Below are 55321 nucleotides of genomic sequence, written 5' to 3' on the forward strand. Positions count from 1 at the left end.
ACGCGGTCAGCCTGCGCCTCGGCCTGGTGGTCGTCCCGTTCGCGGGGGTGCTGATCGTGCTGCTGGCGTCGCGCCTGCCGCGCCGGCGCCCTAGAGCGGGCTGACCGGTGGCATGGTGAACCTGCCCGCCAGTACCTCTGGGCCCGGGACGTAGGAGCGGGCGAACAGGATGAAGTTCTTGCCGTTCGAGGGGCTCGGTAGCCAGTTCGCGGTCTGCGGCGCGGGTTCGGTGGCTTGCACTGCGATATCGATGGTTCCGTCGGGATTGGTGACCAGCCCCTGGGTCTCGCTGCTGACGACGTAGCGGTCGATGGGGTTCGGCGTGGGGAACTGGCCGTTGTCGCGAACCTCGTACAGGGTGATCGACCAGAAGGCCTTCGACGGGATGCCGCCGGGTGGGAGGCGCAGAACGTAGTTCTGCGTGCCGCGCAGCGGCGCGCCGGCGGCGTCGGTGAAGGTTATCCAGTAGTTGGCCTCTTCCCTGGACATCCCGAGCATGCCGCCGCCGGTCGCGAGCGCGAACGCGCGCAGGTCGTAATCCTTCTGCTCGGTGGTGCCGAGGAGGTTCCCGGGCGGGCTGTAGTCGGTCCAGCCCGTTGCGCGGCCGGCCTTCTCGAGCCGCTCGAAGTAGCGGCCCAGGTTGGGGAATTCCGTCGTCCACGCTGCTTTCGCCGCTGCCGGCAAGCCGTCCCAGCCGCATCCGGATCCGCAGATGCCGACCTCGCGGAACCGGTCGACGAGCCCGCTCTCCTCGGCGGGTGGTGGATCGAGGGCCATCATCTGGTTGACGACGTCGACATAGCTCTTCGGATCACCTTCGATGGGCCGGATCCGCGTCGGTCCGGGTCGGGGCGCCGGTTGCGCCGGGGTGAACCGGAATCCGTCCTGCACGGTGTTCGTCGCGGCCAGATCGGCGGGGCCGTCGGTCTGGATCCGCAGGTTGACGTACACGTCGTTGGTCGATGCGCGCACCAAGATCGCGTCCGCAGGCGCCTGCCCCTGCCAGTCCGGCCCGACGATGAAGTACTTCTGCGCCTGCGTGCCCGTCGTGCGTTCACCGGCGTAGAAGAAGGTGTTGGAATAGAAGTCGATCAGGGTCAGCACGTAGAAGCGGTCCCCCGTGTCCGGGGTGTCGAGGTCGACCGGGCCTTGTGCGAGATCCAGCCAGGCGGTCGAGTACAGCACGTCCTCGCTCGGCCCGTTCGCCCAGGTGTCGTCGGGACCGGGAAGCGACCGGGAGTGCGCGAAGGCGTTCAGGGTCGTGGCGGTTCTGCTGCCGGGTGTTTCGAGCGCGTTCCACCGATGCCGCGACAGTTCGTGCAGCGGGAATGCGTATTCGTAGGCTTCTTCAACGGCAGTTCCGAGATCGGGTGACGCCGGATCGCTCCCGGCGCAGCCCGAAGCGACCAGCGCGGAGCAGATGGCGGCGACCGAGATGACGCGTCCGGTCCGCCGTTCCCGGCTTCGGTGAAGTGCCATTCGTCGTTCCTTCCTTCGGCCCCACTACCAGGACCGGTCACCGCGCAGGACCGCGTCGGCGCCGCCGTCGACGAACACCACCTGGCCGGTGATGTGCGAGTTCTCGGGGGAGGTGAGCCAAGCGAGCAGCGGCGCGATCTGCTCGGGCCGGGCGTGGCCGTGCAGTGGCATGGGGACGCTGCCGTCGATGGCCCGGCGACCGGCTTCGGTGTCGAGCATGTCCTGGATCATCGGCGTGACGATGGTGCCGGGGGCGATGGCGTTGAGCGGTATTCCCGCGCCCGCCCATTCCGGCGTGATCGCGGTCCGGCGCACCCATCGCGCGATCGCGGCCTTCGAGGACGCATAGACCTGCGCGCCGTCGCCGCGCTCCACCGCGGCGCGGGCGGCAGCCACGGCGGCGTCCTCGTCGCCGGCGAGTGCGGCGTCGACGATGCCGGAGTCGGTCGGGTGCAGCGACGCCACCGACGAGATCACGGCCGCGCGAGGATCGGTGCCGCGGGCGAGGAGCGGACGCAGGCCTTCGAGGGTGGCGACCGCGCCGAAGTGGTTGACCCCGATCGTCAGCGGGTCGAACAGCGCGATGCCGGCGCACGCGATCACGCCGTCGAGTCGGCCGCCGGTCATGTCGTGGGCTCGGTCGACGAGCGTGGTCCGTCCCGCTTCGGTGGCGAGGTCGGCGGTGATGTCGGCGTCACGCAGGTCGGCGCCGATCACCCGAGAGCCCTGTTCGCGTAGATGTGCGCTGGTCGCGGCGCCGATTCCGGAGGCGCTGCCGGTGATGAGGAAGGTGCGGGGCATCTTCCGCCTTTCGTGGCGACTGCGCAGGAGGTGCGCATCTGTGACAGGTGGCCAGCCTGTGCCACGATGCTAGTGTGTGTCAAGACACACCCAGGAGGAGAAGTGACCGGACCGGAGTTGTCCTTGCTGGATCGGCGGCGGCTGGCCACGAAGCTGGAGATCGCGGCCGGCGCGGCCCGTCTGTTCCTCGAGCGCGGGTTCGAAGCGACTTCGGTGGAGGACATCGCGCGTGCCGCCGGAATCTCGGTGCGAACCTTCTACCGGCATTGCGACGCCAAGGAGGACACGCTCACACCGATCGTGGTCGCCGGGATCCGCGACTTCGTCGGCTACGTGGCGGACAGGCCCGCGGACGAGCCGGTGAAGGCGTCCGTGCATGCGGCGTTCGTAGAATCGTTCCGCCGGGATCGCTACGCTCACGTGGTCCCGACGAGGGATCTCTTCGTCGTTCTGACCTCGGTGCCGGGGATTCGCGCGCGGTGGATGGTCGCGGCCCATGAGCTCACCGACGAGTTGCGTCCCGTCCTCGGCGAACGCGCCGGACTCGACCCGCAGGGTCTCGAAGCCAGGTTGCTGTCGCACACGCTGATCGGTGCCCTGACGGTCGCATTGGAATACTGGGCCACCTCCGAACTCGAACCCGCTGAACGGGGCGACGTCACCGACCTGGCTGCGGCGGCGCTGTCGGTGATCCGGTTCGAGCGCCTGTGACCGCGACGACTTTCAGAGCAGACCCCGGTCGCGGAATTCCTCGTGCGCGACCGTCCAAGCGCGGGCCTGGTCGCTGATCGTCACGCCGAGCCCGGGACGGCTGGAGAGGTGCATCCGGCCGCCGGAGATCTCGAGGTGCTCGTCGAACAGCGGGTCCAGCCACTCGAAGTGCTCGACCCACGGCTCGCGGGCGTACGCCGCGGCGAGGTGGACGTGGATCTCCATCGCGAAGTGCGGCGCGAGCTGCAGGTTCCGGTCGTCGGCCAGCGCCATCACCTTGAGGAACTGGGTGATGCCGCCGACACGCGGGGCGTCCGGTTGCACGACGTCGGCGCCGCCGGCGCGGATGAGCTCGCGGTGCTCGGCCGCGCTGGTCAGCATCTCACCGGTGGCGATCGAGGTGTCGAAGTTCGCGGCCAGCACCGCGTGCCCCTCGAAGTCGTAGGCGTCCAGCGGTTCTTCGATCCACACCAGGTTCAGCGGCTCCAGGGCGCGGCACATGCGGCGCGCGGTGGGCCGGTCCCACTGCTGGTTGGCGTCGACCATCAGCGCGACGTCCGCGCCGATCTTCTCCCGCACCGCGGTCACGCGGGCGAGGTCGGTGGCGTTGTCGGGATGCCCGACCTTGATCTTGATGCCGCCGATGCCGTTGGCCACCGATTCCGCGGCGCGGTCGAGGACCTCCTCGATCGGCGCGTGCAGGAAGCCGCCGGAGGTGTTGTAGCAGCGCACCGAATCCCGGTGGGAGCCGAGGAGTTTCGCCAGCGGCAGCCCCGCGCGCTTGGCCTTGAGGTCCCACAGCGCCACGTCGAAGGCGGCGATCGCCTGGACCGACAGGCCGCTGCGGCCGACGGAGGCGCCCGCCCAGACGAGCTTGTCCCAGATCTTGGCGATGTCGCTGGGGTCTTCGCCGAGCAGCACCGGGGCGATCTCGCGCGCGTGCGCGTACTGGCCGGGCCCGCCGGCCCGCTTGGAGTAGCTGAAGCCGACGCCCTCCAGCCCGCCGGCGGTGGTGATCTCGGCGAACAGCATCGCCACCTCGGTCATCGGCTGCTGCCGCCCGGTCAGCACCTTCGCGTCGCTGATGGGGGTGGGCAGCGGCAGCGTCACCGAGGTGATCTTGACTCCGGTGATCCGGTCCAGCGTGGCGGATTCGGTCGTGGTCACGGGTTTCCTCCTCCGTTCAGGCGGTTCGCGGATCACCCCGCGGTGACCAGGACATTAGGTTCGCGCGCCGATGCCGGTCCAACACCAATTCGACATCGATCAATACCCGGTCCGCATTGGACACTCGGCGGCCCGATCCCGTCCCGGCTCGCGCGGCGACGCCCGGCGATGCGCACAAGGTATCGGTCGATGCCGAAATAGCCATGGACACGCATTTTTCGCGCTCTTAGGCTGCCCAGCGTTCCTCACCGTGACGGCACTCACAGCGAGTGCGCCGCCCAGCGGACCGAAGGAGAAGGCATTGACCCAGGTGATGTCGAAGGCGTCAGCCCGAGGGGCGGTGTCCGTGCTCGCCGCGGCTCTTTCCCTGTCGCTCGCCGCGTGCGGCGGGAACCTCTCCAGCGGTGGCGGCGGGAAGTTCCCGAGCGGGCCGGTCACCATGACGATCGGCCAGGCCCCGGGCGGCAGCACCGACCTGATCGGCCGCGCGCTGGCCCAGGGCGCGGCCGACGACCTCGGCGTCCCGATGCCCGTGGTCAACACGCCCGGCGCCAACGGCGCCCTGGCCGCTGGGGAACTCGCCGGGAAGCAGCCGGACGGTCAGCACATCATGGTCATCAACGCCTCGCTGACCGCGATCACGCCGCTGGCGGCCGCGCCGCGGGAAGCCGTCGCGATCGACGATTTCGAGGTGGTCACCGGGATTTCGCAGGACGACTACGTGCTGGTCGCGAACGCCGCCTCCGGCCTGAACTCGGTGCGGGGCCTCGTCGACGCGCACCGGAACCTCAAGTTCGGCACCACCGGCGTCGGCACCGGCAGCCAGCTCTCCCAGGAACTGCTGTTCAAACAGGCCGGGATCGCCGGCACCGCGGTCCCGTTCGACGGCGGGTCGCCCGCGATGACCGCGGTGCTCGGCGACCAGGTGGACGTCGCCTCCGTCCAGCTCGGCGAGGCGATCGGCCAGATCCGGGCGGGCGAGCTGGTCCCGCTGGTCACCTTCGCCGCGCAGCGCAACCAGTACCTCCCGGACACCCCGACGGCCGTGGAGGAGGGTTACGACGTACGGGTTTCGCAGTTCCGCGCGGTCGTCGCTCCGAAGGGCACGCCCCGGGAGGCCGTGGACCGGCTGCGCCAGGCGTTCCGGGCGACGTTCGCCACCGAGCGGTACCGGAAGTTCAACGAGGACAACCTGCTCACCCCGCACGAGGTCGACGGCGCGCAGGTCGCGCAGGAGTGGACCGGCTCGCTGGAGAGCTACCGAACCATGATCCAGCGCTACGGCATCGACCTCGGCGGGCCGAAGTGAGCGATGCCCGGCGCGACGGCGAACCGGCCGGCGCGGCCGCGAACCTGGTGGTGGCGCTGGTGATCGCCGGCATCGGCGGCGGCGGGATGGCCGGTTCGTGGGCGCTGGGTCTGGGCAGTGCGGCCGCGCCGTCCGCCGGAACCTGGCCGTTCCTGGTCAGCGCCGCGATCGCGGTGCTCGGCGTGGTGCTCGCGCTGCTGGCGCGGCGCACGAACGACGCCGAAGGGCTGTCGTCGTCCGGCCTGCCGGTGCTCGGCGCGGTTGCCGGCATGGCCGGGTTCGCCGCCCTGGTCGGCGTGATCGGGTTCGAGATCCCGGGCGCGCTGCTGGTCTTCGCGTGGCTGCGCTTCCTCGGCCGCGAGTCGTGGCGGCTGTCCGTCCTCGGCGCCGTCGGCATCGTGGCGGCCTTCTACCTGATCTTCGTCGGCGCCCTGAACGTGCCGATTCCCCACCTGTTCTAGGAGCGGCGATGGACCTGACTCCGGTGCTCGACGGGTTCGGAGTCGTCCTCGAACCCACCAACCTGCTCTACTGCCTGATCGGCGTGGTGATCGGGATGCTGGTCGGGGTGCTGCCCGGTCTCGGGCCGGCGGCGACGATCGCGATCCTGCTGCCGCTGACCTTCGACGTCGAACCGGTGACAGCGATCATCATGCTGGCCGGCATCTTCTACGGCGCCCAGTACGGCGGCACCATCACGTCCGTGCTGCTGCGGCTGCCCGGCGAGGCGTCCTCAGTGGTCACGGTCTTCGACGGCCACGCCCTGGCGCGGCAGGGCAAGGCCGGCACCGCGCTCGGGATCGCGGCGATCGGGTCGTTCGTCGGCGGCACCGCCTCGATCGTGGTGCTTTCGGTGCTGGCGCCCCTGATCGCCGGGTTCGCGCTCGACTTCGGCCCGCCCGAGTACACCGCCCTCGCCCTGCTCGGCATCCTGCTGGTCGCCACCGTGAGCAGCGGCGGCCGGCTGAAGGCGGTCGTGGCCGCCTGCATCGGGCTGCTGCTGGCGGTGGTCGGCCGGGACGTGTTCACCGGCGCCGAGCGGTTCACCTTCGGCCTGCTGCCGCTGTCGGACGGGCTCGACTTCGTCCCCATCGCGATGGGCCTCTTCGGGCTCGGTGAGATCCTCCACGGCCTGGAGGAAAGGCGGCAGGGCGCGGCGGCGGTCACCCGGGTCGCCAACGCGTGGCCGTCCCGCGCGGATCTCCGGCGCTCGACGGGGGCGATCGGCCGCGGCTCGGTGCTCGGGTTCGCGCTGGGAGTGCTCCCGGGCGGCGGCGCCACGCTCTCCTCGCTCGCGGCGTACGCGCTGGAGAAGCGCCGTTCGAAAACGCCGGAGCGGTTCGGCAGCGGCGCGGTCGAGGGCGTGGCCGCGCCGGAGACGGCGAACAACGCGGCCGCGACGTCGTCGTTCATCCCGCTGCTGACGCTGGGCATTCCGGCGAACGCGACGATGGCGATGATCTTCGGCGCCCTGCTGATCCAGGGCGTGACCCCCGGGCCCCAGCTCGTGGCCGAGCGGCCGGAACTGTTCTGGGGCGTGGTGAACTCGATGTACGTCGGGAACATCCTGCTGCTGGTCATGAGCATTCCGCTGGTCGGGCTGTTCGTGAAGATCCTCCGGGTGCGCGCCACCGTCCTCGCCCCGATCACCGTGCTGATCACGCTGGTGGGCGCGTACACCGTCCGCAACAGCGTCTTCGACATCGGGCTGGTGATCGCCTTCGGCGCCCTCGGCTACCTGATGAAGAAGTTCGGCTTCGAGCCCGGGCCGCTGGTGCTGGCCTTCGTGCTCGGCGCGCTGCTCGAAACCTCGCTGCGCCGGTCGCTGCTGCTCTTCGACGGAGACCCGGCCGGCTTCCTCACGAGGCCGATCTCCGCCACCCTGTTCGCGCTGCTGCTCCTGGTCGTCCTGCTTCCCCTGCTGCAGAAGCTGATCCGGCGCCGTCCCCGAGAACCTGTCGATGCAGACGCATGAGCAGGGTCCGGTCACAACAAGTCGAGCAGCGCGTGCAGGGCGGGGTTGTCGTTCGTCGGCGTTGCCGAAGGTGGTGACGAGCAGTTCGTGGAAGTACCGGGCCTCGGTCGGGGAGTACATCACCATGTCGGTGCCGTGGAATTCGGCGAGCTCCAGGGATTTCGCGCCGTCGGCGAGCGGATGCCCGGCGGGCAGGGCTGGTTCAGGGTGAACAATGATGCCGTCCCGGTATCGGTGAATGCATTGTTGGACTTGGACGTGCATTGATGGCTCACCTTACTGTCATCCGCAGCCGGTTCCCCCGGGGCGCGGCGCTCCGGCGGAGCCGGGGGAGCGACCGCCGGTGCCCACCGCCGCCAGGGCCGGCGCAGTCAGATGAATCCGCCCGATGAAGGAGATCCGCTGATGTCCGCGTATTCGCCCACCGATGTGGCCCGGCAGCTGGCGGGCGGGCTGTTGTCGTTCCCCGTGACGCACTTCCGGCCCGACCACGGCTTCGACGAGGCCGCCTACCGGGAGAACATCGGCTGGCTGGGCGGGTTCGGGGCGGCCGGGCTCTTCGCGGCCGGCGGCACCGGCGAGTTCTTCTCGTTGACCCCCGCCGAAGTCGAGTCGGTGGTCACCGCGGCCGCGCAGGAGGCGCCCGAGGGCGTGCCGGTGATCGCCCCGGCCGGTTACGGCACCGCGATGGCCGTCGAGATGGCCCGCTCCGCCGAAGGCGCGGGGGCCGACGGCCTGCTCCTGCTGCCGCCGTACCTGACCGAGGCCGACCAGGACGGGCTCGCCGCCCACGTCCGCGCGGTCTGCGCGGCCACCGGCCTCGGCGTGATCCTCTACAGCCGCGCCAACGCGGTCTTCGACGAGACGACCGTCGCCGCGCTGGCCGAGGACTGCCCGAACCTGGTCGGGTTCAAGGACGGGGTCGGCAACATCGAGAAGATGACCCGCCTGTACTCGCGGCTGGGCGACCGGCTCACCTACATCGGCGGCCTGCCCACCGCGGAGACCTTCGCGCTGCCGTACCTGGAGCTGGGCGTCACCACGTACTCGTCGGCGATGTTCAACTTCGTGCCCGAGTTCGCGATGCGCTTCTACCGGGCGGTGCGCGACCACGACCGCGCCGCCGTGTACCGGTACCTCGACGACTTCGTGCTGCCGTACTGCGACATCCGCAACCGGCGCGCCGGTTACGCGGTGAGCATCGTGAAGGTGGGCATGAAGGTCATCGGCCGCCCGGCCGGGCCCGTGCGCCCGCCGCTGGTCGACCTCGGCGAGTCCGAGCTCGCGCTGCTGGCCGGTCTCGTCGAGAGCCTGCCCGCGGAGTCCCGGTACTGACCCCGGAGGATGCCGATCATGACCGTTCAGCACGGCCCGTTGGTGACCGGAATGCAGGTCGTTCCCGTCGCGGGGCACGACAGCATGCTGCTCAACCTCAGCGGGGCGCACGCCCCGCACTTCACCCGGAACCTGGTGATCCTCACCGACTCCGAAGGCCGCACCGGGGTCGGCGAGGTGCCCGGCGGGGAACCCATCCGCATCACCTTGGAGGAGTCCCGGGACCTGGTGGTCGGGCAGCCGGTCGCGCGGTACCACGCCGTGCTGGCCGGCGTGCGCGACCGCTTCGGCGACCGGGATTCCGGCGGCCGCGGCACGCAGACCTTCGACCTTCGCGTCGCGGTGCACGCCGTGACCGCCCTGGAATCCGCGCTGCTCGATCTGCTCGGCAAGCACCTCGGCGTGCCGGTCGCGGAGCTGCTCGGCGACGGCAAGCAGCGCGACGAGGTGCCGGTGCTGGGTTACCTGTTCTTCGTCGGCGACCGCGCCAAGACCGACCTGGCCTACCGGGCCCCGGCCGACGAGCCGGCCGACGCCGACGACTGGTCGCGGCTGCGCCACGAGGAGGCGCTGACGCCGGATTCCGTCGTGCGGCTGGCCGAAGCGGCGCAGGCCCGCTACGGGTTCCGCGACTTCAAGCTCAAGGGCGGCGTGCTGCCCGGGCCTGCCGAGATCGAGGTCGTCACGGCGCTGGCCGAACGGTTCCCGGAGGCCCGCATCACGCTCGACCCCAACGGCGGGTGGCTGCTGTCCGAGGCGATCGACCGGTGCCGGGGCCTGCGCGACGTGCTCGCCTACGCCGAGGACCCGTGCGGCGCGGAGCGCGGGTACTCGGGGCGGGAGGTGATGGCGGAGTTCCGGCGGGCCACCGGGCTGCCCACGGCGACGAACATGATCGCCACCGACTGGCGCGAGCTCGGCCACGCGATCCGCGCCGACGCCGTCGACATCCCCCTGGCCGACCCGCACTTCTGGACGATGAGCGGCTCGGTGCGCGTCGCGCAGCTCTGCGACGCGTGGGGCCTGACGTGGGGTTCGCACTCCAACAACCACTTCGACGTGTCGCTGGCGATGTTCACCCACGTCGCCGCGGCGGCCCCCGGCGAGATCACGGCCATCGACACGCACTGGATCTGGCAGGACGGCCAGTGGCTCACCCGGCGGCCGCTGGTCATCACCGACGGCCGGCTACCGGTGCCGACGGCCCCGGGGCTCGGCGTGGAGCTCGACATGACCCGGGTGGCCGAGGCGAACGAGCTCTACCGGCGCGAGGGCCTCGGCGCCCGCGACGACGCGCAGGCGATGCGGTACCTCGTCCCGGGCTGGACCTTCGACGGCAAGCGCCCGGCCCTCGACCGGTAACGGGCGGTTAGGGTCTTTTGCTTTTCGCTCTTGAAGCGGCGCAGCCGCTTAGCCCACCCTCGCCGCTTGCGCCGCCGCGGGTTCTCAGGGGTCTTCTCGCGAGGACAGCCCCGACGTGGTGAATTGGTCATTCATGATGTCGGGGATCCCACAGCGAGAAGACCCCTGAGGTTCCGCTACCCGCACCGCCACGCAGAACGAGCCTGGAATACAGCAACCGGTCAGCCGAGCAGCTTGGCGAGGAACCAGCCGACCCGGCTCACCTTGCGGATTCGCGGGTTGTCGGCCACTCCGTGGATCTCCCACTGCTGGCCGCAGACGTCGCACCGCCACAGGCCGATCCGGCTGGTGTCGGGTTCGCAGGGGTGGCCTCGGCGCCCTCGTCTCATGCACCGATGAGATCACAACGGGTGCCCGGGATGGTCCCGATCGGTTCCGGAAGATCGGGTGAAACCGTGACTTTCGGCCTTACCGTGCGTGCACGGAAACGTCGTAGCGTCATCGGCGGTGTTGCACGTCGGGGAGAGGAGCACCAGGTGACGCTGCGGGAGATGGTCGAGCAGATGGAACGGCGCTGGGAGGAGCTGAACACCCTGCGCGCGAGCCCGGACATGTACGGCAGCGAGAGCCTGGACGGCCAGCTCTCCGAACTGGAGCTGTGGCTGCTGCGGATGCACCGCCTGACCGCGGCGAGCCCCGCCGCATGACGGGCGTGCCGGGGGTGCGGATCAGTTGACCAGCCGGTCGCGGGGGGCGAGCTTGTCGAGCAGTCGGAGCAGTTCGGCGCGCTCGGCCGGGGTGAGCCGGTCGAGCAGTTCGATGTCCACCCGGTCGGCGATCGGTTCAACGACGCGCAGTTCGGCCTCGCCGATCGGGGTGAGGCGCAGGAGGCGGCGGCGCCGGTCGGCGTCGTCGACGGCGCGGTGCACCAGCCCGCGTTGCTCCATCCGGACCAGCAGGGAGGCGAGGGTCGCCTTGTCGATCGCGGCCCGCTGACCGAGCTGAGCCTGCTCTATGCCGGGGTTCGCCCGGATCGCGTTGAGCACCGCGTACTGGGGTTTCGTCAGGTGCGGCAGGCGGGACTGCCAGCTCGACGTGTGTTCCTGCATGGCGCGGCGCATGAGGTGGAAGACGGCGTTGTCCAGCTCCACGTGGGCGTCACTTCCGTCGGGGTCGGCGAACGGGGTGTGCGAATCCTAGTCCAAACGGCCCAATTCGCGGCCGATATCCGGAACTTCACCGGTCTGGATCCCGGTCGAGGTCGCAGGTGCACGGGTCCTGGCAGGCGTGGTTCAGGCCCGGCAGCGGGTACGTCTCGACCCGCCGGGCGCGGTCGATGGTCAGCCACGCCAGCACGCCGCCGGCCGCGCACATGACCGCGGAGATCAGCATCGCCTGCCCGAAACCGGGGCCGAGCGGCTCGCCCGCGCCGGTGTGCGACAACCCGGCGATCACCGGGAGCACCGCGACCGCGAGGAGGCCCGCCAGCCGGGACACGGCGTTGTTCACGCCGGAGGCGACGCCGGCGTTGTCCGGGCTGACGGAGGCGAGCACCGCCGAGGTCAGCGGCGCCACCGTGATGGACAGGCCGACGCCGAACACCAGGACGCCGGGCAGCACGCCGCTGACGTAGGTGCTGCCGGGCACCGCCCAGGTCAAAAGCGCCAGGCCGACCCCGCAGACGACCGGGCCGATGCTCATCGGCAGGCGCGGCCCGGTGCGCTGCGCGAGCGCGCCGACGCGCCCGGACACCAGCAGCATGATGATCGTGATCGGCAGCGTCGCGATCCCCGCGGCGAGGGCGGTGTAGCCCATCGACTGCTGCAACTGCAGCGACAGCAGGAACAACGCGCCGCTCAAGGCCGCGTAAACGGTGAAGGTCGTCAGGTTCGCGCCGGTGAACTGCGCGGAGCGGAACAGCGACAGCGGCAGCAGCGGGTCCGGGTGGCGCGACTCGATCAGCGGGAACGCGACCAGCGCGGCGACACCCACCACGGCCGCCGCCGCGCTGGCGGCGTTCCACCCGTTCGTCGGGATCTCGATCAGGGCGTACACGGCACCGGCCAGCCCGATGGTCACGGTGATCGCGCCGAGGACGTCCAGCCGCCCGGCGGCGGCCGGGCCGCGGGATTCCGGCACGTGCCGCAGCGCCAGCAGCGCGGCCGCCGCGATGGGGATGTTGATGAAGAACACCCACCGCCAGGACGCCGCGTCCACCAGCCAGCCGCCCACGAACGGGCCGATCGCGGAGGCCACGCCGGTCAGCCCGGCCCAGCGGCCGACCGCCTCGCCGCGGTCGTCGTGGCGGATCGTGGAGTTGATCAGCGCCAGGCTGCCGGGCACCAGCAGGGCGCCGCCGACGCCCTGCAGCAGGCGGGCGGTGATCAGGGCCGCGCCGTTCGGAGCCAGGCCGCAGCCCAGCGAAGCCAGCGTGAACAGCACCAGCCCCAGCGTGTAGACGCGGCGGCGGCCGTAGCGGTCACCGAGCGCGCCGCCGAGGAGCAGCAGCGCGCTGAGCGTGAGCAGGTAGGCGTCCAGCACCCACTGCAGGACGCTGAGGTCGCCGCCCACGTCCCGGCCGATCGCCGGCAGCGCGACGTTGACGACGGAGCCGTCCAGGAACGCCACCCCGGAGCCGAGGATCGTGGCGACGATGATCCAGCGGCCGGACCGGGAGCGAAGGGCTGTGGTGGCGGTCACCGACCGACCATAAGGGGCGTGCACAGGGCCTGCCGTCGATCACCTGGTCCCCGGCGTGAACGCCACCGGCAGGTGCTTGATCCCGTTGATGAAGTTCGACACCAGGCGCTCGACCGGCCCGGCCACCCGCAGGTCGCGCATCCGCCACAGCGCCTCGCGGTAGAACGCCCGCAGCTGCAGCCGGGCGAAGTGCGCGCCCAGGCAGACGTGCGGGCCGTTGCCGAAGGCGACGTGGTCGTTGGGCGTGCGCCGGATGTCGAAGCGGTGCGGGTCGGGGAACTGCCGCTCGTCGAAGTGCGCCGAGCAGTGGAAGACCACGACCTTGTCCCCGGCGGCGATGCGCCGGCCGCCGAGTTCGGTGTCGGCGGTCGCGGTCCGGCGGAAGCTGAGCACCGGCGGGTGGTAGCGCAGCGTCTCCTCCACGGCGGAGTCCAGCAGCCCGGGATCCGCCAGCAGCAGCCGCAGCTGGTCGGGGTTCTCGGCGAAGGCGAGCATCCCGCCCGGCAGCGCGCTGCGCACGGTGTCGTTTCCCGCCACCGAAAGCAGGAAGAAGAACATCTCCAGCTCGGCGTCGGCCAGCCCGCGCCCGCCCGGCTCGGCGGTGGCCAGCGCGGTCATCACGTCGTCGGCCGGGTTCCGGCGCTTGAACGCCGCGAGGTCCTGGGCGAAGGCGAACATGTCCGCCAGCATCGCCGGGGAACGCGGGTTGACCGGCTTGCCGTCCGCGCCGCGGACCACCTCGGAATGCTCCGGGTCCTGGTAGCCGATCACGCGGTTGGTCCACTCCAGCAGCATCCGCCGGTCCGACTCCGGCACGCCGAGCAGATCGGCGAGGTTGCGCAGCGGGTAGTCGTCGGTGACCTCGGCGGGCAGGTCGCACTCGCCGCGCTCGACGACGCCGTCGATCAGCAGGCGGGCCCGCTCCGCGACCTCGTGCCGGAACCGGTCGATCCGCCGGGGCGTGAACGCGCGGCTGACCAGGCGGCGCAGCCGTCCGTGCTCCGGCGGGTCGAGGTTGAGCATCATGCTGCGGATGAACGGCAGGTCCGCCGGGTCGGGATCGCGGATCTGGGTGGCGCCCAGCCAGGACGAGTACGTCGCGGCGGACTTCAGCACCGCGACGACGTCGGAATACCTGGTGACGGCCCAGAATCCGGGCCCGGCGGGCCAGTCGCCGATCTCGTGCTCCTCCTGGCGGCTCACCGGCGCGTGCCGCCGCAGCCAGGCGAAGTCGTCGTGCGGCACGCCGTCGGCGTACCTGCGCGGATCGAACACGTCCGGAACGTGGGCGGGCGCTGCCATCGAGACTCCTTCACCGCAGCCGTTGCAGGCCTACTCTGGCCGCGCCGCACGCCCCCGTCAACGCCCGCCTCCGGTCCGAAGTGGACTATGGCCTGCTTTATAAGCGGCGGTAGCCGCTTGCGGTGTGGGACTCAGCTTGCACCGCCGCGGGTTCTCAGGGGTCGTCTCGCGAGGACAGCCCCAGCGCCGTGTACCGGACATACATAAGTCGGGGATCCCGGAGTGAGACGGTCCCTGAGGTTCCGCTACCCGCACCGCTACGCAAACCACCTCTATCTACTTCAACGCCGGCACCGCCAGGCCGGGGGCGGGTAGCTGCGAGCCCGCGGCGTCCGGGGCGTAGCGGCGCAGCAGGTCCAGGCCGATCTGCGCGCGGCGCACCCGCTCCCGGCCGAGCGCCACCGCCGTCGGCGTCAGGTGGGTGCCGCTGGGGTAGATGTTCGGCGCGTTGCGCAGCCCGAACTTGACGTGCACCGGGGCGGCGACGCGCACGATCTCGGCGATCTCGAAGTGCCTGACGAAGCCGCCCATGTCGTCGGGCGCCTCGACGTAGACGTCCAGCGGCAGGTCGGTGGCGGCGCGGATGGCGGCCAGCTGCCCGATGCTGAGGTCGGTCGGCACGTTGTAGGTGTCGGCGCCCAGGTCCTCGGCGATGCGCACCGAGGCGGGGTTCGCCAGTCCCATCTGGACGCTGATCTTGAACTGCAGGTCCGGCGGCAGGTCGCCGGCCGCGCGCATCGCCGTGGCCACCTTGAGCACGCCGAGATCGGTGATCAGCACGCTGCGGATGCCCGCGTCGGCGGTGCGGCGGATGTCCTCCAGGACGTGCACCAGCTGCTCGGTGCCGCGAGCCTGGGCGGCGACCGGGCCGCCGGCCGGGGCGGTGGCCATCGGGCTGGTGTCCCATCCGGCGACCGGCCGGGCGAACAGGCTCAGCTCGACCGACCGCCCGGCGGCCGTGGCGGCCATCGCGCGCAACTCGTCGTCGGTGAGCAGCATGCCGCCGCTGCCCTGGGAGATGCGGTGCACCGGCACCCGCCGGGCGTCCGCCTCGGCGAGCACCGCGTCGAGCACCTCGGGGCCTTCGGTGCTGGGGATCTCCACCCGGTACTGCGCGCCGTCCGGGAACCGCTTGGTGCTGGTGGCGGGGGAGTCGTCGGTGGGCAGTCCCTGGGACCGCAGGAATTCACGTGTCTGGCGCACCGGTAGCTCCGTCCGAAATGTCGAACAATGTTCGCCAAATCGTATGGTCGGCCGGACCAGGTGGTCAAGGGACCCGGGCCGCCGTGGCCGATATCGGATACGATGTTCGAAATACCGGTCAACGGGCCGACGAGTTCCGACAGGGGGAAGTACGCGTGGCACGAGCGGTACCTGCCGTGGAACGGGCCTTCGACGTCCTGGAGCTGTTCCTGGACGCCCACGAGCTGAGCGCGCCGGAGATCACCGCGCAGCTCGGCCTGCCGCGGACCACGGTGCACGAGCTGGTCGGCACCCTCAGCGAGCGCGGCTACCTGATGCCCGCCGGTCGCGGCAGCAACCGGTTCCGGCTGGGCGTGCGCGGCTTCCAGCTCGGCGCGGCCTACGCCGAGCGGCTGGACCTCGCCCGCGAGGGCCGGCTCGTCGCGGAGGAGATCGCCGAGCGCTGCCAGGAAACGGTGCACGTGGGGGTGCGCGACGGCACGGACGTGCTGTACGTGGCCAAGGTCGACAGCAGCCATCCGGTCCGGATGGTCTCGGCCGTGGGCCGGCGGCTACCCGCGCACTGCACCGCGCTCGGCAAGGCCCTGCTGGCGGCGCTGCCCCGCGCCGAGGTCGACGAGCTCTACGGCAACCGCCGCCTGGAGGCGATGACCGAGCACAGCATCACCACCCGCAAGGCGCTGCGCCGGGAGCTCGACGCCATCGCCGAGGGCGGCGTGGCGGGGGAGTACTGCGAGTCCAACGAGTCGGTGGCCTGCGTCGCCGCCCCGGTGCGCGACCAGTCCGGCGAGGTGGTGGCCGCGATGAGCATCTCGGCGCCGATCCTGCGCTGGAACGACGAGACCGAGGCGGCGCTGCGCGAGCTCGTCGCGGAAGGCGCGTCGGCCCTCTCCGAACGCCTGGGCCACACCGGTCCCTGACCCCGCACGCGCGGCAGCCGGGAAGGCTGCCGAGGTTCCGCCACGCCGCCGCGCAAGTCGATCCGCCGGATCGTCGTTCAGTGCCGGACGATCACGACCGGGCACTTGGCGTGCTGGGCGCAGCGCTGGCTCACCGATCCGAGCAGCGCGCCGTAGAAGCTGCCATGGCCGCGGCTGCCGACCACCAGCAGGTCGGCGCCCTCGGAGGCGTCGAGCAGCGTCTGCGCCGCGTGCCCGTGGGTGAGCTCGCGCTGCACCGGGACCGCCGGGCTGAGCTCGTGCTCGATCTCGTCGACGGTGTCGGCCAGGCTCTTGCGCGCGGCCTCCTCGAAGTCGTCCGGCGGCATCGGGCCGCCTTCCCAGCTGTAGAAGGCCGGGAACTCCCACGAGGTGATCGCGTGCACCGCGGCCCCGGAGAGCGCTGCCTGCTGCAGCGCCCACCGCAGGGCGCACTTGGACGAATCCGAGCCGTCCACCCCGACGACGATCCGGTGCTGGGTTCCGCTGTTCATGGCGCTGGCCTCCGGTTCCGCGATCCGCTGTGGCGTGCTCAGCCGCCGGCCCGCTCGACGAGCTCGTCGGACAGTTTCCGCAGCCGCGCCCTGGCCTGCCCGTCGTAGGCCTGTTCGAGCGCGCGGCAGGCGCGGGTTCCATGGAAGTACTCCCCGGTCACCTCGTCCAGTCCCGGGTCCGTGACCAGCCGCATCGTCGCCGCGACGCCCTCGGCCACCGTGGCCACCGGGCTCACCCCGGCCTCGCGGACCATCGCGGTGTTCATGTAGGTCGCCGGGTGCAGCGCGTTGACCGTGACGCCGGTGCCGCGCAGCTGCTCGGCCAGGTCGAAGGTGTGCATGATCTGCGCGAGCTTGCTCTGCGCGTACGCGCGGTATCCGAGGTAGTTGCGGACCAGCATGGGGTCGTCGAAGTCGATCGGGTGCTGCCCGGCCGAGGCGACGTTGACCACCCGGGCCGGCGCCGAGAAGATCAGCAGCGACTGCAGCAGCCGCGTCAGGTGGAATCCGGCCAGGTAGTTCACCGCGAACCGCAGCTCGATGCCGTCCGCGCTCTCCTCCCGGCCGCTGTCCGGCGGCCCGGAGCCGACGCCCGCGTTGTTCACCAGCACGTCCAGCCGGTCGCAGCGCAGCCGGACGTCGTTGGCCAGCCGTTCGACCTGGCTGAGCTCGGCGAGGTCGGCGACCAGCACGCCGAGGCGGTCCGATCCGGTGGCCGCCGCGATCTCCGAGCGCACCGCTTCGGCGCGCTCCGCGCTGCGCCCGTGGATCAGGACCCGGGAACCGGTCTCGGCGAGCCGGTGGGCCAGGGCCCGGCCGAGCCCGCCGGTCGCGCCGGTGATCAAGATGCAACGCTGGCTGGGATCGCGCACGGCTCGCTCCGAACTGTCGGCGGTGATTACGACCAGTGTGCGGACGTGCGCCGGGAAATGTCATTCCCGCGTGCCGGAGATCCCCGGCCGAGGTACCACGAAAGCGTTGTGTCGCAAGTCAATCTCTGAGGAAGTCGAGATGGGCGGTACGGATAGTGCGGTCCTTACCCGAGTGGGTGCTTGTCACTGTGCGTAACGCGCGATACACCTGGGAACGGTGTGGCGTTTCACCGCACCCGGAACTCGCCGAGGGAGCGACCATGACCACCAACGAGGAGAGCTCCACCGGACGCTATCTGGTGTTGCTGGAAGACAACTCGACGATCATCGGGACTCGCGAGCTGACGCGGCTGACGGGCATCCGCTGCGCCAACACTGCCGACGCGGCGGGCGCGGCGCCGGGCGAGCTGTTCCGCGGCGCGGGCGGGATCGTGCTGCACCAGCTCGGCATCGCGTTGGTCAGCGCCGACGCCGAGCAGGCGGCGGCCCTGACGAACGCGGCCCGGGAGAGCGGCCCGATCGCCGCGTTCGAACCGGAGCGCCGGGTGTTCGCCATCGGCGCGGAACCGGCCGTCGCGGACGGCGAGTTCACCTGGGGCCTGCAAACCGTGCGCGCCGACCGCGCGCAGCCCACCGGCAAGGGCGTGCGGGTCGCCGTGCTCGACACCGGCCTCGACCTCAAGCACCCGGACTTCGCCGGCCGGGACATCGTCACGGGCTCGTTCGTGGAGGGCCAGGACGTGCAGGACGGCCACGGGCACGGCACGCACGTGATCGGCACCTCCTGCGGGCCGCGCACCTCGCAGGCCGGCCCCGGCTACGGCATCGCGTCCGAAGCCAGCATCTACGCGGGCAAGGTGCTCGGCGACGACGGTTCGGGCTCCGACAGCGGCATCCTCTCCGGCATCGAGTGGGCGATCTCCAACGGTGCCGCGGTGGTGTCGATGTCGCTCGGCGCGCCGACGCAGCCCGGCGAGGCGTTCTCCGCGGCCTTCGAGCGGGTCGCGCAGCGCGCGATGGAACGCGGCACGCTGATCATCGCCGCGGCAGGCAACGAGAGCGAGCGCGCCGCCGGGAAGATCGCGCCGGTCGGCCACCCGGCCAACTGCCCGTCCATCCTGGCCGTCGGTGCGATCGATTCGCAGCTGCAGATCGCGGACTTCTCCAGCGGCACGGTCGACGAGATCGGGCAGGTGGACCTGGTCGGTCCCGGCGTGGACGTCTACTCGAGCTGGCCGGGAGCGGAGCGCTACCGGAAGCTCAGCGGGACCAGCATGGCCACGCCGCACGTCGCGGGTGTCGCGGCGCTGCACGCGCAGCAGCACGCGGAGCGGGCGTGGGGGCTGTGGGCGCGGCTGTCGCAGACCGCCCGCCGCCTGCCGCTCGCGTCGACCGACGTCGGTGCGGGCGTGGTCCAGGCGCCGTAGCGGCCGGAGGTCGCCGCGCGGTCATTCGTCGACGATGGCCTGCGCGGCGACCTTCGCGCAGTTGCCGAGGTCCTCTGCGGCGGCCGCGGCCTGGTCGAGCGCGACGTGCAGCTCGGACGGTTCGGCGGAGTTCGGCGTCTCGTAGGCGGCGGCCAGCACGTCGAGCTGCCGGGCCAGCCGGGCACCCGCCGCGGTGATGGCCAGCAGCGCCTCGCGGGCCGCAGCGGTTTCGCCCGGCTCCCGGCCCTTGCGGGCGGCTCGTTCCAGTTCCCGGCCGCCCTGCGAGATCGCTTCGCCTGTCGTGCCGACGTCCTGCCAGCGCGACGGCGTTTCGCTCTCCATCTGGTTTGCCCCCCACCAGCACCCGTTCGCCCGCCCGGGTCAGCTCCGCTGCAGCGCCCGCTCCAGCTCCGACTTCGTCATCTTCGAGCGGCCTTTGATGCCGGCGCGCTGGGCGTCCGCGTAGAGCTGCTGCTTGGTTCGCCCGCCCGGGCCGGAGCCGGATCGCAGCCCACCGCGGCGCTGCGGCGGGATGTCCTGCGTGGCGGTCCTGCTCTGCTGCCTGGCTTCGCCGCGCTGCGCGCGGTTCTTGTTGACCGTCCGCGCCGCGATCTCCTCGGCGCGGTCCACGGTGCTGCCGCGCTCGATCGCCTGGTCCTTGATGTGCTCGTACTGGCGTTCCTCCGTTGCGGTCCAGCTCTGCTGCGGCATGCCCGTTCACCTCGCCTCCGCACGACTTCGACGTGCTTCGCGTACCCCGTGCGGGCGTCGGTCACACGTGTCAGCGGCGGGCGCGGAGGCGCGCGGCGGCGACGGAGCCGAGCGCTCCGGCGGCGACCTCCAGGCGGCGCGGGCCGGAGACCGCGAGCCGCTGCCGGAACACGTCGTACCCGGATTCCACGATGCGGTCCAGGATCTCGCCGTACAGCGTGAAAGCGGTGCGCACGCACGGCCGGGACCAGGGCGCGAGCAGCGCGATGCCCGGCTCCGCGGCGCGGTACTTCGAGCGGGTGCGCGCGACCTGGTCGGCCAGCGCGCGGCGCACCGGGCGGTCCGGGCGGCCCGATTCCCGGCACCACGCCAGCCGGTCCCGGTCGACGCCGAACACCGCGAGCTCCTCCATCGGCAGGTAGACCCGGCCGCGGTCGAGGTCCTCGCCGACGTCGCGCAGGAAGTTGGTGAGCTGGAAAGCGCCGCCCAGCGCCGCGGCGTAGGGCTCGGCCTCGCCTGCCGGGCACACCGTGCCGAGCACCGGGAGCAGCTGGAGGCCGATCACCGCGGCCGAGCCGTGGATGTAGGCGTCCAGCTCCGCCCGCGTCGGGTAGGCGCGGACGGTCAGGTCCATCCGCATCGAGGCCATGAAGTCGGTGAACAGCGCCGGGTCGATGCCGTGCCGGGCGACGGTGTCGATGAGCGCGGCCAGGATCGGGTCGTCGCTGGACCCGGCGCGCAGGCCCGCGCGAAGCTCGCCGTCCAGCCGGTCCAGCGCCTGCTGCCGGTCCGCCACGGTCCGCTGCCGGTCGGTGTCGTCGACGATGTCGTCCACCCACCGCGCGAAGCCGTAGAGCGCGTGCACCGAAGGCCGTTGCTGCGGCGCCAGCAGCCGGGTCGCGAGGAAGTAGGTGCGCCCGTGCGCGGCGTTGAGCATCCGGCACCGCTGGTAGGCGGGGCGCAGCTGCGGCCGGACGCCCGCGGCGTCGAGCTCGCGGCGCGCCGCCACTCGCGGCCAGGTGCCCGTGTCCATACCGGGAATCTCAGCACACGGAGTGCGTCAGCATGCGCACGGTGGGCATCCGCGGTGAACCCGGTCACTACCTCCGGAGTCCTCTTAGGACTGTTCAGCCGGGCCGCCGCGCTCGCCCCGCGGGATTCCGCCGAGGCCGCTCTCGGCCAGGGCCTCGTCGAGGCCGTCGAGCAGGACCACGCCCAGGGTGTTCGCGACCGAGCCGGAGGCCAGTTCGCTGCGCAGCCGGAAGGCGAGCAGCCGCACCCGGCGCGGATCCGGCCGGTCCTGCCGCACGGCCTCGCCCAGCCGCCGGGCGATGAGTTCGATCTCGGCGGTGTCGCCGTAGCGCGCGTGCACCGTGGGCAGCGCCAGCAGCACGACCTTGGCCACCCGGCTCAGCCCGGTGAAGTCCGGGCGTGCCGGCGGAGCGGGCACCGGCTGGGCGGGCACCACGGGATCCGCCGGGCGCTCGTCGAGCACCGCGACCGACTGCGCCCTGGCCCACGAGCCGATGTCGCCGCCGTGCCTGCCCGCGCAGATCAGCCCGGAGCCGGTCAGCCCGGCGCGGGCGGGCGCGCCCTGCCATCCGGTGCCGCTGGTGGCGATCAGCTCGTGCTCGCGCAGCGTCTGTACGACGTCGGCGAGCTCCGCCCACGACGGCTGCAGCGCAGCCGCCACGGCCGCCGGGCTGGCGAAGAAGTCCGCGATCTCGGGCCGGAAGCGGTCGTCCTCGTACAGGTATCGGAGGAAGGCGCGAGCGATCGACTCAAGCCTGGACACGGTTGGCCTCCAGGGTGCTCGTCCAGGGTGCAGGGCGAGAGGGAGGGCGGATCCGGGTCCTGCCGAAGACCGCAGAACGCACCGGCGCGCAGCCGGTTCCGGATTTTTGGTGCCGCTGTCCCCAGTTTCAGCGGATCCGCCGTGCGGCCGCCGGGTCCCGGGCGGCCACATCGGAGGAGCGTAAGCGGACCGGGGCCGTGATCGCAGGGGTCTTTCGTCACCCACAAGCTGGGGATTTCGACGCCGCCGCGTGACTGTCCACTGTGTTCAACCCGGCCGGGAACCGTGCCGCTGCGGCGAATGTGACGGGAGTTGCTCGGGGGACCGCCGGTCGCGACCCACATCCAAGTCACGACCGACGGCCGGTCGCGCGCACGAAATCCCCTCTGCGTTCCGTGCGCGCGGCGGGCGCTCCAGATCGCCCACGGGATCGAGACCCGCGGGCGAGATCATCATGACGCCAAGATCTGGAACTTTATTTCGCGCGAGTCCCGGGGGCCTCCGGCGCGCGGTCGTCGGCGCCGGTGCGCAGCCCGTCGAAGGCGATCTTGGTCACCGCGTCGGCGACCTGCGCGGCCCGCAGGCCGCGGCTGGGCCGGTACCACTCGATGATCGAGTTGACCATGCCGAACAGCAGGCGGCTGGTCAGCGCCGGGTCGACGTCCGGGCGGATGCTGCCCTCCGCCTCGGCCTGCTGGACCAGCTCGCTGACCACCTGGTCGAACTCGCGGCGGCGGGCCAGCGCCTGCCGCTCGACCTTGGTGTTGCCCCGCACCCGCAGCAGCAGCGTGACGAACGGCAGCTCGTCGACCAGCACCTCGATGCTGCGCCGGACCACGTGTTCGAGCCGGTCGATGGCCTCACCGGTGGTCGAGGCCGCTTCCTCGGTGACCGCGAACAGGGCGTCCAGGGCCCGGTTGACGCTCAGCCGCAGCAGCTCGTCCTTGCTGGACACGTGGTAGTAGATCGCCGACTTGGTGATGCCCAGCCGCTGGGAGAGGTCCTCCATGCTGGTGCCCTCGTAGCCGCGCTCGTTGAACACCCGGACGGAGACGTCCAGCAGTCTGCCGAGGTCGTAGCCCGGCCGACCTCGGCGATTCGCGCGACCAGCGTTCCCCGACATGGCTCGAAGTATTTCAGCCGGCCGATCGGGGTTCGCGGCGGTCCACCACACGGCGCAACTTGCCCACCGAGCGCTCCAGCGTGTCCGGGTCCACCACGGCTACCGCGGTGCTGACGCCGACGCCGTCCTTGATCGCGCGGACCAGTTCGGCGGCGGCGGATTCGCGACGGTCGGCGGGGCAGTCGGTGCGCGCCTCGACGCGGACCGCCATCTCGTCCATCCGGCCCTTGCGGGTGAGCACCAGCTGGAAGTGCGGCGACAGCCCTGGCGTGCGCAGCACCAGTTCCTCGATCTGGGTGGGGTAGACGTTGACGCCGCGCAGGATGATCATGTCGTCGCTGCGGCCGGTCACCTTCGCCATCCGGCGCATCGGCCGGGCCGTGCCGGGCAGCAGCCGCGTGAGGTCCCGGGTGCGGTAGCGGATGACCGGCATGGCCTCCTTGGTCAGCGAGGTGAACACCAGCTCGCCCTCGACGCCGTCGGGCAGCACCTCCTCGGTGAACGGGTCGATCACCTCGGGGTAGAAGTGGTCCTCCCAGATGTGCAGCCCGTCCTTGGTCTCCACGCACTCGTTGGCCACGCCGGGCCCCATCACCTCGGACAGGCCGTAGATGTCGACCGCGTCGATGTCCAGCCGCTCCTCGATCTCCTGCCGCATCTGCTCGGTCCACGGCTCGGCGCCGAAGATGCCGATCTTCAGCGACGTGCTGCGCGGGTCGATGCCCTGGCGCTCGAACTCGTCGACGAGGGTGAGCAGGTAGGAGGGGGTGACCATGATGATCTCGGGCTTGAAGTCCTGGATGATCTGCACCTGGCGGGCGGTCATCCCGCCGGAGGCCGGGATCACGGTGCAGCCGAGCCGCTCGGCCCCGTAGTGCGCGCCGAGCCCGCCGGTGAACAGGCCGTACCCGTAGGCGACGTGCACCTTGTGGCCCGGCCGCCCGCCGGCGGCGCGGATGGAGCGCGCCACCACGTCGGCCCAGACGTCCAGGTCCCGCTCGGTGTAGCCGACGACGGTCGGGTTGCCGGTGGTGCCGCTGGAGGCGTGCAGCCTGCGGACCTGCTCCATCGGCACGGCGAACATGCCGAACGGGTAGTTCTCGCGCAGGTCCTGCTTGGTGGTGTGCGGGAACTTCGCCAGGTCCGCCAGGGTCCGGCAGTCCTCCGGGCGGACGCCCGCCGCGTCGAACTTGTCGCGGTACAGCGGCACGTTCTCGTAGACGTGGCGCAGGGTGTGCTGCAGGCGCTCCAGCTGCACCGCGGCGAGCTCGTCGGCGGAGTACCGCTCGGCGGGGTCGAGATCGGCCGGATCCGGCGCGGCTCCGAGCCGGCGCGGGGCGCCCGTTGTCGCGGTCATGGCTTGGCTCCCTCTGACTGGTTCCCGGACGAGCCGTTCAGCGTCCGGCTGTGGCCCCGGAACTCGGCGATCGGCTCGTCGCCTCGGTGCACCGACACGTCGTAGATCCCGCTGCGGCCGAAGCGGGTCCGTTCCTCGGCGCGGGCGACCAGCAGGTCGCCGGCGCGGGCGGGACGGATGAAGGTGACGTCCGCGCGCGCCGCGACGGTCGTCGGGCCGTGGCTGTTGCAGGCGCAGGCGAAGGTCGTGTCGGCCAGCAGGAAGATGTAGCCGCCGTGCGCGATCCCGTGGCCGTTGACCATCGCGTCGGTGATCCGCATCCGGGCCAGGGCGAATCCGCTGCCGGTCTCGACGAGCTCGATGCCCAGCGCCCGTGAGGCGCGGTCGTCGTCGAACATGGCCTGGGCCGGGTTGCGCGTCGTCGCGCCGGGCTCCTGCACTGGGGTTCACCGCCTCGTAACCGAACGAATAGTCGGTAATTAATACTGCGCCGCCGGACGCTGTCAAGGGTTCCCGTCCGGGCCGGTGTTTCTGGCTCGGTACAGCAGAATTTAGCTGCACCGGGTGGTGTGCGACACCGGTTGCCGGTGGTACTTTTTCGAACGAACGGTCAGTTAAAGAACGAGCCGGAGGAGGTCGGGCCGCATGGCTGCCCTGCGGAGCTACGTCAACGGTGCCTGGCACGCGCCAGCGGACAACGGGGTGCCGTTGCGCGATGCGGTGACCGGCGAGGAGGTCGCACGGGTTTCCTCGGCGGGGATCGACATGGCCGCGGTGCTGGCCCACGGGCGCGGCAGCGGCGGCCCGGCGCTGGCCGAGCTGACGTTCCATCAGCGCGCCGCGCTGCTGAAGAGCCTCGCGTCGCACCTGCGCGAGCACCGCGAGGAGCTGTACGCGCTGTCGGCCCGCACCGGGGCCACGCTCGGCGACTCCAAGTTCGACATCGACGGCGGCATCGGGGTGCTCTTCGGCTACTCCAGCAAGGGCCGCCGGGAACTGCCCAACAGCACCGTCTACGTCGACGGCGCGGTCGAGCCGCTGAGCAAGGGCGGCACGTTCGTCGGGCAGCACGTCTGCACGCCGCTGCAGGGCGTCGCGGTGCAGATCAACGCCTTCAACTTCCCGGTGTGGGGGCCGCTGGAGAAGTTCGCGCCCGCGTTCCTGGCCGGGGTGCCCAGCCTGATCAAGCCGGCGAGCCAGACCGCGTACCTCACGCACCGGCTGGTGGAGCTGATGCTCGGCTCCGGCCTCCTGCCAGAGGGGTCGCTGCAGGTGATCTGCGGCGGCGTCGGCGACCTGTTCGAGCACCTCACCGACCAGGACCTGGTGTCGTTCACCGGATCGGCGGCGACGGGGCAGCGGTTGCGCGCCCACCCGGTGGTGGCGGCGAACTCGGTGCGGTTCAACGTGGAGGCCGACTCGCTGAACTGCTCGATCCTGGGCCCGGACGCCGGGCCCGGCACCGAGGAGTTCGACCTGTTCGTCAAGCAGCTGGTCACCGAGATGACGGTCAAGGCCGGGCAGAAGTGCACCGCGATCCGCCGGGCGCTGGTGCCGGCGAACCGGATCGACGACGTGGTGGCGGCCGCCAAGGCGCGGCTGGAGAAGGTCGTCGTCGGCAACCCCGCCTCGCCGGACGTGCGGATGGGCGCGCTGGCGAGCCTGGAGCAGCGCGAAGAGGTGCGGCGCTCGCTGAAGGCGCTGCTGGAGGCCGGGACCCTGGTGCACGGCGACCCCGAGCGCGTCGAGGTCGTCGACGCCGACCCGGAGCGCGGCGCGTTCCTGCCGCCGCTGCTGGTCCGCTGCGACGACCCGGACCAGCCGCAGCCGCACGAGGTGGAGGCGTTCGGCCCGGTGAGCACCGTGCTGCCGTACGAGACGACGGCGCAGGCCGTGGAGCTCGCGCGGCGCGGCATGGGCAGCCTCGCCGGATCCGTGGTGACCGCCGACGCGGACTTCGCCCGCGAGGTGGTGCTTGGCGCGGCGTCGCGGCACGGCCGGATGCTCGTGCTGAACCGGGAGAACGCCGGGGAGAACACCGGGCACGGCTCGCCGCTGCCCGCGTTGGTCCACGGTGGACCGGGCCGGGCCGGCGGTGGCGAGGAGATGGGCGGCGTTCGCGGCGTGCTGCACCACATGCAGCGGACCGCGGTGCAGGCCGATCCGGCGACGCTGACCGCGATCACCGGGCAGTGGGTGCCCGGAACTCCGCGCAACACCACCGAGCAGCACCCGTTCCGCAAGCACCTCGACGAGCTGCGCATCGGCGACACGGTGGTCGCCGGGCCGCGCACCGTGACGCTGGAGGACGTCGAGCACTTCGCCGAGTTCACCGGCGACACCTTCTACGCGCACACCGATGAAGAAGCGGCGAAGGCCAACCCGTTCTTCGACGGCCGGGTCGCGCACGGCTACCTGGTGGTGTCCTTCGCCGCCGGGCTGTTCGTGGACCCGGACCCGGGTCCGGTGCTGGCCAACTACGGGCTGGAGAACCTCCGGTTCCTCACGCCGACCTACCCGGGCGACGAGATCACCGTGACGATGACCGCGAAGCAGATCACGCCGCGGGTCGGCGCCGAGCACGGCGAGGTCCGCTGGGACGTGGACGTGACCAACCAGGACGGCGCCTCGGTGGCCAAGTACGACGTGCTGACGCTGGTCGCCAAGCGGCCCGGGGAGCAGGGGACGTCATGACCAGCACGGTGGACCGGCTCGGCGACGCCGGGCTGCAGGAGCACTTCGACGAGCGGATCGCGCACGACCAGCGCATCGAGCCGCGGGACTGGATGCCGGAGGGCTACCGCAAGACCCTGGTGCGCCAGATCGCCCAGCACGCGCACTCGGAGATCATCGGCATGCAGCCGGAGGGCAACTGGCTGACCAGGGCCCCGAGCCTGCGGCGCAAGGCGATCCTGCTGGCGAAGGTGCAGGACGAGGCCGGGCACGGGCTCTACCTGTACTCGGCGGCCGAGACGCTCGGCGTGGACCGCGCGGAGCTGACCGAGAAGCTCATCACCCGGCGGCAGAAGTACTCGTCGATCTTCAACTACCCGACGCTGACCTTCGCCGACATCGGCGTCATCGGCTGGCTGGTCGACGGGGCGGCGATCTGCAACCAGGTGCCGCTGTGCCGCAGCTCCTTCGGGCCCTACGCGCGGGCCATGGTGCGGATCTGCAAGGAGGAGTCGTTCCACCAGCGGCAGGGCTACGAGCTGCTGATGACGATGATGCGCGGCACCGACGAGCAGCGGGAGATGGTGCAGGACGCCACGAACCGCTGGTGGTGGCCGTCGCTGATGATGTTCGGCCCGCCGGACGCCGACTCGCCCAACACCCAGCAGTCCATGGCGTGGCGGATCAAGCGGCATACCAACGACGAGCTGCGGCAGAAGTTCGTGGACATGTCCGTGCCGCAGGCGGAGGCGCTGGGCGTCACGCTGCCCGATCCGGCGCTGCACTGGAACGAGGAGCGCGGGCACTACGACTTCGGCGAGCCGGACTGGTCCGAGCTCAAGCGGGTGATCGCCGGGCACGGGCCGTGCAACGAGGAGCGGCTGGTCCGGCGCCGGGCCGCGCACGAGGAGGGGCAGTGGGTGCGCGATGCGGCAGCCGCCCACGCCGCGAAGCAGGCCGCACGCGAGGAGGTCGCGCGATGAGTCCGGACGCCGAGACCGGTGCGCCGCGGTCCGCGTGGCCGCTGTTCGAGGTTTTCGTCCGCGGCAAGCGGGGTTTGAACCACGTGCACGTGGGCTCGCTGCACGCCGCGGACGAGGAGATGGCGCTGCACAACGCGCGCAACCTCTACACGCGCCGCAACGAGGGCGTGAGCATCTGGGTGGTGCGGGCGGACGCGATCACCGCGTCCAGCCCGGACGAGAAGGACCCGTTCTTCGCGCCCAGCGGCGACAAGGTGTACCGGCACCCCACGTTCTACCGCATTCCCGACAACGTCCCGCACATGTGAGGTCGGCCTGATGTCGTTCGACAACGCCTACGAGGCGCTGACCGCGGCGGAGCCGGAGGGCGAGTCCCGCTGGGCCTTCGGCACCGGCTTCGACGACCCGCTGTCCGGAGTGGACACCACGCTGCCGGAGGGCGTCGACGGCGCCGCGTTCGCCCGGTACTGCCTGATGCTCGGCGACGACGCGCTGATCGCCTCGCAGCGGCTGGCCGAGTGGGTCACCCACGCGCCGGAGCTGGAGGACGAGCTGGCGCTGGCCAACATCGCGCTCGACCTGCTGGGCCAGGCGCGGCTGCTGCTGTCCCGCGCCGGGCAGGCCGACGGCAGCGGGCGCGACGAGGACGAGCTGGCGTACTTCCGCGACGAGCGGGAGTTCCGCAACGTGCGGCTGGTCGAGCCCCCCAACGGCGACTTCGCGCAGACCATCGCCCGGCTGCTGGTGTTCGCGACGTGGCGGCTGGCGCTGTTCGCCCGGCTCGCCGAGTCCCGCGACCCGGTGCTGGCGGCGATCGCGGCCAAGGGCGTCAAGGAGCTGGCCTACCACCGCGAGTACGCGGCGCAGTGGGCGGTCCGGCTCGGCGACGGCACCGAGGTGTCGCACGCGCGGATGCAACAGGGGCTCGACGGCGTGTGGCCGCTGGTCGACGAGCTCTTCGCGCCGAACGCGACCGACCGGGAGATGGTCGCGGCCGGTGTCGGCACCGATCCGGCGCCGGCGCGCGCCGAGTTCGACGACGTCCTGGACCAGGTCATCGCCGCGGCCACCCTGCGGCGACCCGATGCGTCGGCGCTGGCCGGGGTGGCCGGGCGGACCGGCCGGGACGGCGTCCACACCGAGCACCTGGGCTTCCTGCTGGCCGAGCTGCAGAGCCTGGCCCGAGCGCACCCGGAGGCGACGTGGTGACGAGCACGAAGCCGGGCCTCCGGCACGCCCAAGCGGTCGCCGAGTCGGTCACCGACCCGGAGCTGCCGGTGCTGACGCTGGCCGATCTCGGCGTCCTGCGCGACGTCGAGATGGCCGCGGACGGGACGGTGGTCGTGTCGATCACGCCCACCTACTCCGGCTGCCCGGCGATGCGCGAGATGCGCGCGGACCTCAGCCACCGGCTGCGCGAGGCAGGCTTCGCCGACGTCGAGGTGCGCACGGTGCTGGACCCGCCGTGGACCACCGACTGGATCAGCCCGGCCGGCCGGCGGAAGCTGACCGACTACGGCATCGCCCCGCCGGGCGCCGCCCCGCAGCGCTCGCCCGGCCCGGTGCCGCTGACGCTGACGGCGCCGCGCGCCCAGGTCCGCTGCCCGCAGTGCGGTTCGCCGGACACCGAGCAGGTCTCGCAGTTCGGCGCGACGGCGTGCAAGGCGCTGCGCCGGTGCCGCTCGTGCCGCGAACCCTTCGAGCACATCAAGGAGATCTGACGTGGTCCGTCCCGCCCCCGTCGACGCGCCCGCCCCGGCCGCCACCGAGCGGCCCGGCCGCCGCCGCACGACCTTCCACCCGCTGCGGGTCAGCCACGTTGAGCGGCTGTGCGAGGACGCGGTCGCGGTCAGCTTCGACGTCCCGCCGGAGCTCGCCGAGGAGTTCGCCTTCCGGCCGGGCCAGTCGCTGACGCTGCGCCGCCGGGTGGACGGCCGCGAGGAGCGCCGGTCGTACTCGATCTGCGCCCCGCACGGCGCGGCGCCGCGGATCGGCGTGCGCCACGTGCCGGGCGGGCTGTTCTCCAGCTGGCTGGTGCAGGAGGTGCGGCCCGGCGACGAGATCGAGGTGCTCCCGCCGGTCGGCGGCTTCACCCCGGACCTGACCGCGCACGAACGGCACGTGTGCGTCGCCGCCGGATCGGGCATCACGCCCGTGCTGTCCATCGCCGCGTCGGTGCTGCGCGAGACGGACGCGACCGTGACGCTGCTCTACGGGAACCGGCGCAGCGACACGGTGATGTTCGCCGACGAGCTCGCCGACCTGAAGGACCGCTACCCGGCGCGGCTGGAGCTGGTGCACGTGCTCTCGCGGGAGCCGCGCGAGTCGGAGCTGTTCACCGGCCGGCTGGACGCGGCGAAGATCCGGGCGCTGCTGTCCACAGTGGTCGATGCCGGTTCAGTGGACCAGTGGTGGCTGTGCGGGCCGTACGGCATGGTCAGCGACGCCCAGGACGTGCTGCGCGAATGCGGTGTCGCCACCGGGCAGATCCACCAGGAGCTGTTCTACGTCGAGGACGTGCCGCCGGAGCCGGCGCGGCACGAGGAGCCGGTCGTCGAGGGCCCGACCAGCGAGGTCACGGTGGTGCTCGACGGACGGTCGACGCCGATGTCCCTGCCCCGCGACGTCCCGGTCCTGGACGCGGCCCAGCGGATCCGCCCCGACCTGCCGTTCGCGTGCAAGGGCGGCGTCTGCGGCACCTGCCGGGCGAAGGTCACCTGCGGGGAGGTCCGGATGCGCCGCAACTTCGCCCTGGAGGAATCCGAGGTCGCGGAGGGCTTCGTCCTGACCTGCCAGTCGCTGCCGACCACCGACGAGGTCACGGTCGACTTCGACGCCTGACGGCTAGCCCTGCAGCACCAGGCGGATCTCCTCGACGGATCATCCACTGTGGTCAGGAGGCCTTGCGGGAACGGCGTCCTTCGGTGCCGGTGGGTTTCCGGGTGGCCGCGGCCACCGCCTCTTCGAGCTCGGCGCGCTTCATCTTGGAGCGGCCCTTGATGCCCAGCTGCTTCGCCCGGGCGTCGAGCTCGGCCTTGTTCAGCTCCGACAGGTCCTCCTCCGCCCGCGCGGGCTTGCGGCCCTTGCGGGCCTCGTCGACGCTGCGCCGCAACGCCTCGGTGAGGTCGATGACGTCCGTCGGCTTCGGCGGCTCCTCCGCCGCCGTCACCTCGCCGCCGTGCGCCTTCTCCGCCAGCAGCTCCTCGACCTTCGCGGTGTAGGTGTCCTCGTACTGCTCCGGTTCCCACGGCCCGCTCATCGACTCGATGATCGTGGTCGCCATCTGCAGTTCCTTTTCCGACGGCTTCGCCTGCTCGCCCTCGTCGCCGATCAGCTCGCCCGGGTCGCGGACCTCGTCGGCGAAGAAGAGGGTGTTCAGCGCCAGCACGGTGTCGTCGGCGCGCACCGCGGTGAGGTACTGCTTGCCGCGCAGCACGAAGGTCGCGATCCCGGCCTGGCTGGTCTCGTGCATCGCCCGGCGCAGCAGGTTGTAGGGCCGGTAGTGCTCCTTGCTGTTGGGGGCCAGCCAGTAGGTCTTCTGGAAGTGCACCGGGTCGATCTCGGTGAGGTCGACGAACGTGGTGATGTCGATGGTGCGGGAGCGACCGGGGGCGATCTCGTCGAGTTCGGACTGCTCCACGGTGATGACCCCGCCGTCGAACTCGCGGCCCTTGACGATGTCGTTGAAGCCGACTTCCTCGCCGGTCCGCTCGTTGACGCGCTTGTAGCGGATCCGGTCGGCGGTCCCGCGCTCGTACTGGTGGAACTGGATGGTGTGGTCCTCGGTCGCGGCGTAGAGCCCGACCGGGATGGTGACGAGGCCGAAGTTGATGGAGCCGGTCCAGATCTTCCGCGGCATGGTTGCCTCCCATCGCCCCGGCGCCCGAGCGCCGCCGGTGTTCACCATGCGGTGATGGGCGCAAGATCGCAGAAGTCCTGCTCATCGCCGTGGCGTCGGGTTGCCCCCGGTATTTCCCGGGGCCCGGGGTGGGGAAACAACGCGGTGGGTGCCGTCGGCCAGCCGTTGCGTCCGGCCGCGGCGAGCGAGCAGTTCCAGCAAGGGAACCGCAACGCGGCGCGAGGTGTCCAGCGCCTGCCTGGCCTGGCTGAGCGTGAACGGCTCGGGCAGCCGCGCCAGCCGTGCCACGGCGGCCTCGTCGGCGCCCGGCAGGAGCACCAGGCCGGGAGCCAGGCGCAGTAGTGCGCCGGTGTGCGCGGCTGCGGCGAGTTCCTTCTCACCGAGGCCCAGTTCGGCGAGTTCGCCGGCGGTCGGGGCTTGGAACGGATGGTCGGCGAGCGCGCTCCGGATCGTCGCCACCGCGCGCTGCACGTGCTCGGGCAACCGGCTCCGCCCCTTGTGCAACCGCCCTTCGCGCAGAGCGATCCCGGCTGCTCGGGCGATCGGGGGCAACAGGTCCGGATCGGGCAGGTCGAGGGCGCGGCGGGCGGCTTCGGCGGGCATGCTGTCGTCCAGCGGGTGCGTCTCGTGGTGCCGTGCCAGCAGGTCGTCGAGGCGGCTGGCGAGTTCGTCGCGGTGCTCCTCGTCCAGCAGCCAAGGCCCGGGCCCGGGCGGGATGGCGCCCATCGCGCGCAGATCGTCGGCGCGGACCAGGCGGCGGCGCCGCAGCTCGACCGCGCCGTCGGGGCGGCCGTCCATGGTGTCCAGTTCGGCCGCCCGCGCGCGGGCCGCTCCGCGCCTGGTCAACCGCGGCGGGCGAACGTCGAGCACCACGAGTCCGCCGCAGATGCACCGGCTTCCCGGATCGCGCAGCAGGGCTCGGTCGCCGATCCGGAGGGGCAGCGGGGTGCGCAACGTCAGCCGCGCCGTGTCATGGCCGAGCGGCCGGACGCGGGCCCCGACCGCCGCCGCGCCGATGTGCAGCACCAGGTCGCGGGGGAGGCGTGGTGCCGCTCCGGTGCCGACGGAAGCGGGCGAGGTCGCCCGGTGGATCCGGACGTCGAGGACGTCGGTGGTCAGCCACCGGTCCGGGGTCAGCAGCGCGTCGCCGCGCCGCACCTGGTCGAGGTCCACGCCGCGGAGGTTGACCGCCACCCGCGCGACGGCGCCGACCTGGTGTTCGGATGAGCCGAGCGCCTGCAGGCCCCGGACCGTCGCTTCCACCCCGGCGGGATGCAGCCGGAGCCGGGCATCTTCGCGGAGGGTTCCTGCCGGGAGGGTGCCGGTCACGACCGTTCCGGCGCCGCGGATGGTGAACGCGCGATCCACCCAGAGCCGCACATCGGCATCCGGGTCGGCCGCGGGTAGCCGGTGGACGAGCTCGTCGATCTGGTGCCGCAGCTCGTCCAGGCCGGCACCGGTGCGTCCGCTGACGTGCACGGCGGGGATGCCGGCGAGCGACGTGCCGCGGAGCCGTTCGCGGGCCTGCTCGGCGGCGGGGCCGGGATCGGCCAGGTCGCAGCGGGTGACGGCGAGCAGGCCGTGCCGGACGCCGAGGGCGGCCAAGGCGTCCAGGTGCTCGCCGGACTGCGGCATCCAGCCCTCGTCGGCGGCGACTACGAACAGCACCGCGGGCACCGGCCCGACCCCGGCCAGCATGTTCGGCACGAACCGCTCGTGGCCGGGCACGTCGACGAAGGCCGCGGTGCAGCCGTCCGGCAGGCGGGTCCACGCGAACCCGAGGTCGATGGTCAGGCCCCGGCGGCGCTCCTCCGCCCACCGGTCCGGCTCCATCCCGGTCAGCTCGCGGATCAGCGTGGACTTGCCGTGGTCCACGTGCCCTGCGGTGGCGATGACGTGCATCAGGCCACCGCCAGCACCGCGCGATGCAGCAGTTCGTCGTGTTCGGGGGCCAGCGCGGCCAGGTCGAGCAGGCAGCGGTCGCGTTCGACGCGGGCGAGGACGGGAGGGTGTCCTTCGCGCAGGAGTTTCGCGAAGCGATCGGGGAGCGCGACGGCCGCGCTGGGCAGCGTGACGCCGGGGGCTCCGCCGCCGCCGGCGGTCGCCTCGCTGTGCTGAGCCGAGGCCGGGACACCGGCTGCGGTCAGCAGGTCCGCGAGCCGTTCGGCGCGGCGCAACAGGTCGGCCCGGTCCTGCCGGAGCCGCTGCGCTGTCGGCGTGCTCGGACCCCGCACGGTGGCCTCCAGCGCGGCGAGGGTGAGCTTGTCGACGCGCAGCGCACGCGCCAGCGGATGCCGCCGGAGGCGGTGCACGATCTCGGCCCCGCCCAGCAGCAGCCCGGCCTGCGGCCCGCCGAGGAGCTTGTCGCCGCTGGCGATGACCAGATCGGCCCCGTCGGAAAGCGTCGTGGTCGCATCGGGTTCCCGAGGCAGGGCGGGATGCGGGTGCAGCAAGCCCGATCCGATGTCGGCGACCACGGGCACCCCGAGTTCGCGCAGCGCGGCCACCGGCACGGACGAGGTGAAACCGGTGATCACGAAGTTCGACGGGTGCACCTTGAGGACGAAGCCGGTGTCCGGTCCGAGCGCCGCCCGGTAGTCGTCGAGCCGGACCCGGTTGGTGGTGCCGACCTCGCGCAGCCGGGCGCCGGTGGCGGTGAGCAGTTCGGGGATGCGGAACCCGTCGCCGATCTCGACCATTTCGCCGCGTGCCAACACGATTTCGCGGCCCTGCGCGAGCGCGGTCGCCGTCAGGGCGAGCGCCGCGGCGCCGTTGTTGACCACGTGCGCGGCTTCGGCGCGCGGCACGACTGCCAGCAGCGCGGCGATGGCGGCCGCGCCGCGCGGGCCGCGCCGGCCGGTGTGCAGGTCGAGTTCGACGTCCGTGGTCCCGGCGGCCTGTTGCAGGGCGTGGATCGCCGCGTCCGACAGCGGCGCGCGGCCGAGGTTGGTGTGCAGCAGGACGCCGGTCGCGTTGAGCACCGGCCGGATGCTCGACGCGGATTCCGGTAGCGCGGCAAGGGTTTCCGCGACGACCCGGTCCGGCGCGATCTCGCCGCTGCGGGCGCGTTCCTGCGCCGCGTGCACGGCCTGCTTGACCAGCCGGTGGCCCAGCCGCCCGGCCGCGGCGGCCACCTCGGGATCGGCCAGCACCCGGTCGGTGCCCGGCACCAGCTGCCGCGGATCGGCCATGCCCCGGACTATAGAGCCTGTTTCTGAACTTGTTTTGCGTGGCGGTGCGGGTGGCGGAACCTCAGGTGCCTTCTCGCTGTGGGATCCCCGACATCATGAATGCCAATTCACCACGTCGGGGCTGTCCTCGCGAGAAGACACCTGAGAACCCGCAGCGGTGCAAGCGGCGAGGGTGGGCTAAGCGGCTGCGCCGCTTCAAAGACAAAGCCCCGCGACACCACACCTCACACCACGACATCCAAAACAGCCTCTATCTATAGGAGCTGTTCCGGATGCGGTCGCGCGGGCGATGCGCCGGAGCTTCCCTCGACGTGCCGAAGCCACGTGGTGGAAGCGGCGTTTTCGCGCGAAAGCGGCGCCCGGCAGGCGTGGGGGACGCCGGTTTCGCGCGAAAGCGGCGCGCTGGCCGGGCGCCGGAACAAGTCGACTGTGACAATGACTGTTGACAAGGTCTGTACTCTTCGGGGTATGGCTCGCACGCCGCGCGAAGCGGATTCCGGCAGGTGGATCGACACCGGCGATGGGCTGCGGTTGGCCGTGCGGGAGCACGGCGACCCGGCCGCCCCGACGCTGCTCGCGGTGCACGGCTATCCCGACGACCGCTCGATCTGGGACGGCGCGGTGGCGGCGCTGTCCGGGCGGTACCGGGTGGTCACCTACGACGTGCGCGGGGCGGGGGAGTCCGACAAGCCCCGCGGCACCGACGCCTACCTGCTGGACCGGCTCGCCGACGACCTGCGCCGCGTCGCCGACGCGGTGAGCCCGGAGCGGCCGGTGCACCTGCTGGCCCACGACTGGGGCTCGGTCCAGGCGTGGCACGCGGTCACCGATCCGCGGCTGGCCCACCGGTTCGCCTCGTTCACGTCGATCTCCGGGCCCTGCCTGGACCACGTGGGCCGGTGGATGCGGGCCAAGCTGCACCGGCCCACGCCGCGCGGGCTGCGCGATCTGGTCGCGCAGCTGATCTTCTCGGGCTACATCGGCTTCTTCCAGCTCCCGGTCCTGCCCGAGCTGGCGTGGCGGACCGGGGCGCTGCCCAAGCTGATCGGGGCGCTGGAGCGGCTCGATCCCCGCACGGCGGCGAACCCGACGCGCCCCGCGTTGTCCGACGGCCTGCACGGCTTGCAGCTGTACCGGGCGAACATGCGGTCCCGGCTGGGCAAACCGGGGGAGCGCCGCGCCGAGATCCCGGTGCAGGTCCTCGCGCCCGGTGGCGATCCGTTCGTGTCGACGCCCCTGCAGACCGGGATCGCGCCGTGGGTGCCGAACCTGCGGGTGCGCCGGCTGCCGGGCGGCCACTGGCTGCCGCGAAGCCGGCCGGAGCTCGTCGCGCGGTGCGCCGCGGAACTCGTCGACCACGTCGAAGGCGGCGCGGAGCCGCGAGGCCTGCGGGCCGCCCGGATCCGCCCGGGGCGCCACCACTTCCAGGACCGGCTGGTGGTGATCACCGGCGCGGGCGGCGGGATCGGCCGGGCGACGGCGCTGGCCTTCGCCGCGCAAGGCGCGCACGTGGTCACCGCCGACATCGACGAGACCGCCGCCAAGGCCACCGCGGAGCTGGTCGCGCGCACCGGCGCGGGCGCCACCCCCTACCGCGTCGACGTGGCCGACCAGGCGGGTATGGAGGGCTTCGCCGAGCACGTGCACGCCGAACTCGGCACCCCGGACGTGGTGGTGAACAACGCGGGCATCGGCGTCGCCGGGTCCTTCGTGGACACCGAGGTGGCGGACTGGGAACGCGTCATCGACATCAACCTGTGGGGCGTCATCCACGGTTGCCGGCTGTTCGCCGAGCAGATGATCGACCGCGGCGAGGGCGGACGGATCGTCAACGTCGCCTCCGCCGCCGCGTACCTGCCGTCGAAGCTGCTCCCGGCCTACAGCACCACGAAGGCGGCGGTGCTGGCGCTCAGCGAATGCCTGCGCGCCGAGCTGGCCGCCGACGGGATCAAGGTGACCGCGATCTGCCCCGGGCTGATCAACACCGGGATCACCGGCAGCACCCGGTTCGTCGGCGTCGCCGACGCCGAGCAGGACCGGCGCCGCCGCGCGGCCGAGCAGCTCTACCAGCGGCGGAACTTCACGCCCGAGCGCGCCGCCGCGGAGATCCTGCGCGCGGTCCGGCGCGACGCCGCGGTCGCGCCGATCACCGCCGAAGCCAAGGTCGGCCTGGTGCTGTCCCGGCTGACCCCCGGGCTGCTGCGCGCGGCGGCCCGGGCCGACCTGACGCCCCGCTGATTCGAGGAGGCCGGAGATGTCGCAGATCGATCCAGGGGAGCCGGACCGCGTCGCGCTGCAGGCCCGCGATGTCGCCTTCGACTGGGCCCAGCTGCCGATGCACTGGATTCCCGGCGAGCCGTTCGCCACCCACATGATCAACTTCCTGCATCTGGTGCTGCCGGAGGGCGAGCGCTGGTTCGTGGAGGTCTTCAAGCAGGCGATGCCGCTGATCAAGGACGACCGGCTGCTGGAGGACGTCCGCGGCTTCGTCGGCCAGGAGGCGATGCACGCCGAGTCGCACCAGGGCGTGCTGGACCACTTCGACGCGCACGGCCTGGACACCCGGCCCTACGTCGCGCAGGTCGGCTGGATGTTCCGCAAGATCCTCGGCGACCGGCCGCACACCGGCAAGCGCGCCGAGTCGTGGCTGGTGCAGCGGCTGGCGATGATCGCGGCGATCGAGCACTACACGGCGTTCCTCGGCCAGTGGGTGCTGGACGCGGCGGAGCTCGACGCCGCAGGCGCCGACCCGACGATGCTCGACCTGCTGCGCTGGCACGGCGCCGAGGAGGTCGAGCACCGGTCGGTCGCCTACGACCTCTACATGCACGTCGACGGTGGCTACCTGCAGCGCTGCCGGACGATGGCGATCGCGATCACGGTGCTGGCCATCCTGTGGGCGCGAGGCGTCCGCTACCTGATGGCGCACGACCCGGTGCTGCGCGGCCGCCGCAAGCCGCGCTTCCGCGACATGCTGCGCACCGGGAGGCTCGGGCTGACGCCCGGCTACTGGCAGATGCTGAAGGCGATCCCGCCCTACTTCCGCCGTTCCTACCACCCGTCGCAGCACGGTTCGACCAGCCAGGCGGTGGCGTACCTGGCGAAGTCGCCCGCCGCGCAAGCGGCCGAGCACTGATGGCCGAGGTCGATCGCGCCGTGCCGCCGGCGCTCACCCACGCCGGCCCGGACCGGTTCCTCTGGGTGCTCGACAAGCTGACCACGGCCGTGGAATGGCTGCACCGCAACGACCGCCGCGACCACCCGCCGGTCCGGCCGGTCGACCGCGACATCCCGCTGCTGGTGTCGGAGGTGCGCGCCGAAGCGGACGAGGTGATCAGCCTGCGGCTGACGAGCCGCAGCGGCGCGCCGCTGCCGGCCTGGCAGCCCGGCGCGCACCTCGACGTGGTGCTGCCCTCCGGGCGCAAGCGCCAGTACTCGCTGTGCGGGGATCCCGGCGACCGCGGGCACTACCGGATCGCGGTCCGGCGGCTGGCCGACGGCGGCGGATCGCGCGAGATCCACGACGAGATCCGCTCCGGCAGCCGGATCCTCGCGCGCGGGCCGCGCAACGCGTTCCCGTTCGTCACCGCGCCGCGCTACCTGTTCATCGCGGGCGGCATCGGCATCACGCCGATCCTGCCGATGGTCCGCACCGCCGCGGCGCGCGGCGCGGACTGGCGGCTGGTCTACACCGGACGGTCGCGCGAGTCGATGCCGTTCCTCGGCGAGCTGGCGGCGCTGGACCCGGCGCGCGTCTGGGCCCGGCCGGACACCGAGTTCGGCATCCCGGCCTCCGGCGCGGAACTGCTGGAGCACTGCCCGCCCGACGCGGCGGTGTACTGCTGCGGGCCGATCCCGATGATCACCGGCGTGCGGGTCGATCTGCCCGGCAGCGCGGCGGATTCGCTGCACTGGGAGCGGTTCTCGGCGCCGCCGATCGTCGACGGCCGCCCGTTCACCGTCGAGTTGGCCCGCACCGGCGAGACCGTCGAGGTGCCCGCGGACCGGTCGGCGCTGGACGTGATCGGCGAGGTCCTGCCGCAGGTGCCCTACTCCTGCCGCCAGGGCTTCTGCGGCACTTGCCACGTCCGGGTCCTCGCCGGGGAGGTCGACCGCCGGGGCCGGGCCGAGGTCGACCGGATGGCGATCTGCACCTCCCGCGCGACGGGCCGGGTCGTGCTCGACCTCTGAACCGATCGCAGCGACGAAAACCACTCTCGGCGATGCTCCCCGGTGTCGTACGGTCTGAGGCGGAAGATCGATCTTGGGGAGAAGCCATGGAGCTCACTGGTCTGGTGGAGATCACGTCGGTCGACGAACTGCGCGAGATCGTCGGCGAGCCGCTGCAGCGCGTCGCGGACAAGGCGCGCCCCGGCCTGCACGAGCTGGACCGGCAGTGGCTCGCGGCCTCGCCGTTCTGCCTGATCGCGACCTCCGCCGCGGACGGCACGTGCGACGTCTCGCCGAAGGGCGACCCGGCCGGGTTCACGCTGGCGCTGGACGACCGGACGATCGCCATCCCGGACCGGCCGGGCAACCGGCGCGTCGACGGCTTCCGCAACGTGCTGTCGAACCCGCACGTCGGCCTGATCTACTTCATCCCCGGCCGCGGCGACACGCTGCGCATCAACGGCCGCGCGCGGCTGGTGCGCGACGCGCCGTTCTTCGACGAGATGGTGGTCAAGGGCCACCGCCCGGCGCTGGCGCTGGTGGTGGAGATCGACGAGGTCTTCCACCACTGCTCGAAGGCGTTCCTGCGCTCCGCGCTGTGGAAGTCCGAAACGTGGGAGCCGGGCGCCGTGGCCTCCCGCGCGCAGATCGCCAAGTTCCTGGAGCGCCCGGAGGACTCGCTGGCGGAACTGGAGCGCTACTACGGCCCGTCCTACGTCAACGGTCTCTACTGACGGGCCGTCGGCGCGCCGGACCCCGGACCGCCGAACCGACCACGTCGGCGGCCTGGGCCAGGCCACCGGCGGTCTCGTCCAGCACCTGGGCGAGGATCTCGCGCAGCGGCGTGCCGCCGGTGCCGACCAGCCAGCTGTGCATGGCCGAGCCGAAGCAGCTCATCAGGGTGATCGAGTAGGCGACCGTGCGCGGGTCGTCGCCGCCGGCGCCCGTCCGTTCCGCGACCAGCGCAGCCATGTCCTGGACCCAGCGCTGCCTGATGAGGTGCAGCTCGTAGTCGCCGGCGTGCTCGAGGCCGTCCAGCAGCTCGGCGCGCATCAGGTGCTGCGCGCGGTCCTGTTCGATGCGTTCGGCCGCGTCCAGCAGCGCCGCGGCCAGCGATCGCATCGGGTGCTCGCCGGCGGGCCGGGCGGCCAGCGCTTCGCGCATCCGTTCGGTCTCGCGGCCCGGGTCGCCGAAGAGCACGGCGTCCTTGCTGGGGAAGTGGCGGAAGAACGTGCGCGGGGCGATGTCGGCGGCCTCGGCGATCTGCTCCACCGTGGTGCTGGCGAAGCCCTGCTCGGCGAACAGCTTCAGGGCCGCCGCTTCGATGGCCGCGCGGGTGCGCATGGTCCGGCGATGGCGGCGGTCCTGGGGCCGGGAAGCCGGGTTCTCCGCCGCAGCGGCCGTCATACCTGCCAGATTCGTCCCGGCTCCGGCCCGGGTCAAGCGCCTTCGTCCCAGGTCGCGGGCGTCGAGCTTGCGTCGCCCGGCCGCCGGGTTTCTCCTGGAACCACGCGTGTGGGGAGAACGGCGATGGCGGAGTGGTTGCGGTGGCCGGTGGTTCGCCAGCTGACCGGGGCGGACCCGCTGGGCAGGGGCCCGGCGGCCCGGTCGCGGCGCACCGATGAGCGGCGCGCACGCACCGAGGACGCCGACGCGGTGGTCCGTTCGGTGTGCCCGTACTGCGCGGTGGGCTGCGGCCAGCGGGTCTTCGTCCAGGACGGCGCCGTAACCCAGATCGAGGGCGATCCCGATTCGCCGATCAGCCGCGGCCGGCTGTGCCCCAAGGGCTCGGCGAGCCGCGAGCTCGTGACCTCGCCGCTGCGGCAGACCAAGGTCCGCTACCGCCGCCCGCACGGCACCGGGTGGGAGGACCTCGACCTCGACACCGCGCTGGACATGATCGCCGACCGGGTGCTGGCCACCCGGGCCGCCACCTGGCAGGACGCCGACGCCGACGGCCGGCCGCTGCGGCGCACGACGGGCATCGCGAGCCTCGGAGGAGCGACCCTCGACAACGAGGAGAACTACCTCATGAAGAAGCTCTACACCGCCCTCGGCGCGATCCAGGTGGAGAACCAGGCCCGCATTTGACACTCCTCCACGGTGCCCGGTCTGGGCACCTCGTTCGGGCGCGGCGGCGCCACCACGTTCCAGCAGGACCTCGCCAACTCCGACTGCGTCCTCATCCAGGGGTCCAACATGGCCGAGGCGCACCCGGTCGGCTTCCAGTGGGTGGTGGAGGCGAAGCGCCGCGGTGCCACGATCATCCACGTCGACCCGCGCTTCACCCGCACCTCGGCGCTGGCGCACCGGCACGTCGCGCTGCGCGCGGGCAGCGACATCGCGTTCCTCGGCGCGCTGATCAACCACGTCCTGACCAACGACGCCTACTTCCACGACTACGTCGTGGCCTACACGAACGCCCCGATGATCGTGGGCGAGGACTTCCGCGACACGGAGGACCTCGACGGCGTCTTCTCCGGCTTCGACCCCGAAGCGGGCAGCTACGACACGACGACCTGGCAGTACGAGGGCAGTTCCGCGGTGCCGTCGGTCGGCGGTCACGGCCCGGAGACCGCGGTGCCCACGACGCCGCACGGACGCGAGCGCGACGCCAGCCGCCCGGAGCGCACCGGCGCGGGCGGCCCGGTCTACCGCGGTCGCGCCGAGACCGACCCGACGCTGCAGGATCCCCGCTGCGTGTTCCAGCTGCTCAAACGGCACTACGCGCGCTACACGCCGGAAATGGTGGAGGAGGTGTGCGGCGTTCCGCGCGAGGACTTCGAGTGGGTGGCCGAGCAGCTCGTGGCGAACTCCGGCCGGGACCGCACCACGGCGATCGCCTACGCGGTCGGCTGGACGCACCACACGGTGGGCGTGCAGTACATCCGCGCCGCCTCCATCCTGCAGCTGCTGCTGGGCAACATCGGCCGGCCCGGAGGCGGGATCCTGGCGCTGCGCGGGCACGCCAGCATCCAGGGCTCGACCGACATCCCGACGCTGTTCAACCTGCTGCCCGGCTACATCCCGATGCCGCACGCGCACGCCGACTTCGACCTCGACACCTTCGTCGCGGCGGACGAGCTCGCGCGCGGCTACTGGGGAAACATGCGGTCCTACCTGGTCAGCCTGCTCAAGGCGTGGTGGGGCGAGCACGCCACGGCCGACAACGACTTCTGCTTCGACCGGCTGCCGCGGCTGACCGGCGACCACGGCACCTTCCAGACCGCGATCGATCAGATCGAGGGGCGCTGCAAGGGCTACTTCGTCGTCGGCGAGAACCCGGCGGTGGGCACGGCGAACGCCCGCCAGCAGCGGATGGGCCTGGCGAACCTGGACTGGCTCGTGGTGCGCGACCTCAACCTGATCGAGACGGCCACCTTCTGGCTGGACGGCCCGGAGATCGAGACCGGCGAGATGCGCACCGAGGACATCGGCACCGAGGTGTTCTTCCTGCCCGCCGCGGCGCACACCGAGAAGGACGGCACCTTCACCAACACCCAGCGGCTGCTGCAGTGGCACCACAAAGCCGTTGAACCGCACGCGGATCAGCGCAGCGACCTGTGGTTCTTCTACCACCTGGGACGGCGGATCCGGGAGAAGCTCGAACCCGGCGCCGAGCGGGACCGGGCACTGCTGGAGCTGACCTGGGACTACCCGGTCGAGGGCGACATCCGGGAGCCGAGCGCGGCGGCCGTGCTGCGGGAGATCAATGGCTTCGACGCCGCCGGCGACCCGCTGTCGTCCTACACTCAGCTGCGCCCGGACGGGTCCACCCGCTGCGGTTGCTGGATCTACTGCGGCGTTTTCGCCGACGGGATCAACCAGTCCGCGCGGCGTCGCCCGGGCGGCGAGCAGTCGTGGGTCGCGCCGGAGTGGGGCTGGGCGTGGCCGGCGAACCGGCGGCTGCTCTACAACCGGGCATCGGCCGATCCGGCCGGCCGGCCGTGGAGCGACCGGAAGGCCTACGTCTGGTGGGACGACGAGCGCGGCGAGTGGACCGGCCACGACATCCCGGACTTCGACCGGGCCAAGCGACCCGACTACCTGCCCGACCCGGACGCCACCGGGCCCGAGGGCATCGCGGGCACCGAGCCGTTCATCATGCAGAGCGACGGGCGCGGCTGGCTCTACGTCCCGGCCGGGCTGGTCGACGGCCCGCTGCCGGCGCACTACGAGCCGCAGGAATCGCCGCTGGAGAACCGGATCCACGCCGCCCAGCAGCGGAATCCGGCGCGGCAGGTGCGCTCGCGGCCGGAGAACCGCTACCAGCCCAGCGGCGCCGAACCCGGCAGCGAGGTGTTCCCGTACGTGTTCACCACGTTCCGGCTCACCGAGCACCACACCGCGGGCGGCATGAGCCGGTGGCTGGCGCACCTGTCCGAGCTGGCGCCGGCGATGTTCCTGGAGGTCTCCCCGGCGCTGGCGGCCGAGCGCGGGCTGCGGCACCTGGGCTGGGCGACCGTGATCACCGCCCGCAGCGCCATCGAGGGCCGCGTCCTGGTGACCGCCCGGATGCGGCCGCTGCGCCACGGCGAGCGCACCATCCACCAGATCGGCATCCCGTGGCACTGGGGGCCGAACGGCCTGACGACCGGCGACGCGGCGAACGAGCTGATCAACGTGGCGCTGGACCCGAACGTGCACATCATGGAGACGAAGGCCGGTGCCTGCGACATCCGGCCGGGCCGCCGCCCTCGCGGCGCGGCGCTGGTCCGCTACGTCGAGGAGTACCGCAGGCGGGCCGGGATCACGGAGCGCACCGGCACGGAGCACGCCGACAGCCCGAGGCGAGGAGGCGAGTGAGCGCGTGCAATCGAACCGGTTGAGCGGACCGCTGGCGGACCCGGCGGGGGAGGCGGGTTACCCGCCGGATCACCCCGACCGCGTCGGGTTCTTCACCGACACCAGCGTGTGCATCGGGTGCAAGGCGTGCGAGGTCGCCTGCAAGGAGTGGAACCTGCTGCCCGAGGACGGCCTCGACCTCACCGGGATGTCCTACGACAACACCGGCGCGCTCGGCGCGACGACGTGGCGGCACGTGGCCTTCGTCGAACAACACGGGTCCACTGTGGACCTGGGTATGCCGGGCATGGGCGAGGACCAGGTCCGCTGGCTGATGTCCTCGGACGTCTGCAAGCATTGCACCCACGCGGCATGCCTCGACGTCTGCCCGACGGGCGCGCTGATCCGCACCGAGTACGGCACGGTCCTGGTGCAGGACGACGTGTGCAACGGCTGCGGTTACTGCGTGCCCGCCTGCCCGTACGGGGTGATCGACGTGCGGCCGGACACCGGCGGCGCGGCCAAGTGCACGTTGTGCCAGGACCGGCTGGGCGCGGGGCTGATGCCCGCCTGCGCGACGGCGTGCCCGACGGAGTCCATCCAGTACGGCCCGCTCGACGAACTCCGCGACCGCGCGCAACTGCGCGTCGAAGAACTGCACGCCCAGGGCATCGCCGAGGCCAGGCTCTACGGGCACGACCCGGCCGACGGGGTCGGCGGCGACGGCGCGTTCTTCCTGCTGCTGGACGAGCCCGAGGTGTACGGGCTGCCGCCGGACCCGGTGGTGACGACGCGGGACCTGCCGTCGATGTGGCGGCACGCGGCGGGCGCGGCGCTGACCGCGGCGGCCGTGATCGCCGGGTGCTTCCTCGGGGGCAGGCGGTGAAGCGCGGCGACCGGCTGATGGTGCCGGAGGCGGAGTTCCGGTCCTACTACGGGCGCCCGGTGCTCAAGCAGCCGGTGTGGAAGGTGCCGGACGTTCCCGCGTACCTCTACCTCGGCGGGCTGGCGGGGGCGTCGTCGGCGATGGCGTTGTGCGCGGACCTCGCCGGATGCCGGCGGCTGGCGCGCTCCGGCAGGCTGACTGCGGCGGTCGGCGCGACGGCCAGCGTCGGGGCGCTGATCCACGACCTCGGGCGGCCGGCGCGGTTCCTGAACATGCTCCGGGTGCTGAAGCCGACCTCGCCGCTGAGCGTCGGGTCCTGGATCCTGGCGCCGTTCTCGGCGTTGTCCAGCGCAGCCGTGGCCAGCGAACTCACCGGGCGGCTCCCGGTTCTGGGCCGCGCGGCGGCCACCACGGCCGGGGTGATCGCGCCCGCGATGACGACCTACACCGCGGTGCTGCTGGCCGACACGGCGGTCCCGGGATGGCACGAGGCGTACCGCGAGCTGCCGTTCTTGTTCGCCGGGAGCGCCGTGTCGAGCGCGGGTGCGATCGGCATGCTCGCCGCGCCGGGCGAGTCCGGCCCGGCGCGGCGGATGGCGGTGGCCGGGGCGGCGCTGGAGTTCGCCGCCGCGCAGCGCATGCACGGGCGGATCGGGCTGGTCGGCGAGGTATACCGGCAGGGGCGCGCGGGCGCGGTGTGGCGTGCCGCCCGGGCGCTGACCGCCTTCGGTGCGGGAGCTGCGCTGTTCGCCGGGCGCAGCCGGGCGGCCGCGATCGCCTCGGGGCTGGGCCTGACCGCGGCCGCCGCCGCGACGCGGTACGCCGTCTTCGAGGCCGGTCGCGCGTCGGTCCGGGATCCCCGGTACACCGTGGTGCCGCAACGCGAACGCTCCTGACCAGCGGATTCTCCTGAACCGGAAGTCTATACACTCGATATATACATCGTGTGTATAGTTGCCGGCATGTCGATCAGTCTCACCTTGCTGGGGCTGCTGGAAGGTGGCCCCAGCTACGGATACGACTTGAAGCGCGCCTACGACGAGAGCTTCGGGCACGCCAAGTCGCTGGCCTACGGGCAGGTCTACTCGACGCTGTCCCGGCTGCTGCGGGACGAACTGGTCGAAGTGGACGGAGTCGAGTCCGGCGGGGGACCGGACCGCAAGCGCTACTCGATCACCGAGGCCGGCCGGCGCCGGATCGAGGAGTGGCTGTCCACTCCGGAGAAACCCGTGGCAGAACTCCACAACACGCTCTACGCCAAGGTCGTCCTCGCCGTCCGCTCCGGCCGCGACGCGACGGAGGTGCTCGACCGCCAGCGCGGCGCCCACCTGGCCCGCATGCGCGAACTGACCCGCCGCAAGGTCGAAGCCGAACCCGGCGAGCAGTTGGTGCACGACTACGCCCTCTTCCACCTGGAGGCGGACCTGCGGTGGCTCGAACTCGCCGTGACCCGCCTCGAGCCGCTCGCCCAGGAGGTTTCCCAGTGACCGAACCAGCGGTGACCCAGGCGCCCGCAGCCGAACCGCTGCTGCGCGGCACGGACCTGCACCTGTCCTTCGGCCCGACGCCGGCGCTGCGCGGCGTGTCCCTGTCCGTCTCGGCGGGGGAGATCGTCGCGGTGATGGGCGCGTCCGGGTCCGGGAAGTCGACCCTGCTGCACTGCCTGGCCGGCATCCGCCTGCCGCAGTCGGGCCAGATCAGCTACCGCGGCACGGAGCTGACGACGCTGTCCGACGAGCGGCGGAGCGCCCTGCGCCGCCAGGAGTTCGGCTTCATCTTCCAGTTCGGGCAGCTGGTGCCGGAGCTGACGGTGCGGGAGAACGTGGCGCTGCCGCTGCGGCTGTCCGGGATGGCGCGCCGCGAAGCGGAGTCCAAGGCCGCGTTGTGGCTGGAAGAGCTGGGGATCGCCGATGTGGCCCGGTCGCGGCCCGGCGACATCTCCGGCGGGCAGGGCCAGCGCGCGGCGCTGGCCAGGGCGCTGGTCGCCGAACCCAAGGTGATCTTCGCCGACGAGCCGACCGGGGCGCTGGACTCCGTCGGCGGCGAACAGGTGATGAAGCTGCTGACGCGCGCCGCGCGGGGCGCCCGCGCGGCGGTGGTGCTGGTGACCCACGAACCGCGCGTCGCCGCCTACGCGGACCGGGAGGTCGTGCTCCGCGACGGCAGCACCCAGCTCACCGGAGTGGCCCGATGACGACTGCGCAGGACTGGATGCGGGACCTGGCCTTCGGGCTCCGCTTGGCGGTGACCGGCCGGCGGGCATGGGGACGGCTGGTGGTCACCGCCGCGGGTGTCGGGCTCGGCGTGGCGCTGCTGCTGGCGGCGGCCTCGATCCCGAACGTCAACTCCTCCCGCGATGCCCGGTTCGACGCGAGGTGGGGTGCCGGCGCCGCCACCGGGGACGTCGCATCGGTGCTGGTGGCGGAAACCTCGACGCAGTTCCGGAACGAGGGGATCCAGGGGCTGTGGGTGCAGAACCAGCGTCCCGACGGGCCGGTTGCTCCCGGGCTGCACCAGAATCCGCGGCCGGGAGAGGTGGTGGTCTCGCCGGCGTTGCAGGAGCTCCTCTCCGGACCGGGCGGCGCGCTGCTGCAGCCGAGGTTCCCCAACGTGGTCGGCGTCGTCGGCGCCGAGGGCCTGCTCGACCCCAGCGAGCTCTTCTTCTACGCCGGAACCGATGCGCTTTCGCCGCAGAGCAGCAACGTCAACGGGGTGGTGGACCACTTCGGAGAGGCCCCGGGGCACAGTCGCACGACGTTCTCCACGGACGAGTGGCTCATACTCGCCCTCGGCCTGGCCGCGCTGCTGGTGCCGATCGTGGTGTACGTGGCGGCCACCGCGCGACTGGCCGAGACCGCGCGGCAGCGCCGGTTGTCGGCGATGCGGCTGGTCGGTGCCGGCGGCGAGCAGATCCGCCGGATGGCGGCGGGTGAAGCGCTGGCGGGCGCGCTGCTGGGCGTCGTGCTGGGTTGGGCGCTGTTCTTCCTCGGCAGGACGTTCGCGACCGGAGTGACCGTCGTGAGGACTGCCGTCTTCGACTTCGACATCACCCCGGTGTGGTGGCTCGCCGTGCTCGTGACGGTCGGCATCCCGGCCGTCGCCGTCGTCATCACGATCGGTTCCCTGGCACAGACCATCGCCGACCCGCTGGACGTGACCCGCCGGACGGTGTCGCGGCGGCGTCGCCTGGGCTGGCGCCTGGTGCCGCTCGGGCTGGGCCTGCTGGGACTGCTGGCCGTCACCATGGGTTTCGACGGCGTGGACGACCTGCCGCTGTTCGTCGTCTCCGTGGTGCTCGTGCTGGTCGGGATCCCGGTGCTGCTGCCGTGGTGCGTCGAGCGCGCGGTCGGGCGCCTGCGCGGCGGCTCGACGGCGTGGCAGCTGGCGATCGGACGGCTGCAGCTGGCCAGCGGTCCCGCCGCGCGGTCGGTCAGTGCGATCGCAGTCGTGGTCGCGGGCGTGATCGCCCTGCAGACGCTGGTGGCCTCGGTCGAAGCCGAACGCGCGGACCGCGGCACTACGCGCGAAGCGGTGCGCCCGGCGTCGGCCGAGGGACAGATCACCGGCGAACGACCGGCCGATCCCGCCGAGATCGGGCGGATCGAGCAGGAGGTGCGATCGCTGCCCGGCATCGACGACGTGCAGGTCGCGACGATGGCCCACGTCACGGGCCAGGATCAGGAGACCGGCACGTTGCTCATCGCCGACTGCGCGCAGATCGCCCGGTTGCTCTCGGTGCCGGACTGCCGGGACGGCGACGCGTTCGTCCCGGCAGGGCACAGCCCGCTGCGGCCAGGCGAGCGCGTGGAGCTGGCGGAATCGTCGTACGGACGGGAGTTCCGCTCGAGCACGCCACCGCCGGTCTGGAACGTGCCGGCGTCGGTGCGGCCGGCGTCCGCGCCGTTCAGGTTCGGCAGCGAGGACATAGCGATGGTGCTGACCCCGTCTGCGGGCGTCCCGGAGGAAGCCCAGAACCTGGATGTGTACATGCGTCTCGACCCGGCGGCCCCGAACGACCTGGAAGAACGCGTCCGCAACGTCTCTGCGGCACATCTCGCCGACTACAGCGTCTGGATCACGACGACCGGCGACAGGGGCATGGCCTCGGATGCGGAGTCGGCCCTGGTCGCGATCCGCGCTGCACTGCTGGCGGGCGCCCTGCTCACCTTCGCGCTCATCGGGTGCAGCCTGTTCGTCTCGGCGGCCGAGCAGATCCAGGAACGACGCAGGCCGCTGGCCGTGCTCGCGGCGGTGGGCGTCCCGAGGCGAACCCTGTGGCGGTCGCAACTCCTGCAGAACGCGGTCCCGATGCTCGTCGCAACGGCGCTGGCGACGGTGGTCGGCATGCTGCTCGGCGCGCTGACGACGGTGGCCACGGACATGGGGAAGGGACAGATCGTCTTCGACCTGCCCGGCATGCTCGGCCTCTTCGCGTTCGCGGCAGCGGCGGTCCTGGTCGTAACGGCCCTGACCCTCCCGGCGCTCGGCCGAGCCGCCCACCCGACGGGTCTCCGCACCGAGTGACCCCGCCGGACGAGTAGCCCCGAGTCGATGGGGCGCCTCCTGCTGATATCGGCAGGAGGCGCCCCATCATAAGTTTGTGCGATCTATAATTTCAGTGTTGAATGAAATTATCCCTCGTCCCTCGATGGGTCCTGAGCTTCGGAACGAGGCCGAAGGCCGAATCCCTCCGTGAGGATGCGGTCGGTGGTGTCCTCCAGCCCGGGTGCGAGGCCTTCCTACTCGTCTTGCTGCCGGCGCACCATCTCGGTGATCCAGATGGGCGCGAACGGTGACGTGCAGTTCGGTGGGGTCGGGTAGTCCTTGAGCACCTCAAGGCGCTCACCGATGTCGAGTGCCTGGGCGCGGTGCTCGGCGTGACCGATCCCGATCTGGGCCAGGCAGCTGTTCATCGCCCACTGCAGGCGGTCCGGGGCGTCTTTCATCTCCGTCTCGATGACGTCGAGCAGCTCCGCGAGGTCGAGACCCTCGGGCTTCTTCGCCACGCGTTCGGTGGTCAGCGCCCAGCCGGCGCTCGCGACCACCGGATCCGGATCCGCGGACCAGACCAGGCGCAGCTCTTCGGCGTGCGAGCTCTTCTTCACCACGTAATTCACGAGCCAGTCGTGCACCTTGGGTGTGCGCGCCTCGCGCAACATGACGTCCAGCTCTTCGCGCTCGAACGCCTTCGGGCGGCAGATCAGGGTCGCTAGCAGCTTCGCGGCGGTGTCATCCGTCTCCCAGAGCCGGCGCGCGAGTTCCTGCTGCGTCTTCAGCCGCTTCGCGAGCGCACGCAGCTTGCCGAGGTTCACACCGTGATCGTCACCGTGCTTCTCGTTCACCCTGCGCGCCTTCGGGTCCTCGAGTGCGGCCAGCTCGGCCATCACCTCGGCCACCGACGTCTCAGCCACCTCGGCCTCCTGTCCATCACGTGTGGGATCAGCCTATGAGGCAAGGGATGTGGTGCCGGGCAATTCGGGCTCTTCGGACGAGGTGCAGAGCCTTTGCTCGGTCTTTTCGGTGTGCCCGCGTGAACTGATCGAATGCGTCCGGGGACACTCCGTGAGCACTCAATAGGGTGAGTCGTGGCTCATGTCTCACCGTGGGTGATTGGTTTTCCGGGGGCGAGCTCATCGTCGATCAAGAAATGAGCTGGAAAAACCCCGTCATCGCGGCGATCTTGTCGATGTTTCTATGACGATGGCCACTCGCCGATGGTTTGGTCCTCGGTTTCCGGCTACGTAGCGTGGCCCCTCGTCGGCGCCCCCGAGCCGACGAGCAAGACCGGAAGTCCGCTTCGCCGAACCCTGCCCAGCGGCCCTTCCGATCCCCGACACGTGCATCAGGGCAGGGACCTGACGACGACGGCGAACCCGGCGTCCGGCCGAGCAGTCTCGGCCGCGTCGATCGCCGCCCCGGCGTCAGCGCAGGCATCGCTGGAGACGAAGAACATGGCTAGCTCCCGAGGCAAGCACCGCAAGTCCACCACCGGCCGCAACGTCGCGCGGGTCGCCCTCGCCGGCGCGGTCGTCGCCGCCCCGTTCGCCCTGGCCCTGCCGGCCAACGCCGCGTCGCAGTCCACCTGGGACGCCGTCGCGAAGTGCGAGAGCGGTGGCAACTGGTCGATCAACACCGGCAACGGCTACTACGGCGGCCTGCAGTTCAACCAGTCCACCTGGGCCGCCTACGGTGGCACCAGCTACGCCTCGAACGCCTCGCAGGCCAGCCGCGAGCAGCAGATCGCGGTCGCCGAGCGCGTGCTGCAGAAGCAGGGCCCGGGCGCCTGGCCGGTGTGCTCGAAGAAGGCGGGTCTGACGGCCGGCGGCGGCCTGCAGAACCAGAGCGTCTCTTCGACCACCACGAAGAAGACCACTCCGAAGACGGAGACCAAGCCCAAGGTCAAGACCGAGACCAAGAAGACCGAGGTCAAGAAGACCGTTCAGGTCGAGGGCGCCTACACCGTGCAGGCCGGCGACACGCTGAGCTCGATCGGTGCCGAGTTCGACGTCAGCTGGCAGTCGATCTTCGAGAAGAACCACGGCGTCGTCAGCGACGCCAACCTGATCTTCCCGGGTCAGCAGCTGACCGTGAAGTGACCCGTCCGGTCCGCGTGACCGGGCGACCGCAAGGGACCCCGCCTGCCTCTCTCCGGCGGGGTCCCTTGCACTTCCGGTCGAGGCGCGGGAACGGGCTCATTTCAGCTTGCGGCGGCGCAGGTCGCTGCGGATGTCCCACGCGGTCCAGCTGACGCCACCCAGGGCGAGGCCGGACATCAGGATCAGCACCAGGGCTTCGGTCACGGCGGGCTCCCTTCGAGCGGGACCGTCGGAGTGCTTCCCGAGCCTAATGACCGTTCCGTTGATCGCCGAACGTGTCGAGTTTTCAAACCCGATCGGGCGAAGTGTCCACATCGTCCGATCGTCGCGGGCACCTCGAATTCCGCATGTCCGAGGCGAATTCGGCGCGCGATTCGAACGCGCGTCCCGTCACTCGCCTTGCACGTTCCGTGTCTTCCGGTCATCACCCGGGATGAATGCTGCCCGGCAGGGTGATTCATCGGCATGTTGGGACCGGTCGCATCGCCCGTTGCCCCGATCATTCTCGTGATCAAGCCCGGCCGCGCGCTCGGTGCGGGAAAGGGCACCTGCCGCGGGAAAGGGGGAGAGCAAGATGGACGCAGGTCATTACGCCGCGCTGGTGGAGGTGACCGCCCTGGGCGGCTGGGTCGGCCCGGCGACGATCGTCGCCGGTGCCCTGCTGCTGATCGTCGCGCTGTTTCGCCGAACGCGCGCCACACTGGCGAAGAAGCGACGGACGGCGCGCCCGAGTGCGGCCCATTGGTGGTGACGCGTCGTCCGGAGCTGACCTAGGCGTGTCGCGCGTGTGCGGGCGCCGAGGGGGGAGGGACGCATGACCGACACCACGCGGGACTCAAGGGAGGCGGCGGAGCGCGCCCCGACCGCAGACCGGCCGACCGATCAGAGCTGGCGGGTCGTCCCGGCACCGCCGATGCGCAGGGCGCAGCGCCAGGACCTGCGCACCGCCATCGCCGTCGATCTGGGGCGGCTGGCGGCGTCGATGTCGCGGCGGCTCGGCATGGGCAGCGGCGGGATGATCGGTGGCCGACTCGCGCTGAGCGTACAACCGAGAGCCCTGCGCAGGCTGGCAACCGGACGGCGTGTCGTGATGGTCACCGGGACGAACGGCAAGACAACGACCACACAGATGGTGGCCGAGGCGCTGCGCTCGCAGGCTCCTGCCGTCAGCAACGGCACCGGCGCGAACATGCTCGACGGACACGTCGCCGCGCTGATGACCAGGCCGGACGCCCCGTTCGCCGCGCTGGAGGTCGACGAGCTGCACCTGGCGCAGGTGACCGAGCAGTTCGAGCCGGCCGTGATCCTGTTGCTCAACCTCAGCCGGGACCAGCTCGACCGGGTCGGCGAGATCCGCACCGTCGCAGCGAGCCTGCGGCGCGCCCTGGCGCGGGCGCCGGGCGCGCAGGTGATCGCGAACCGGGACGACCCGAACATCGTCTTCGCCGCCGCCGGTCACCCCGCGGTCACCTGGATCTCCGGTGGCGCGCGCTGGAAGGACGACGCGCTGAACTGCCCGAACTGCGGCGCGTTCATCGGCGACACCGACCGGGACTGGCGCTGCGCCTGCGGCTTGGCGCGTCCCGCCGCGGACTGGACGGTCACCGGAGCCGGCGCGGTGTCCGCCGACGGCTCCCACCACGAGCTCGCACTGTCGCTGCCGGGCCACGTCAACCGGGTCAACGCGACGTTCGCACTGGCCGCGGCGCTGCACCTGGGCTGCGACGAGGACGCGTCGCTGGCACGGATCGGGCGGATCTCGGAGGCCGCCGGCCGGTACCAGACGGTCCGGCTCGCCGGGCGGGACGCCCGGCTGCTGCTGGCGAAGAATCCGGCCAGCTGGCTGGAGATGCTCGACCTCGTCGGCGGTGGCGACGAACCGCTGGTGCTGGTGGTCAACAGCCGGGAGGCGGACGGCTACGACGTTTCCTGGCTGTGGGACGTGGATTTCGAGGTGCTGCGCGACCGGCCGGTCCGGGTGGCGGGGGACCGGGCGCTGGATCTGGCGGTGCGGCTGCGCTACGCGGAGGTGCCCTGCGCCGTGTCGTCCGATGTGGACCAGGCGCTGGCCGGGTCGGCCACCGGCGTGCCGGACGTGATAGCCAACTACACCGCCTTCCGCGACCTCGTGACCAGGAGCCGGCGATGATGCGCGACCGCGTCCGGCTCGCGCTGGTGCTGCCCGACCTGCTGGGCACGTACGGAGACCGGGGCAACGTGCTGGTGCTGGCGCAGCGGCTGAAGTGGCGCAACATCGACAGCGAGACGGTGACGGTGCTCTCCGATTCCGCCTCGGTGCCGGAGTCCTGCGACCTGTACCTGATCGGCGGCGGGGAGGACGTCGCGCAGGTGGCCGCGGTCCGTTTCCTGCACCGCGGTCCGGGGCTGCGGCGCGCGGTGGAACGCGGCTCCCCGGTACTGGGCATCTGCGGCGGCCTGCAGGTGCTCGGGACGAGCTTCGTCACCGGCGACGGCGTGCAGCACGCCGGCCTGGGCGTGGTCGACGCGGCCACCGAGCCGGGTAGTGGGCGCGCGATCGGCGAGGTGACCACGCAGTCCACCCTGGGCGGCGTCGGAATGCTCACCGGGTTCGAGAACCACCTCGGCCGCACCCGGGTCGGCCCCGGCTCGCAGCCGCTGGGGCGGGTGACGCGCGGCATCGGCAACGGTCACGACGATGCCGAAGGCGCGATCCGCGGGCACGTCGTGTGCACCTACCTGCACGGACCGGTGCTGGCGCGCAATCCGAAGCTGGCCGATCTGCTGCTGGAATGGGCGATCGGCGAACCCCTGGAGCCGCTGCCCGATCCTCCGGAGCTGCGTGCGCTTCGCGCCGAACGAACCCGGCCGCACGTCCGCAACCGCAAGTGACCGTCAGCGGCGGAAGACCCGGGCCAGCCGGTCGACCGCGGGTCGCAGCTCCGGGGCGCGGAAGAGCGCCAGCGCGCCGAAGCTGACCGCCAGCACCACCACCGTGTGCACCACCAGCGAGAACCAGGCCTCGGCGACCGGCCCGAACGGGCCGAACGCGCTGCGCAGTCCGGCGAGGGCGGCGAGCCCGCAGGCGCAACCGAGCAGGGTGGCGGCGATCGCGCGCCCGATCCCGGCGAGGGTCCGGCGGGTCTGGACCGGGCCGACCTTGCGGTGCAACCAGATCTGGCCTGCGATCGCGCCGATCACGAAGCTCACCGACATCGCGCCGGTGACGCCGACGACGAGATCGCGCGGATTCAGCACGGCGAGCGCGACGTAGCACAGCACGCTGCGGACCAGGACCATGATCACGTTGATCCAGGTGGGCGTGCGCGCGTCCTTCATCGCGTAGAACGCGCGCAGCTGCAGCATCGTGATCGCGAACGGGACCACGCCCAGCGCGGCGGCCGCCAGCGCCCAGCCGAGCCGGTCCGCCGCCGCGACGTCGCTGGCGCCCAGCGAGAAGAACGCCACGCCGATCGCGCCGCCGGCGACCGCTAGCAGCGCGCTGATCGGCATCAGCAGCACGGCGCTGAGCCTGCTGCCCAACGACACGTCGGCGACGAACTCCGCGGTGTCCTCGGCCGCTGCGGCGCGGCTGATCCGGGGCATCAGCGCGGTGAGCAGCGAGACGCCGAGCACGCCGTAGGGGACCTGCGACAGCAGCCAGGCGTAGTTGAAGGTCGCGACGCTGCCGGTGGTGCCCTGCCCGGTGACGCGGGTGATCACCACCATGCCGGCCTGGCTGATCAGCGTGTAGAGCACGACCCAGCCGGCCAGCCCGCCGAACTCGGACAGCCTGCGGTCCCAGCCCCACCGCCAGCGGAGCCGGAAACCGCTGCGGCGCAGCGAAACGGCCATGATCGCCGCCTGGGCGGCGATGCCCAGCGCGGTGCCGATGCCCAGGATCAGCAGCTTCGGCTCGCCCATGCGAACCGGGTGCGCCGAGATCTCGCCTGGCACCAGCGCGTACACCACGACTGTGGTGATCACGACGACGTTGTTGAGCACCGGGGCCCAGGCCGGGGTGCCGAACACTCCGCGCACGTTGAGGATCGCCTGCAGCAGCGCGGACATCCCGTAGCAGACGATGCCGGGCAGCAGCAGGTAGGCGAACGCCGTGGTCAGCGCGGTGTTGGCCCGG

General features: G+C 71.9%; 54 protein-coding genes (2 of these 54 running past the window's edge). 31 read left to right on the plus strand and 23 right to left on the minus strand.

What is annotated here, in order from left to right; translation table 11 throughout:
• On the plus strand, positions 1-104 hold the end of the coding sequence (locus tag AC07EQ_RS03860; protein WP_478386422.1) for an MFS transporter. The gene continues 1075 nt to the left of window position 1, outside the view; the window shows 104 of its 1179 coding nt (coding positions 1076-1179); its start codon lies off the left edge, out of view; its stop codon occupies positions 102-104.
• Here AC07EQ_RS03860 and AC07EQ_RS03865 read toward each other — a convergent pair.
• Together AC07EQ_RS03865 and AC07EQ_RS03870 are read right to left on the minus strand one after the other, a co-directional pair.
• On the minus strand, positions 91-1479 hold the full coding sequence (locus tag AC07EQ_RS03865; protein ID WP_478386423.1) for a DUF1254 domain-containing protein: 1389 nt from the start codon (positions 1477-1479) through the stop codon (positions 91-93). The two genes, AC07EQ_RS03860 and AC07EQ_RS03865, sit on opposite strands and share 14 nt — an antisense overlap.
• Before the next feature lie 24 nt (positions 1480-1503).
• On the minus strand, positions 1504-2280 hold the full coding sequence (locus AC07EQ_RS03870; RefSeq protein WP_478386424.1) for an SDR family oxidoreductase: 777 nt from the start codon (positions 2278-2280) through the stop codon (positions 1504-1506).
• A 102-nt stretch (positions 2281-2382) separates the two neighbouring features.
• On the opposite strand from AC07EQ_RS03870, the gene AC07EQ_RS03875 reads away from it, so the two are divergent.
• A complete protein-coding gene (locus AC07EQ_RS03875) occupies positions 2383-2991 on the plus strand; it encodes a TetR family transcriptional regulator (protein WP_478386425.1) in 609 nt (202 codons plus the stop codon).
• A gap of 12 nt (positions 2992-3003) precedes the next feature.
• On the opposite strand, the gene AC07EQ_RS03880 is transcribed toward AC07EQ_RS03875, so the two are convergent.
• A complete protein-coding gene (locus AC07EQ_RS03880; protein WP_478386426.1) occupies positions 3004-4158 on the minus strand; it encodes an L-talarate/galactarate dehydratase in 1155 nt (384 codons plus the stop codon).
• 310 nt (positions 4159-4468) lie between these two features.
• On the opposite strand from AC07EQ_RS03880, the gene AC07EQ_RS03885 reads away from it, so the two are divergent.
• The 6 genes from AC07EQ_RS03885 (at position 4469) to AC07EQ_RS03910 (ending at position 10139) form a co-directional block, all read left to right on the plus strand.
• Positions 4469-5467 carry a tripartite tricarboxylate transporter substrate binding protein gene (locus AC07EQ_RS03885; protein ID WP_478386738.1) on the plus strand — a complete coding sequence of 333 codons (999 nt, stop codon included), beginning with the start codon at positions 4469-4471 and terminating at the stop codon, positions 5465-5467.
• The gene (locus tag AC07EQ_RS03890) at positions 5464-5928 is read left to right on the plus strand and encodes a tripartite tricarboxylate transporter TctB family protein (protein WP_478386427.1); all 465 of its coding nucleotides are present in this window, start codon (positions 5464-5466) and stop codon (positions 5926-5928) included. Before AC07EQ_RS03885 ends, AC07EQ_RS03890 begins: the two co-directional genes overlap by 4 nt.
• Positions 5929-5936: 8 nt before the next feature.
• The gene (locus AC07EQ_RS03895) at positions 5937-7442 is read left to right on the plus strand and encodes a tripartite tricarboxylate transporter permease (protein WP_478386428.1); all 1506 of its coding nucleotides are present in this window, start codon (positions 5937-5939) and stop codon (positions 7440-7442) included.
• A 45-nt stretch (positions 7443-7487) separates the two neighbouring features.
• Positions 7488-7709, plus strand: a complete 222-nt coding sequence (locus tag AC07EQ_RS03900) for a hypothetical protein (protein ID WP_478386429.1) — start codon at positions 7488-7490, stop codon at positions 7707-7709.
• Positions 7710-7847: 138 nt separating this feature from the next.
• Complete coding sequence (kdgD, locus tag AC07EQ_RS03905; protein WP_478386430.1) at positions 7848-8777, plus strand: 5-dehydro-4-deoxyglucarate dehydratase; 930 nt, start codon at positions 7848-7850, stop codon at positions 8775-8777.
• A gap of 18 nt (positions 8778-8795) precedes the next feature.
• On the plus strand, positions 8796-10139 hold the full coding sequence (locus tag AC07EQ_RS03910) for an enolase C-terminal domain-like protein (RefSeq protein WP_478386431.1): 1344 nt from the start codon (positions 8796-8798) through the stop codon (positions 10137-10139).
• 221 nt (positions 10140-10360) lie between these two features.
• Here the strand turns inward: AC07EQ_RS03910 and AC07EQ_RS03915 are convergent, their stop codons facing one another.
• On the minus strand, positions 10361-10528 hold the full coding sequence (locus tag AC07EQ_RS03915) for a hypothetical protein (protein WP_165968063.1): 168 nt from the start codon (positions 10526-10528) through the stop codon (positions 10361-10363).
• Between the two features lie 147 nt (positions 10529-10675).
• Here AC07EQ_RS03915 and AC07EQ_RS03920 point away from each other — a divergent pair, with 147 nt between their 5' ends.
• Entirely contained in the window at positions 10676-10846 is a 171-nt protein-coding gene (locus tag AC07EQ_RS03920) for a hypothetical protein (RefSeq protein WP_478386432.1), read from the plus strand.
• A gap of 21 nt (positions 10847-10867) precedes the next feature.
• Here AC07EQ_RS03920 and AC07EQ_RS03925 read toward each other — a convergent pair whose 3' ends face one another.
• The 4 genes from AC07EQ_RS03925 to AC07EQ_RS03940 form a co-directional block, all read right to left on the minus strand.
• Entirely contained in the window at positions 10868-11290 is a 423-nt protein-coding gene (locus tag AC07EQ_RS03925; RefSeq protein ID WP_478386433.1) for a MarR family winged helix-turn-helix transcriptional regulator, read from the minus strand.
• A gap of 85 nt (positions 11291-11375) precedes the next feature.
• Entirely contained in the window at positions 11376-12839 is a 1464-nt protein-coding gene (locus AC07EQ_RS03930; protein ID WP_478386434.1) for an MFS transporter, read from the minus strand.
• A 39-nt stretch (positions 12840-12878) separates the two neighbouring features.
• The gene (locus AC07EQ_RS03935) at positions 12879-14141 is read right to left on the minus strand and encodes a cytochrome P450 (RefSeq protein WP_478386435.1); all 1263 of its coding nucleotides are present in this window, start codon (positions 14139-14141) and stop codon (positions 12879-12881) included.
• Positions 14142-14417: 276 nt separating this feature from the next.
• A complete protein-coding gene (locus AC07EQ_RS03940; protein WP_478386436.1) occupies positions 14418-15344 on the minus strand; it encodes a U32 family peptidase in 927 nt (308 codons plus the stop codon).
• Between the two features lie 155 nt (positions 15345-15499).
• On the opposite strand from AC07EQ_RS03940, the gene AC07EQ_RS03945 reads away from it, so the two are divergent.
• The gene (locus AC07EQ_RS03945) at positions 15500-16264 is read left to right on the plus strand and encodes an IclR family transcriptional regulator (RefSeq protein ID WP_478386437.1); all 765 of its coding nucleotides are present in this window, start codon (positions 15500-15502) and stop codon (positions 16262-16264) included.
• Positions 16265-16341: 77 nt separating this feature from the next.
• Here the strand turns inward: AC07EQ_RS03945 and AC07EQ_RS03950 are convergent, their stop codons facing one another.
• Both AC07EQ_RS03950 and AC07EQ_RS03955 read right to left on the minus strand, forming a co-directional pair.
• Complete coding sequence (locus tag AC07EQ_RS03950; RefSeq protein ID WP_132483700.1) at positions 16342-16776, minus strand: universal stress protein; 435 nt, start codon at positions 16774-16776, stop codon at positions 16342-16344.
• Between the two features lie 38 nt (positions 16777-16814).
• Complete coding sequence (locus AC07EQ_RS03955) at positions 16815-17648, minus strand: SDR family NAD(P)-dependent oxidoreductase (protein WP_478386438.1); 834 nt, start codon at positions 17646-17648, stop codon at positions 16815-16817.
• 260 nt (positions 17649-17908) lie between these two features.
• On the opposite strand from AC07EQ_RS03955, the gene AC07EQ_RS03960 reads away from it, so the two are divergent.
• Positions 17909-19075 carry a S8 family serine peptidase gene (locus AC07EQ_RS03960; RefSeq protein ID WP_478386439.1) on the plus strand — a complete coding sequence of 389 codons (1167 nt, stop codon included), beginning with the start codon at positions 17909-17911 and terminating at the stop codon, positions 19073-19075.
• 21 nt (positions 19076-19096) lie between these two features.
• Here AC07EQ_RS03960 and AC07EQ_RS03965 read toward each other — a convergent pair whose 3' ends face one another.
• The 7 genes from AC07EQ_RS03965 to paaI all read right to left on the minus strand — a co-directional run bounded on the left by AC07EQ_RS03965 (position 19097) and on the right by paaI (position 24459).
• Positions 19097-19417 (minus strand): hypothetical protein, encoded by a 321-nt coding sequence (locus tag AC07EQ_RS03965; RefSeq protein ID WP_478386440.1) that lies wholly within the window; start codon positions 19415-19417, stop codon positions 19097-19099.
• Positions 19418-19456: 39 nt separating this feature from the next.
• On the minus strand, positions 19457-19786 hold the full coding sequence (locus AC07EQ_RS03970; RefSeq protein WP_478386441.1) for a plasmid stabilization protein: 330 nt from the start codon (positions 19784-19786) through the stop codon (positions 19457-19459).
• A gap of 70 nt (positions 19787-19856) precedes the next feature.
• Positions 19857-20819: a phytoene/squalene synthase family protein gene (locus AC07EQ_RS03975; protein ID WP_478386442.1), complete on the minus strand. Its 963-nt coding sequence runs from the start codon at positions 20817-20819 to the stop codon at positions 19857-19859.
• Between the two features lie 84 nt (positions 20820-20903).
• Entirely contained in the window at positions 20904-21581 is a 678-nt protein-coding gene (locus AC07EQ_RS03980; RefSeq protein WP_478386443.1) for a hypothetical protein, read from the minus strand.
• Positions 21582-22056: 475 nt separating this feature from the next.
• Positions 22057-22704: a TetR/AcrR family transcriptional regulator gene (locus AC07EQ_RS03985; protein WP_478386444.1), complete on the minus strand. Its 648-nt coding sequence runs from the start codon at positions 22702-22704 to the stop codon at positions 22057-22059.
• A gap of 13 nt (positions 22705-22717) precedes the next feature.
• The gene (gene paaK, locus AC07EQ_RS03990) at positions 22718-24061 is read right to left on the minus strand and encodes a phenylacetate--CoA ligase PaaK (RefSeq protein ID WP_478386445.1); all 1344 of its coding nucleotides are present in this window, start codon (positions 24059-24061) and stop codon (positions 22718-22720) included.
• Positions 24058-24459, minus strand: coding sequence for a hydroxyphenylacetyl-CoA thioesterase PaaI (gene paaI / locus AC07EQ_RS03995; RefSeq protein ID WP_478386739.1), 402 nt, complete (start codon positions 24457-24459; stop codon positions 24058-24060). The genes paaK and paaI overlap by 4 nt, the downstream gene beginning before the upstream one ends.
• 247 nt (positions 24460-24706) lie before the next feature.
• Here paaI and paaZ point away from each other — a divergent pair, with 247 nt between their 5' ends.
• The 6 genes from paaZ to paaE are packed head-to-tail and all read left to right on the plus strand — an operon-like array spanning position 24707 to position 30558.
• A complete protein-coding gene (gene paaZ, locus AC07EQ_RS04000) occupies positions 24707-26755 on the plus strand; it encodes a phenylacetic acid degradation bifunctional protein PaaZ (protein WP_478386446.1) in 2049 nt (682 codons plus the stop codon).
• On the plus strand, positions 26752-27717 hold the full coding sequence (gene paaA / locus AC07EQ_RS04005) for a 1,2-phenylacetyl-CoA epoxidase subunit PaaA (RefSeq protein WP_478386447.1): 966 nt from the start codon (positions 26752-26754) through the stop codon (positions 27715-27717). The genes paaZ and paaA overlap by 4 nt, the downstream gene beginning before the upstream one ends.
• Positions 27714-28025, plus strand: a complete 312-nt coding sequence (gene paaB / locus AC07EQ_RS04010) for a 1,2-phenylacetyl-CoA epoxidase subunit PaaB (protein WP_478386448.1) — start codon at positions 27714-27716, stop codon at positions 28023-28025. The genes paaA and paaB overlap by 4 nt, the downstream gene beginning before the upstream one ends.
• 10 nt (positions 28026-28035) lie before the next feature.
• Positions 28036-28926, plus strand: a complete 891-nt coding sequence (gene paaC / locus AC07EQ_RS04015) for a 1,2-phenylacetyl-CoA epoxidase subunit PaaC (protein WP_478386449.1) — start codon at positions 28036-28038, stop codon at positions 28924-28926.
• Complete coding sequence (paaD, locus tag AC07EQ_RS04020; protein WP_478386450.1) at positions 28920-29438, plus strand: 1,2-phenylacetyl-CoA epoxidase subunit PaaD; 519 nt, start codon at positions 28920-28922, stop codon at positions 29436-29438. The genes paaC and paaD overlap by 7 nt, the downstream gene beginning before the upstream one ends.
• Position 29439: 1 nt before the next feature.
• Positions 29440-30558, plus strand: coding sequence for a 1,2-phenylacetyl-CoA epoxidase subunit PaaE (paaE, locus tag AC07EQ_RS04025; protein ID WP_478386451.1), 1119 nt, complete (start codon positions 29440-29442; stop codon positions 30556-30558).
• Positions 30559-30610: 52 nt separating this feature from the next.
• On the opposite strand, the gene ku is transcribed toward paaE, so the two are convergent.
• The 3 genes from ku to selA all read right to left on the minus strand — a co-directional run bounded on the left by ku (position 30611) and on the right by selA (position 34767).
• Positions 30611-31576 (minus strand): non-homologous end joining protein Ku, encoded by a 966-nt coding sequence (ku, locus tag AC07EQ_RS04030; protein WP_478386452.1) that lies wholly within the window; start codon positions 31574-31576, stop codon positions 30611-30613.
• 81 nt (positions 31577-31657) lie between these two features.
• The gene (gene selB, locus AC07EQ_RS04035) at positions 31658-33478 is read right to left on the minus strand and encodes a selenocysteine-specific translation elongation factor (protein WP_478386453.1); all 1821 of its coding nucleotides are present in this window, start codon (positions 33476-33478) and stop codon (positions 31658-31660) included.
• The gene (gene selA / locus AC07EQ_RS04040) at positions 33478-34767 is read right to left on the minus strand and encodes an L-seryl-tRNA(Sec) selenium transferase (RefSeq protein ID WP_478386454.1); all 1290 of its coding nucleotides are present in this window, start codon (positions 34765-34767) and stop codon (positions 33478-33480) included. The genes selB and selA overlap by 1 nt, the downstream gene beginning before the upstream one ends.
• A 468-nt stretch (positions 34768-35235) precedes the next feature.
• Here selA and AC07EQ_RS04045 point away from each other — a divergent pair, with 468 nt between their 5' ends.
• From AC07EQ_RS04045 to AC07EQ_RS04060, 4 genes are all read left to right on the plus strand, one after another.
• On the plus strand, positions 35236-37005 hold the full coding sequence (locus AC07EQ_RS04045; RefSeq protein ID WP_478386455.1) for an SDR family oxidoreductase: 1770 nt from the start codon (positions 35236-35238) through the stop codon (positions 37003-37005).
• A 16-nt stretch (positions 37006-37021) separates the two neighbouring features.
• Positions 37022-37903, plus strand: coding sequence for a metal-dependent hydrolase (locus AC07EQ_RS04050; RefSeq protein WP_132483662.1), 882 nt, complete (start codon positions 37022-37024; stop codon positions 37901-37903).
• Entirely contained in the window at positions 37903-38958 is a 1056-nt protein-coding gene (locus AC07EQ_RS04055; protein ID WP_478386456.1) for a PDR/VanB family oxidoreductase, read from the plus strand. The genes AC07EQ_RS04050 and AC07EQ_RS04055 overlap by 1 nt, the downstream gene beginning before the upstream one ends.
• An 86-nt stretch (positions 38959-39044) precedes the next feature.
• Positions 39045-39671 (plus strand): pyridoxamine 5'-phosphate oxidase family protein, encoded by a 627-nt coding sequence (locus AC07EQ_RS04060; RefSeq protein WP_478386457.1) that lies wholly within the window; start codon positions 39045-39047, stop codon positions 39669-39671.
• Here the strand turns inward: AC07EQ_RS04060 and AC07EQ_RS04065 are convergent.
• Entirely contained in the window at positions 39655-40344 is a 690-nt protein-coding gene (locus AC07EQ_RS04065; RefSeq protein ID WP_478386458.1) for a TetR/AcrR family transcriptional regulator, read from the minus strand. The genes AC07EQ_RS04060 and AC07EQ_RS04065 overlap by 17 nt on opposite strands.
• A gap of 123 nt (positions 40345-40467) precedes the next feature.
• Here AC07EQ_RS04065 and fdh point away from each other — a divergent pair, with 123 nt between their 5' ends.
• From fdh to AC07EQ_RS04095, 6 genes are all read left to right on the plus strand, one after another.
• Positions 40468-43743, plus strand: coding sequence for a formate dehydrogenase (gene fdh, locus AC07EQ_RS04070; protein WP_478386459.1), 3276 nt, complete (start codon positions 40468-40470; stop codon positions 43741-43743).
• A gap of 4 nt (positions 43744-43747) precedes the next feature.
• A complete protein-coding gene (locus AC07EQ_RS04075) occupies positions 43748-44608 on the plus strand; it encodes a 4Fe-4S dicluster domain-containing protein (protein ID WP_478386460.1) in 861 nt (286 codons plus the stop codon).
• Positions 44605-45504: an NrfD/PsrC family molybdoenzyme membrane anchor subunit gene (gene nrfD, locus AC07EQ_RS04080; RefSeq protein ID WP_478386461.1), complete on the plus strand. Its 900-nt coding sequence runs from the start codon at positions 44605-44607 to the stop codon at positions 45502-45504. The genes AC07EQ_RS04075 and nrfD overlap by 4 nt, the downstream gene beginning before the upstream one ends.
• 66 nt (positions 45505-45570) lie before the next feature.
• Positions 45571-46095, plus strand: coding sequence for a PadR family transcriptional regulator (locus AC07EQ_RS04085; RefSeq protein ID WP_363895856.1), 525 nt, complete (start codon positions 45571-45573; stop codon positions 46093-46095).
• Positions 46092-46802: an ABC transporter ATP-binding protein gene (locus AC07EQ_RS04090; RefSeq protein ID WP_478386462.1), complete on the plus strand. Its 711-nt coding sequence runs from the start codon at positions 46092-46094 to the stop codon at positions 46800-46802. Before AC07EQ_RS04085 ends, AC07EQ_RS04090 begins: the two co-directional genes overlap by 4 nt.
• A complete protein-coding gene (locus AC07EQ_RS04095) occupies positions 46799-49132 on the plus strand; it encodes an ABC transporter permease (protein ID WP_478386463.1) in 2334 nt (777 codons plus the stop codon). Before AC07EQ_RS04090 ends, AC07EQ_RS04095 begins: the two co-directional genes overlap by 4 nt.
• 215 nt (positions 49133-49347) lie before the next feature.
• Here AC07EQ_RS04095 and AC07EQ_RS04100 read toward each other — a convergent pair whose 3' ends face one another.
• A complete protein-coding gene (locus AC07EQ_RS04100; protein WP_478386464.1) occupies positions 49348-49992 on the minus strand; it encodes a DNA alkylation repair protein in 645 nt (214 codons plus the stop codon).
• 567 nt (positions 49993-50559) lie between these two features.
• Between AC07EQ_RS04100 and AC07EQ_RS04105 the strand changes: the two genes are divergently transcribed.
• From AC07EQ_RS04105 to AC07EQ_RS04120, 4 genes are all read left to right on the plus strand, one after another.
• Positions 50560-51204, plus strand: coding sequence for a transglycosylase family protein (locus AC07EQ_RS04105; RefSeq protein WP_478386465.1), 645 nt, complete (start codon positions 50560-50562; stop codon positions 51202-51204).
• 574 nt (positions 51205-51778) lie between these two features.
• A complete protein-coding gene (locus tag AC07EQ_RS04110; RefSeq protein WP_358574098.1) occupies positions 51779-51955 on the plus strand; it encodes a hypothetical protein in 177 nt (58 codons plus the stop codon).
• Between the two features lie 63 nt (positions 51956-52018).
• Complete coding sequence (locus AC07EQ_RS04115) at positions 52019-53353, plus strand: MurT ligase domain-containing protein (protein ID WP_478386466.1); 1335 nt, start codon at positions 52019-52021, stop codon at positions 53351-53353.
• A complete protein-coding gene (locus AC07EQ_RS04120; protein WP_478386467.1) occupies positions 53350-54075 on the plus strand; it encodes a type 1 glutamine amidotransferase in 726 nt (241 codons plus the stop codon). Before AC07EQ_RS04115 ends, AC07EQ_RS04120 begins: the two co-directional genes overlap by 4 nt.
• 3 nt (positions 54076-54078) lie before the next feature.
• Here AC07EQ_RS04120 and murJ read toward each other — a convergent pair whose 3' ends face one another.
• Positions 54079-55321: the 3' portion of a murein biosynthesis integral membrane protein MurJ gene (gene murJ, locus AC07EQ_RS04125; RefSeq protein ID WP_478386468.1), read on the minus strand. The gene runs 383 nt beyond the window's last position; only the last 1243 of its 1626 coding nucleotides appear in the window; its start codon lies beyond the right edge, outside the window; its stop codon occupies positions 54079-54081.

The sequence above is a fragment of the Saccharopolyspora sp. NPDC045839 genome (genome assembly GCF_056431645.1).

Coding starts and splice junctions, on each gene's coding strand:
- AC07EQ_RS03865 (WP_478386423.1), bottom strand. CDS start 1,479: ATGGCACTTCACCGAAGCCGGGAACGGCGGACCGGACGCGTCATCTCG.
- AC07EQ_RS03870 (WP_478386424.1), bottom strand. CDS start 2,280: ATGCCCCGCACCTTCCTCATCACCGGCAGCGCCTCCGGAATCGGCGCC.
- AC07EQ_RS03895 (WP_478386428.1), top strand. CDS start 5,937: ATGGACCTGACTCCGGTGCTCGACGGGTTCGGAGTCGTCCTCGAACCC.
- kdgD (WP_478386430.1), top strand. CDS start 7,848: ATGTCCGCGTATTCGCCCACCGATGTGGCCCGGCAGCTGGCGGGCGGG.
- AC07EQ_RS03910 (WP_478386431.1), top strand. CDS start 8,796: ATGACCGTTCAGCACGGCCCGTTGGTGACCGGAATGCAGGTCGTTCCC.
- AC07EQ_RS03915 (WP_165968063.1), bottom strand. CDS start 10,528: ATGAGACGAGGGCGCCGAGGCCACCCCTGCGAACCCGACACCAGCCGG.
- AC07EQ_RS03935 (WP_478386435.1), bottom strand. CDS start 14,141: ATGGCAGCGCCCGCCCACGTTCCGGACGTGTTCGATCCGCGCAGGTAC.
- AC07EQ_RS03950 (WP_132483700.1), bottom strand. CDS start 16,776: ATGAACAGCGGAACCCAGCACCGGATCGTCGTCGGGGTGGACGGCTCG.
- AC07EQ_RS03960 (WP_478386439.1), top strand. CDS start 17,909: ATGACCACCAACGAGGAGAGCTCCACCGGACGCTATCTGGTGTTGCTG.
- AC07EQ_RS03965 (WP_478386440.1), bottom strand. CDS start 19,417: ATGGAGAGCGAAACGCCGTCGCGCTGGCAGGACGTCGGCACGACAGGC.
- AC07EQ_RS03970 (WP_478386441.1), bottom strand. CDS start 19,786: ATGCCGCAGCAGAGCTGGACCGCAACGGAGGAACGCCAGTACGAGCAC.
- AC07EQ_RS03975 (WP_478386442.1), bottom strand. CDS start 20,819: ATGGACACGGGCACCTGGCCGCGAGTGGCGGCGCGCCGCGAGCTCGAC.
- AC07EQ_RS03985 (WP_478386444.1), bottom strand. CDS start 22,704: ATGTCGGGGAACGCTGGTCGCGCGAATCGCCGAGGTCGGCCGGGCTAC.
- paaK (WP_478386445.1), bottom strand. CDS start 24,061: ATGACCGCGACAACGGGCGCCCCGCGCCGGCTCGGAGCCGCGCCGGAT.
- paaI (WP_478386739.1), bottom strand. CDS start 24,459: ATGTTCGACGACGACCGCGCCTCACGGGCGCTGGGCATCGAGCTCGTC.
- paaZ (WP_478386446.1), top strand. CDS start 24,707: ATGGCTGCCCTGCGGAGCTACGTCAACGGTGCCTGGCACGCGCCAGCG.
- paaA (WP_478386447.1), top strand. CDS start 26,752: ATGACCAGCACGGTGGACCGGCTCGGCGACGCCGGGCTGCAGGAGCAC.
- paaB (WP_478386448.1), top strand. CDS start 27,714: ATGAGTCCGGACGCCGAGACCGGTGCGCCGCGGTCCGCGTGGCCGCTG.
- paaC (WP_478386449.1), top strand. CDS start 28,036: ATGTCGTTCGACAACGCCTACGAGGCGCTGACCGCGGCGGAGCCGGAG.
- ku (WP_478386452.1), bottom strand. CDS start 31,576: ATGCCGCGGAAGATCTGGACCGGCTCCATCAACTTCGGCCTCGTCACC.
- selB (WP_478386453.1), bottom strand. CDS start 33,478: ATGCACGTCATCGCCACCGCAGGGCACGTGGACCACGGCAAGTCCACG.
- selA (WP_478386454.1), bottom strand. CDS start 34,767: ATGGCCGATCCGCGGCAGCTGGTGCCGGGCACCGACCGGGTGCTGGCC.
- AC07EQ_RS04045 (WP_478386455.1), top strand. CDS start 35,236: ATGGCTCGCACGCCGCGCGAAGCGGATTCCGGCAGGTGGATCGACACC.
- AC07EQ_RS04050 (WP_132483662.1), top strand. CDS start 37,022: ATGTCGCAGATCGATCCAGGGGAGCCGGACCGCGTCGCGCTGCAGGCC.
- AC07EQ_RS04055 (WP_478386456.1), top strand. CDS start 37,903: ATGGCCGAGGTCGATCGCGCCGTGCCGCCGGCGCTCACCCACGCCGGC.
- AC07EQ_RS04060 (WP_478386457.1), top strand. CDS start 39,045: ATGGAGCTCACTGGTCTGGTGGAGATCACGTCGGTCGACGAACTGCGC.
- AC07EQ_RS04065 (WP_478386458.1), bottom strand. CDS start 40,344: ATGACGGCCGCTGCGGCGGAGAACCCGGCTTCCCGGCCCCAGGACCGC.
- AC07EQ_RS04085 (WP_363895856.1), top strand. CDS start 45,571: ATGTCGATCAGTCTCACCTTGCTGGGGCTGCTGGAAGGTGGCCCCAGC.
- AC07EQ_RS04095 (WP_478386463.1), top strand. CDS start 46,799: ATGACGACTGCGCAGGACTGGATGCGGGACCTGGCCTTCGGGCTCCGC.
- AC07EQ_RS04100 (WP_478386464.1), bottom strand. CDS start 49,992: ATGGCCGAGCTGGCCGCACTCGAGGACCCGAAGGCGCGCAGGGTGAAC.
- AC07EQ_RS04105 (WP_478386465.1), top strand. CDS start 50,560: ATGGCTAGCTCCCGAGGCAAGCACCGCAAGTCCACCACCGGCCGCAAC.
- AC07EQ_RS04110 (WP_358574098.1), top strand. CDS start 51,779: ATGGACGCAGGTCATTACGCCGCGCTGGTGGAGGTGACCGCCCTGGGC.
- AC07EQ_RS04115 (WP_478386466.1), top strand. CDS start 52,019: ATGACCGACACCACGCGGGACTCAAGGGAGGCGGCGGAGCGCGCCCCG.
- AC07EQ_RS04120 (WP_478386467.1), top strand. CDS start 53,350: ATGATGCGCGACCGCGTCCGGCTCGCGCTGGTGCTGCCCGACCTGCTG.